The following is a 57,671-nucleotide window of genomic DNA, read 5'->3' as shown; positions in this document are numbered from 1 at the left end:
GTCGGTTTCAGTTTCTTCACGGAATGAAGTTTCGATAATACCTGTACGGCCGCCGCCTACGCCAGAAGCATAAGAAAGAGCAACGTTACGTGCATTACCAGAAGCATCTTGGTGGATTGCAATTAGATCAGGAACACCTGAACCACGTTGGAACTCTGAACGTACAGTGTGACCAGGTGCTTTTGGAGCAACCATGATTACATCTAAATCTTTACGTGGAACAACTTGGTTGTAAAGAACAGAGAAACCATGAGCAAATGCAAGAGTCGCGCCTTCTTTGATGTTTGGCTCAATCACATCACGGTAAAGTTGTGATTGGAATTCATCTGGAGTCAAAATCATTACGAGGTCAGCTTGCTTAACAGCAGCAGGAACTTCTGCAACTTTAAGACCTGCATTTTCAGCTTTCTTCCAAGAAGCTGAACCTGCACGTAAACCTACAGTTACGTCTACGCCTGAGTCTTTAAGGTTAAGTGCATGAGCATGACCTTGAGAACCGTAACCAATAATCGCTACTTTCTTGCCTTGGATGATTGATAAGTCACAGTCTTTATCGTAAAAAATTTGCATTTGTGTTCTCCGCTAAAATACTTTTTAAAAAATTAAATGGCTAATACTTTTTCGCCACGGGCGATACCAGATACACCTGAACGAACGACTTCTAGAATAGTGTTTTCTGCAAGCGCATCGATAAAACCATCTAATTTTTCAGTTGTCCCTGCTATTTGAATGGTATAGGTAGTTGGTGTCACGTCTACAATCTGCGCACGGAAAATATCCGCTGTTCGCTTAATTTCAGCACGTGAAGCACCTAACGCTTTTACTTTAATCAGCATCAGTTCACGCTCAATGTGTGAACCTTCTGATAAATCAACTACTTTTACAACTTCAACAAGTTTATTGAGCTGCTTTGTAATCTGTTCAATTTTATGGTCATCACCATAAGTTGTTAATGTTAAGCGTGACAAAGTTGGGTCTTCGGTTGGCGCAACATTCAATGTTTCAATGTTATATCCACGTTGGCTAAATAAACCAACAAGGCGAGAAAGCGCACCAGCTTCGTTTTCAACGAGTACAGAAATAATATGTCTCATTATGTACGCTCCCCTTTACCTAACCACATATCCTTCATAGACTGACCTGCGATCAGCATTGGATAAACATGTTCCGTGCGATCAACCATGACATTAATGAATACACATTTATCATTAATCGCCATTGCTTCAGCAAGCTTCGACTCTAGTTCATCAGCATGATCAATCTGAATACCAACGTGACCATAAGCTTCCATTAACTTGCCAAAATCAGGCAATGATTCAACGTATGAGCTTGAGTGACGACCTTCATAGTTCATATCTTGCCACTGCTTCACCATACCTAAAGCACGGTTATTCAAGCACAAGATCTTCACATTCATGCCGTATTGCTTACACGTCGAAAGCTCTTGAATACACATTTGAATTGAAGCTTCACCAGTAATACAAACAACTTGTTGATCTGGGAAAGCGAGCTTCGCAGCCATTGCATAAGGTAAACCTACGCCCATGGTGCCCAATCCGCCTGAGTTAATCCATTGACGTGGACGTTTGTATTTGTAATACAACGCACCAAACATTTGGTGTTGGCCCACATCTGAAGTGATGATGGCATCACCATTGGTCGCTTTATATAAAGCTTCAACAACTTGCTGTGGCTTCATTGTGCCATCAGTCGGGGTTTCAAACTTCAAGCCATGAACTTTACGCCATTCATTAATTTGATCCCACCACGCAGCAATTGCTTCAGGGTTTGGCTTAGACACATTCAATTGTTTCAACTGCGTCAACATTTCCTGAAGTACAGGCTCAACCGCCCCTACAATCGGAATGTGCGCCATAATTGTTTTTGAAATGCTCGCCGGATCAATATCAATATGAATAACTTTAGCATTCACACAGAATTTTGCTGGGTTATTGGTCACTCGGTCGTCAAAACGCGCACCAATTGCAAGAATGACGTCAGCATTATGCATCGCCATATTTGCTTCATAAGTACCGTGCATACCCAACATGCCCACAAACTGTGGATCATCGCCAGGGAAGCCACCAAGGCCCATAAGTGTGTTAGTTACTGGATAACCGAGTAAATGCGCGAGTTCAGTCAATAGTGCTGATGCATTACCTTGAACAACACCACCACCCGTATAAATTACAGGGCGTTTTGCACTTAAAAGTTCGTCAATTGCTTTACGAATTTGGCCAGAATGACCACGTGAAGGTGGCTGATAAGAACGCATCTTCACTTTTTCAGGATATTCGTACGCAAATTTTTCTGCAGGATTTGTTGCATCTTTAGGAATATCGACGACAACTGGACCAGGGCGACCACTTGCTGCGATATAAAATGCTTTTTTGATAATTGCAGGGATTTCGCTTGCATGACGAACTTGGAAGCTGTGTTTCACGATAGGACGTGAAATACCCACCATATCAGTTTCTTGGAAAGCGTCTTCACCAATAAGATGTGATGCAACCTGGCCAGACAAAATCACCATTGGGATTGAGTCCATATAAGCTGTTGCAATTGGAGTCACAGTATTAGTTGCGCCAGGTCCAGAAGTGACCAGTACTACGCCAGTCTTACCTGTAGCACGCGAGTAAGCATCAGCCATATGACCAGCAGCTTGTTCATGACGTACGAGGTAATGATTAATTTTGTCTTGTTGAAATAGCGCATCATAAATATGTAATACAGCGCCGCCTGGATAACCAAAAACATGTTCAACGCCTTCGTCCGCAAGAGCACGAACGAGCATTTCACCACCAGATAAAAGTTCCAACGTGATTCACCCTAAAATCTTTATCACTATTTATGGAAGGCACAAATAGTGTTTCATTCATTGAATTGTCTGCACTGTTATAGCACACATATTGTCTAGTTTTCGTTGCAATAGAAAAATTTCTGTTTTTCAGCCGTATAAGCTTTTTTAACATTAATAAAGCATGTCTGGATATACATACTTTAAGTAAAATCAATCTCTCGGCTAGAGAGAATGTCTATTACAAAACATGACGGTTATTCGAAGGGTGATCAAATAATCGCATATAAAACTAAAGGAAGCATTTTTGTTGTTTAATTCACTAAAGTCAAGATTAAAGAAACACTTTTCTATGATTATTTTTTAACTGACTATTTTTTCATCTTATTTGATTTTTCCACTTTTCTTTTTTTATGATTACCCCGCTTTTTTCAGGTTTATTCTTGTTTAATTTTTAACAGAAAATAAATCCATCCCAAAACTGCATTTTTGTCGATTTTGCGCTATGCTGTGCAACAATCTTTAATATCAATTTTTGTTGTATAGCTTACGTCTATGACTATTTCTCACATTGACCCCGAATATCAAGCAAACACGATTGAACCATCAGTTCAACAAGATTGGGAAAATCGTAAAGTCTTTAAAGTTGCCGACACTGTCGAAGGTAAACATCGTTACATCCTGTCAATGTTTCCTTACCCAAGCGGCAAGCTGCATATGGGGCATGTGCGTAACTATACAATTGGCGATGTGATTAGCCGTTTTTACCGTTTAAAAGGTGAAACTGTATTACAACCTATGGGTTGGGATGCATTCGGTTTACCTGCGGAAAACGCAGCAATTGCCCATAAAGTTGCTCCGGCAAAATGGACATTTGAAAACATTGCCTACATGCGTGACCAATTAAAAAAATTAGGTCTATCTGTAGATTGGGATCGTGAATTTGCAACTTGTACACCAGAGTATTATCACTGGGAACAATGGTTATTTGTTCAGCTTTATAAAAAAGGCCTGATCTACCGTAAACTTTCAACAGTAAACTGGGATCCAGTTGACCAAACTGTTTTAGCAAATGAACAAGTTGAAAATGGTCGCGGATGGCGTTCTGGTGCATTGGTTGAAAAACGCGATATTCCAATGTACTACTTCCGTATTACTGACTATGCACAAGAATTATTAGACGACCTAGACACTCTACAAGACGGCTGGCCTCAACAAGTGTTGACCATGCAACGTAACTGGATTGGTCGCTCTACAGGCATGGAAATTACTTTCCCATCTGCCAATACCGAAATTTATGCTGATGGCTTAACTGTTTATACAACACGTGCTGACACGCTTATGGGCGTGACATATGTTGCCGTTGCAGCAGAACACCCTCTTGCGCTTAAAGCGGCTGAAAAGAACCCTGAATTGGCTGCATTCATTGAAGAGTGCCGCATGGGTTCAGTTGCAGAAGCGGACTTGGCAACAGCCGAGAAAAAAGGCATGGCGACAGGTTTGTTTGTAAAGCATCCTGTAACTGGTGAAGAGCTTCCTGTCTGGATCGCAAACTACGTATTAATGTCTTACGGTTCTGGCGCAGTGATGGCTGTACCAGCGCATGACGAACGTGACTTCGAATTTGCCAACAAGTTCAACTTGCCTATTAAGCAAGTAATTGATGCCAAAGGCGGTGACGATGCAGACTACTCTGCAATTGAGTGGCAAGAATGGTACGGTTCTAAAGAAGGTAAACTTGTTAACTCTGGTGAGTTTGATGGTTTAGAATTCCAAGCTGCATTTGATGCATTCCTTGCAAAATTAGAACCACAAGGTTTAGCAAATTCTAAAGTTCAATTCCGTTTACGTGACTGGGGTGTTTCTCGTCAACGTTACTGGGGTTGTCCAATTCCAATGATTAACTGTGATACTTGTGGTCAAGTCACAGTTCCAGAAGACCAGCTTCCAGTTGTATTACCAACTGACGTTGTTCCAGATGGTTCAGGTAACCCGCTTAATAAAATGCCTGAATTCTATGAAACGAAATGTCCTTGTTGTGGTGGCGATGCACGCCGTGAAACAGATACATTGGATACATTTGTAGAGTCATCTTGGTACTACGCACGCTATGCGTCTCCAGACTTCACTGGCGGAATGGTGAAACCTGAAGCTGCTCAAAACTGGCTTCCTGTAAACCAATATATTGGTGGTGTTGAACACGCGATTCTTCACTTACTTTATGCACGTTTCTTCCACAAATTAATGCGTGATGAAGGTGTAGTACAAGGTAATGAACCATTTACCAACTTGTTAACTCAAGGCATGGTGCTTGCGGATACATTCTATCGTGAAGCAGAAAATGGTAAGAAAACTTGGTTTAACCCTGCTGATATCGAATTAGAACGCGATGAAAAAGGTCGTATTCTTTCTGCAAAATATTCAGGTGACGGTCAAGAAGTTGTGATCGGCGGACAAGAAAAAATGTCTAAGTCGAAAAACAACGGTATCGACCCACAAGCGATTATTGATCAATACGGCGCAGATACAGCACGTGTATTTATGATGTTCGCTGCTCCACCAGATCAATCTTTAGAATGGTCTGATGCAGGTGTTGAAGGTGCAAACCGTTTCTTAAAACGTGTGTGGCGCCTTGTGGCAAGCTTCCTTGAAAAAGGCAACCAAGCCTCTACGATTGATACTGCTAACTTGTCTAAAGATGCTCAAGATTTACGTCGCAAAACTCACGAAACTATTCAAAAAGTAAGTGATGATATCGAACGTCGTCATGCATTCAATACTGCGATTGCTGCTTTGATGGAATTGTTAAATGCGAGCAACAAGTTTGAAGCAAAAGATGACAACGACGTTGCTGTAGAACGTGAAGCGATCACTACACTGTTAACTTTACTTGCTCCATTTGCACCACATTTAAGTCAAACGTTATTGGCTCAGTTTGGTACAGATGTAACAGAAGCAAGATTCCCTGAAGTCGATGCTTCTGCATTAACTCGCAATACACAAACGATTGTTGTACAGGTTAACGGTAAACTTCGCGGTAAACTTGAAGTTTCGGTTGATATCTCTAAAGAAGATCTATTAGCTCAAGCTAAAGCCCTTCCAGAAGTTCAACAATTCTTAACAGGACCAACAAAGAAAGAAATTGTGGTTCCAAATAAATTAGTTAACCTCGTGGTTTAATTAAAGTTATTAATGAGAGGATCAAGCATGCACTTTGCCAAACGTTTAGCCGCTGTTGTTTTGACCTTAGGCCTTAGTGCAGGCTTAGTCGGGTGTGGATTTCATTTAAAAGGAACCAACCCGACTGCAACTCCGCTTGTTTATAAAAAATTAAGCCTTGAGTTACCAGCTAAAACTGATGATTTAGAAACCCAGTTAAAAGTTTATTTAGCTGCAAATGGTGTTCAATTCAGCAATGATAATGATGCCTACGTACTCCGTGTTTTAGAGTACACACCACGTCGTCAGCTTTTAAATGGAAAACTAACGGAAGTATTATTACGCTTAACCGTAACCTTCCAGATTGAAGACCGTCAGGGTAATAAAATTACTGAACCACGTTCATTAACTGCATCTCGTAGTTACCAATATGATCTTGCAACGGTTAACACCGAAAATCAGCAAGAATCTTATTTGCAACGTATTGTGATCGATGACATTGCACAGCAAATTACTCGTCAGATTTCAGCAAACCGTTTACCAAAAGCTCAGCCTTAATCTTTATTTTTACCAGCAATGAAAATTGACTATTTACAAGCCTTAAAACGCATTCCGGAAGCACGGGGTGCGTGGATTTTACATGGCCAAGAACCTTTGCTGGAACAAAATTTATTAGATGCTTTTCGTAAAAGTTGGCAACAACAAGAAGTTGAAAGACAGCGCTATGATATTAGTAGCGTGAGCGACTGGAAGAATGTTTTTAACGCTCTTAACAGCTTATCTTTATTTTCTCAGCAGCTTGCGATTGAAGTGCATGGCAACATTAAACCTGATGCAAATGGACTAAAACAGCTTAAAAGCTATATTCAGCATAATGAAACTAACCTGCTTTTAATTGTTTTACCTAAGCAAGATAGTAGTAGCTTAAAGTCTGCTTTTTTCCAAGTTGTGGAAGCAAATGGTGTTGTTGTTGCCCTTACGGCAAACTATCCGCAAGATCGCCAAAGAATTTTATCTGCCGAAGCAGAGAAACTTGAAATTCAACTCGATAATGATGCATGGCAGTGGCTCATGCAGCATCATGAGCATAATCTGCTCGCAGCTAAGAATAGCTTGATGCGTGTAAGAGATACTTTTCCAGACCAACAACTGATTCAAATTGAACAGTTGTATGCTTGTTTACAAGATCAATCTCGTTACACCACTTACGATTTAAGCGATGCTTTATTAGAAGGTAATCTCGCTCAGTCCATTAAGATTTTTCAATATTTAATTGCAGCTGGTGAACCAGAAAGTCTGATCTTATGGACACTAAGTAAAGAAATGCGTTTATTGATGCAATTATTTGAACAGCCTCATAATGCATTACAACTTGGTATCTGGAAAACTAAAGTCAGTTTATATCAACAAGCGTTAAGAAGATTAAATCCTCAACAGTTTTTAGGCTGGTCTACCCTTCTATTGCAAGTTGATGCAGCAATTAAAGGAATGTCGAATGAAAATGCCCAACATTTGATGCAGCAGGCCATTGCTGAATTATGTGGTAAAACGCTATTTATACAATAATTCGGCGGAATCATTTTTCTTCATTCTTGAAATATAATAAAAATTCACGTTTTATCCTCATTTCGCTTTTATACTAAATTAAATTTTAAACTTTTCGACCTCTCACCATGCCAAAAATAAAGCCAATCAAACTTGTTATTATTATCCTCTGTATAGCAGTTATTGCTGTATTAGCTTGGAAGTTTTTAAAGCCTAAAGAGCAGCAACCTCAATATATTACTGCTGAGGTAACACGTGGGGATATTGAAAATAATGTACTTGCGACAGGTACACTGGATGCAACCAAACTGATTAGTGTGGGTGCGCAGGTATCTGGTCAGGTTAAAAAGATGTATGTACAGTTGGGTGATCAGGTTAAACAAGGTCAACTCATTGCACAAATTGACTCAACCACCCAAGAAAATAGCTTAAAGACCTCTGATGCAAACATTAAAAATTTAGAAGCACAGCGTCTTCAACAAGTTGCTTCCTTAAATGAAAAGCAACTTGAATACCGTCGTCAGCAACAAATGTATGCGCAAGACGCAACGCCACGTGCAGATTTAGAATCGGCCGAGGCAAGCTATAAAACAGCTCAGGCACAAATTAAAGCATTAGATGCACAGATCGAATCTGCAAAAGTCACAAAATCTACGGCACAAACCAATATTGGTTACACACGTATTGTTGCTCCAACTGATGGTACGGTTGTCGCGATTGTGACTGAAGAAGGTCAAACCGTAAACGCGAACCAAAGCGCGCCAACAATTGTCAAAATTGCAAAATTACAAAACATGACGATTAAGGCACAAGTCAGTGAAGCTGACATTATGAAAGTTGAAAAAGGACAACAGGTTTACTTTACAACTTTAGGTGATGAAACTAAACGCTATGCGACATTACGTCAGATTGAACCAGCTCCAGACTCAATTTCTAGCGAATCAACAAGTACAACAAGCTCAACAACAAGCTCTGCTGTTTATTATAATGCCTTATTCGATGTGCCAAATACCGATGGTAAATTGCGTATTGATATGACCGCACAAGTTTATATTGTATTAAATTCAGCTAAAAATGCTCTACTCGTTCCTTCATCAGCTCTGAGTTCTAAACAATTTTCTGGTCAAAGAAAATCAGGTCAATCATCTGAGAAAGCAAGTTCTACCCCAAGTACAGAACGCAAACATGAAGGTAATGGTGCTCGTTTAGAACGCTTAAATTTAACTGCTGAACAAAAACAACTCGTTGAACAAGGTAAATTAACGTTAAGTGTTGTACGTGTATTACAAGCTGACGGCACAACTAAACCGACTCAAATTTTGGTGGGTATTAACAACCGTGTAAATGCGCAAGTTCTTGCTGGCTTAAAACAAGGTGATCAAGTTGTCATTGCTGATAGTGCAGATACTTCTGCTGCATCAGCAAATAGCAGTAATAACCGTCGCCGTAGTGGCCCAATGGGAATGTAAGCATGACAAAACAAGCTTTGCTTGAAGTCAGCAATCTAGTCCGGGAATTCCCTGCTGGCGAAAGCACGATACAAATTTTAAAAGGCATTGATCTGACCATTTATGAAGGTGAACTGGTTGCCATTGTCGGCCAGTCGGGTTCTGGTAAATCCACCCTCATGAATATTCTGGGTTGTTTGGACCGACCTACGAATGGTAGTTACAAAGTTAATGGACAAGAAACAGGTAAACTTGAGCCAGATCAGCTGGCTCGACTACGCCGTGAATATTTTGGTTTTATTTTCCAGCGCTATCACTTACTGGGCGACTTATCTGCCGAAGGTAACGTAGAAGTTCCAGCTGTTTATGCTGGTGTTACGCCTTCTGAGCGTAAACAACGTGCAACCGCTCTACTGACTGAATTAGGGTTGGGCACAAAAACACTCAATAGACCAAGCCAACTTTCTGGTGGTCAGCAGCAACGTGTTTCTATTGCCCGTGCGCTGATGAATGGCGGTGACGTTATTCTAGCAGATGAACCAACAGGGGCGCTTGACTCTCATAGTGGTGTTGAGGTGATGCGTATTTTGCGTGAACTCAATGCCGCAGGTCACACTATTATTTTAGTCACCCATGATATGCAAGTTGCAAAAAATGCGACTCGTATTATCGAGATTAGTGACGGAGAGATTATTAGTGACCGCCCTAATGTTCCTGATCAAGCAGCCGAACCAATCAAGACTGATCCTGATGCCGCTCCTGCTTTACAAGGTAAACAGAAGAAAGGCAAAAGTATTTCTGCATGGCGTTCTACTTTAGACCGTTTATCAGAAGCCTTCCAAATGGCTTTACTGTCTATGAATGCCCACCGCATGCGTACTTTTTTAACCATGCTTGGGATCATTATTGGTATTGCATCGGTTGTTACCGTTGTCGCGCTAGGTAAAGGCTCTCAACAGCAAATTTTAAGTAATATTAGCAGTCTGGGAACAAATACGATTACGGTATTTCAGGGCCGTGGTTTTGGTGACAACTCTAAAACTGCAAGTTTTAAAACCTTGGTGCCTGCCGATGCCGATGCGTTAATGACTCAACCGTATGTTAGTGCAGTCAGCCCAATCGTCAGTACATCCAAAACCATGCGTTATCAACAAAATGAAGCTAATGCGACCATTAATGGTGTGAGTAACGATTATTTCGATGTGAAAGGTTTGGTCTTTAAAGATGGACAAACTTTTGATCAACGTAGTGTCCGTGATCGCTCACAGGATGTGGTCATTGATACCAATACTCAAAAACAATTTTTTAGTAACGGTACCAACCCTATCGGTCAAGTCGTACTGCTCGGTAGTGTACCTGCTCGTATTATTGGCATTGTAGAACCGCAAACGAGTGGCATGGGCTCAGATGACACGCTAAATGTCTATATGCCTTATACAACCGTGATGAGCCGTATGTTGGGGCAAACCCATGTTCGCAATATCGTGGTTCGTATTAATGACAAATATTCAACTGCTGCCGCAGAAAATGCGATTGTAAATCTATTAACCCAGCGCCATGGTGCACAAGATATTTTCACTATGAACAGTGACAGTATCCGCCAAACCATCGAGAAAACAACCAGCACAATGACCCTTCTGGTTTCAGCAATTGCCGTAATTTCATTGGTCGTTGGTGGTATCGGGGTAATGAATATTATGTTGGTTTCGGTGACTGAACGTACTCAAGAAATTGGTGTACGTATGGCCGTAGGTGCGCGTCAAAGTGATATTTTGCAGCAATTCCTAATTGAAGCAATTTTGGTGTGTTTAATTGGTGGTGTGCTTGGCGTCTTACTATCGCTTGGCCTTGGACAACTTATTAATAAATTTGCTGGCGGTAACTTTAGCGTGGCTTATTCAAGCACTTCTATTATTGCAGCATTTGTCTGTTCAACACTGATTGGTGTCGTATTCGGTTTCTTGCCTGCTAAGAATGCCGCGAAACTTGACCCTGTTGCCGCACTATCTCGAGAATAAGGAAAATTGCATGTCTTTCTCTACGACTAAACTCAGCACAGCACTTCTTCTCACAGGTTCTCTTGTAGGATGTGCAGCTGTAGTAAAAACACCTTATGAAACGCCTGCGGTACAAGTTCCGGGTAGCTTTCAATATGACACAGCAAAAGCAAAAAACATGTCTGCCAATCAATATTCTGACCATTGGTGGACACTCTTTAACGATGCACAGCTCAATCAACTTGTAAGTAATGTATTAGAACGTAATAGTGATTTAGCAGTTGCAGGTATTGCTCTAAAGCAAGCCCGTCTACAAGCTGACTTAACCGCTAACAAACAAGGCTTACGTACCAGTTCTAGTGTTTCTACAGGACATTCTTTCGATTTAAATTCGGGAGATGACAGTGCTAAAGGTCTTTCCATGAGTGCTGGGGTAAGCTATGAGCTTGATTTGTTTGGCAAGCTTGCCCGCCAAACCGAAGCAAGTAAATGGGAAGCTTTAGCGACAGAACAAGACTTACAAGCTACGGGACAAAGTTTAATTGCAACTACTGCCAAACTTTATTGGCAACTGGGTTATTTAAATGAACGTTATACAACCGCACAGCAAAGTCTAGCAACCTCTCAAAAGCTTTATGACTTGGTACAGATTCAATATAAAGCTGGTGCCGTTTCAGGTGTAGATCTGACTCAAGCAGAACAATCAGTACAAAGCCAAAAAGCAAGCTTAAGCCAGATTGAACAACAACTGGTTGAAACACGAACAGCTATTGCAGTGTTATTGCATGAACCATTACAGCAATTAAATATTCAAGAGCCAAAGCGTTTACCACGCACTGCTCTTCCTGCCATTGGTGCTGGTTTACCTGCAGATATTTTATCGCGACGCCCTGATTTGCAAGCAAGTGAGCTACGCTTAAGAAAAGCATTAGCAACTAAAGATGCAACCAAAGCAAGCTACTACCCATCAATTAGCTTAACCAGTAGTTTAGGCTCAAGCAGCACATCGTTAACGGAGTTGTTACGCAACCCTGCCCTGACGCTTGGTGCAAGTTTAAGCTTACCGTTTTTGCAATATAACGATATGAAAAAAGATATCGCGATTAGCAATCTAGATTATGAAAAAGCGATTATTCAATATCGTCAAACGCTTTATCAGGCTTTTGCTGACGTAGAAAATGCTTTATCGAGTCGTACCGAAATCGACAAACAAGTAGCGTTACAAGAGCGTAATGTTGAACTTGCAGAAAAAACTGAACGTCTAACCGAAGTTCGTTACCGTTATGGTGCTGTTGCATTAAAAACACTTCTCGATGCTCAGCAAACCACACGTACTGCACGTCTAAGTCTCGTTGAAACCAAGCAAAGCCAATACAATGCTTATGTCACCCTCATGCAAGCTCTAGGTGGTTCCCCTGTAAAAGAACTACCGCAATAACTTGTACCAATTAAAAAAGCCGTAGTCCTTCAACTACGGCTTTTTTATGGCTAAATAAATTTTAAAACTTATTCATCATCCATCATAGATTGGCTCATACCTACAGTATTGAAACCAGCATCTACATATAGAATTTCACCAGTAATACCTGAAGCCCAAGGTGAGCATAGGAATAATGCTGCGTTACCTACTTCTTCAATGGTTACATTACGCTTTAACGGCGCAACTTTTTCATTGGCATCTAACATTTTACGGAAAGATTTAATACCAGAAGCAGCTAAAGTACGGATTGGACCCGCAGAAATCGCATTTACGCGAATACCGTCAACACCTAAGCTTGATGCTAAATAGCGAACACCAGCTTCTAAAGAAGCTTTTGCCATACCCATAACGTTATAGTTAGGCATAACGCGCTCAGAACCTTGGTAAGTCAAAGTCAATAAACAACCTTGGCGAGCTTGTAATAAAGGTTTTGCAGCACGAGCCATTGCAATAAAGCTGTATGCACTGATGTCATGAGCAACTTTAAAACCGTCACGGTCAGTCACGTCAGTAAAGTCACCATCAAGTGTGTGTGCAGGTGCAAAGCCAATTGAGTGTACAACACCGTCTACACCATCCCAATGTTTTGCAAGTTCTGCAAATGCATTATCAATTTCAGCATCAACAGCAACATCACATGGAAACACAAGCTTAGAACCGAATTGCTCAGCAAATTCATCCACACGTTTTTTTAATTTTTCGTTTGGATAAGTAAACGCAAGCTCTGCACCTTCACGGTGTAACGCTTGGGCAATACCAAAAGCAATTGATAATTTACTAGCAACGCCTGCAATCAAAAAGCGCTTACCTGCTAAAAGTCCTTGTGTCATGCCGATCTCACTCAAAACAATTTCAAGCATAATGCCAATATTCGGCGGTTTTCGAAATTGCATAATGCATCTTTTTTCAAAAATCGCACGAAAAAAAATCGCTCCTGATGAGGAGCGACTTCTAGATGAATTCAATCTTAGTCGTCAGACAATAAGCCCAGTAAGCGTAAGAAAGAAATATACATCCATACTAAAGTTGCAAGTAATGCGATACCACACAACCACTCCATGAATTTTGGTGCACGATATGCTGCATTAGTTTCAATTAAATCAAAATCTAAAATCAGGTTAAGCGAAGCAATGACAGCGACAAATGCAGCAAAACCAATACCTAACCAGTTACTTTCAAAAATATAAGGAACGCTTGAACCAAAAGCTAAACGCATGATCATCTGCACGATAAATACAATAAAGATCGCCAAAGATGCAGAGATTACAACTGACTTAAACTTTTCAGTTGCGCGGATAATTTGGAATTTATATAAACCAAACATCACCAAAGTGGTGACAAAGGTTGCTAATAAAGCCTGAAGTGGAACACCTGGGTATTTCAACTGGAAAGTAAACGAAATACCACCTAAAAAAGCCCCTTCAAATAAGGCATACGGAATTGCTAATGTTGGCGCGGTCGTTGGTTTAAAGGTTGTAATTAAAGCTAAAACCAAGCCACCAATTGCACCCACAATTGAGGCCGCGTAAGCAATACCAACATTTGCAGTAAAGGCTGCATAGAAAAATAAAGCGACACCCACCGCAGCTGCAATGACTGTCAACATAACAGATTTTTGAATCGCACCTTGCACAGTCATCGGTTGACTATAGTCACTGACCGTTTCAACACGCGTCAGTATCGGGTTATTACTTTGCATAAATGCTCTCTTTTTATAATAAAAATTTAAAACATCATTTTAAGCAAAATGAATATGAAAGCCAAATCAGGCGATCGGCATTATTGTAACAATGTCCTTTATGCAATAAAAAAGGAGGCATGAGCCTCCCTTTCATATCACGTCTACAACGTAATCAATCTTTACCATCAGTATTCATAATAAAGAAATATTCGCGGTAATATTTCAACTCTGAAATTGAGTCACGAATATCATCCATTGCCAAATGTGATGCATTTTTTTTCAGACCACTCATAATTTCAGGGCGCCAGCGTTTTGAAAGCTCTTTTACCGTAGATACATCAAGATTACGATAGTGGAAATACTGCTCAAGTTCAGGCATAAGACGGTGTAAGAAACGACGATCCTGACAGATTGAGTTACCGCACATTGGTGAAACTTTTGGATTTACCCATTTTTTTAGGAATTCTAAAGTTTGTAACTCAGCATCACGAGCTGTTAATTTACTGCGACGAACTCGTTCAATCAAACCAGACTGCCCATGTTGACGAGTGTTCCATTCATCCATTGCATTTAAAATACGATCAGGTTGATGAATAGCCAAAACTGGACCTTCGGCAAGTACATTTAAATGATCATCTGTAATAATTGTTGCGATTTCAATAATTTGATCATTATCGGTATCTAATCCGGTCATTTCCAGATCAATCCAAATTAATCGTGTATTTAAAGTACTGCTCATGAATGTACGTTCTAAAATGCCGTAAAAACATCAATAGTAGCAAATTTCTTGCTTCCGCGCTGTAATTCTATAGCTGCTTCATGCTATTTTTGCGGTCTTCAAACAATGGTTTTTTTGGGATATGAATGGCTTTAATTCGTAAGCGTCGTTTAACTGAACAACAGCAACGTCGTATTGAAAAACAGCATAAAACTCGCCAAGAAGAGATCGATACTTCACAGGATCTAGATGGACTCGTTGTACAACACTATGGCCGTCAACTTGAAGTACAGGCCCTCTCTGTACCTGAGCATCACCCAGAAAAACCACAAGTTGCCGAAGGAGAACCAGAACCATTCTGGAAGCCGATCGAGCTCAATAGTGTTTGGCGTTGCCATACTCGAACTAATCTTGAGTTACTTGTAACTGGTGATCGTGTTAAATGGCAGGCAGACCCAAATACAGGTTTAGGCATTATTACAGCCATTCACCCACGCACCTCTTTACTTACCCGCCCTGACCGCTATCACAAAGTTAAACCAGTGGCCGCGAATATCAGTTTGATTGTGATTGTATTTTCACCGCTTCCTGAACCAGCTCCAACGTTAATTGATCGATATTTAGTTGCTTGTGCAGACGCTAATATTCCTGCTCTTTTGGTCCTCAATAAGTCTGATTTACTCACTGAAAATGACCCAATTCTTACCCTATTAGAAGAATATAAAACCTTGGGTTATGAGGTGATGATTTGTCAGTCTAAGAAGGGAGATATCTCTGCTTTATCTGAGCGTTTAGATGGTGAAACCGTAGCATTTGTAGGGCAATCAGGCGTAGGAAAAAGCTCTTTAATTAATGTGCTCATTCCAGATGCAGAGCAAAAAACTAATGTTATTTCTGAAAACTCTGCACTTGGACAACACACGACAACCTCTACGCGCTTAATCAACTTCGGTAAAAATGGTGCCTTAATTGATTCTCCGGGAATTCGTGAGTTTGGGCTTTGGCATCTCGATTTAGAAAAAATTCGTATGGGCTTTCCTGACATTGCCGCACATCTAGGATCTTGCCAATTCCGTAATTGCACACATACTCATGAAAAGAATTGTGGGCTTAAACAGGCCGTTGAAGCGGGTGAAATTTTGCCACGACGTTTAGATAGCTTTTTGCGTTTAATCGACGAGATTCAAGAAGCACAGCAAAAAAACTGATTTTCTGCCCTATTTGCCCTTGAAGTGGTGATTTTGATCACCATCTATATACGCTATACTCTAGGTCAATTTTGTTTTTTAATTTTTTAGGTGACTTGTGGAACGCTGGTTAGAGTTTATGGGGAATCACCCCATTTTGTTTGGTACGCTCGGAGTCTTGATCGTGTTGTTCTTCATTTTTGAAGGTCAACGTAATGGTCGTAAAATTTCTCCACAGTCGCTTGGTATTTTAGTGAAAGCGAAAAATGCTCTTTTGATTGACTTACGCGATAGCAAAGATTTCCGCGAAGGTCACATTAGTGGCAGTCGCAATATTCCGTATAGCCAAATCGCAAGTCATGCTGACGAATTAAAAGCAAGTGACCGTCCACTGGTATTTATTTGCAACTTGGGGCAAGTTGCCGGAAGTGCTTTGCAAAAAGTTGCTCACCACGATAGCTATCGTCTTGATGGTGGTATTAGTAACTGGAAAGCACAAGGCTTACCTCTTGTTAAAAGCAAACCGAAAGCTTAAGGAGAATTATCATGGCTGCAAATGTCATTGTTTACTCAACTTCTGTATGCCCGTATTGTGTTCGTGCTAAACAGTTACTTGAGCGTAAAGGTGTTGCTTATAAAGAAGTAAATCTTTCTGTTGAAGCACCCGAAGTACGTGTTGAATTAATGCAACGCACAAATCATCGTACTGTCCCACAAATTTTCATTAACGATCAGTTTATTGGTGGTTTTGACCAACTTTATGCTTTAGAGCGTGAAGGTAAACTCGACGAATTATTGGCTTAACATCGCATCCATATTAAGGAAAAAACAATGAGCGAAGAACAACAAGTTCAACCACAATTAGCTTTAGAGCGTATTTATACAAAAGATATTTCTTTTGAGGTTCCTGGGGCGCAGGTTTTTACTAAACAATGGCAACCTGAACTTAATATCAATCTTTCTTCTGCTGCAGAAAAGATTGACCCAACTCACTTTGAAGTTTCTTTAAAAGTTGTGGTACAAGCCGATAACGACAACGAAACAGCGTTCATTGTAGATGTAACTCAATCAGGTATTTTCTTGATCGACAACATTGAAGAAGAGCGTTTACCTTATATTTTAGGCGCATACTGCCCAAATATTTTGTTCCCGTTCTTACGTGAAGCTGTAAATGATTTAGTAACTAAAGGTAGCTTCCCACAGTTACTTCTTACTCCAATCAACTTTGATGCAGAGTTTGAAGCGAATATGCAACGTGCTCAAGCTGCTGCTGTTGAAGGTCAAGCTTAATTTTTTAGCTTCTCCTTTTAATAAAAAACCGCGTATTACGCGGTTTTTTTATGTGTGTTATTTAGATTATTAAAGATCAAGTGAGTGAAGCTGAATAGATGGAAACTGAAAACCACGGCAAGATAACTCTGAACGCCATGCTACAGTTAATATCATATTGCCAACAATAAAATTCTGATAAGCAAATGTCCCATTAAGTGGGTGAGAACAGACTCCACCATGATCGGTAGGATGTGCCTGAGTATTTAACGTATTTAAATCTAAACGTATGCCTAATCCTGAAGCTTTTAAAACGGCTTCTTTAATGGTCCAGACTTTGAACCAATATTCTCTATCTTGTTCTAAGCTTAGCCACATTGCATATTCATCAGGATGAAATGCATGTTTTGCTAAAGCGTCTAAGCGTACATTTCGATCCAGTTCCTCAACATCTATGCCAATATCTTTAACATGTTCGCTCATGACTAAAGCGTAGTATTGTTGGCTATGTGAGTGATTAAAATGCAAAGTGTGATTCAATAAATAAGGTTTTCCATGTTCATGCTTGGCAAACTCCAATTCCATTGAATTGAGTTGTAGTTTCTCTGCAATCAGTCGATTTCTGACACTCTGTATTTGTTGTTTTTTATAATGATTAAATGAACGGAAGTCTGGAAAATCTTGTTTAGACTTTAAAAGAAGCTGAGATAATGCCTGTGTATAGACTTCAATTTTCCGCTTAGACATTATCTCAACCTTACTAGAAATTATTAAAATTTAACGACATCGCCTTTTAAAGCAACACCCGCCATCATGGTGCCTTTATAGCAATCGTAAGTTGTCGTACTCGTTGTTTCATTGGCTTTAAAATAGCTCACAATATTGGTAACGGCGTTTGCCCCTTGTGCTTTAGCATTGTTTTGCATTTGGATCAGTGCTGAACGCAAAACCCAGTCACAAGACGTTGCTGCCGACTTACCAAAACCATTGGTCTTTTTATTCGTCACCGCATCTTTTTGAATAATTTTACCGCCAGACTTTGTACCCTTTAAATAAAACTTTACTGAACCATCTAAAGTCCCATCTGCAACTGCACGGTCTACAGCTTCTTTAAAATTCAACTGATGTACTTCATCTCCAGCCTGAACAGTGGCAGTAAAACCCGCACTTAGCATTGCTACAAATAAAAGTTTTTTATTTAACATTGTTGTGTTCCTTATTGTTTAACACGTTTAAAAATAAGCGAAGTATTAATTCCGCCAAAAGCAAAGTTATTGCTCATAATAATGTCAGCATCCAAATTTCTCGGCTGCTGAACGATATAATCTAGTTCACCACATAGCGGGTCGATTTCATCTAGATTTAAAGTTGGAATAAAACGGCCACGATTCATCATTTCGATGCTTAACCAAGCTTCAATAGCCCCACACGCCCCCAGCGTATGTCCAAAATAACTCTTTAAAGAGCTGATTGGTTTATAGCCTAAAACTTTTGCAGTGGCTTGGCTCTCTGCCACATCGCCCTGATCAGTTGAAGTACCATGCGCGTTTACATAGGCAATGTCTTTAGCCTCTACAGATGCATCTTTAAGCGCTAACTCCATACAGCGTCCCATCATTTCTGACTCAGGACGAGTTACATGTTGACCATCGGTATTGCTACCATAACCCATCACTTCTGCATAAATATGAGCACCTCGTGCTTTGGCATGTTCATATTCTTCGAGAATTAAACACCCTGCCCCTTCACCAATCACCAATCCATCTCGTTTAGCATCAAAAGGACGTGGTGTTTTTTCAGGTTGATCATTCATTCCACTGGTCGCGAACAATACATCAAAAACTGCCGCACCTGCCGCACTGAGTTCCTCTGCACCACCCGCAATCATGACCTGTTGTTTGCCATATTTGATTGCTTCATACGCTTGCCCAATTGCCATGGAACCAGAGGTACATGCGCTTGAGGTAGGTAAAGTTAATCCTTTTAGACCAAAATATACAGTCATGTTCACCGCACTGGTGTGGGCCATCATACGAATATAAGTGGTGGCATTAATCTTACTCATGCTCTGGTGAAGCAACATGCTTGCAAACTCACCCACGGCATCTACGCTACCCGCAGAAGACCCAAAGGCAACACCCGCTTCGCCACTAGACAAAATTTCATGCCCGAGCAAACCAGCATTTTGTAAAGCAGTTTCGGCACAAACCACAGACATGAGCGCTACACGCCCCATCCCACGGGTAACCTTACGGTTAAAATGTTTTGGAACATGAAATGTTTCCACAGGCCCAGCAAGTTTGGTCCGAAGGTCAACATATTGCTCCCACTCCGGCATGTAGCGAATACCGCTTTTAGCAGCTTCAAATCGCGCAAAGATGTCATCGGCAGTTTCACCTAAAGAGGTAATGCCTGCCATTCCTGTCACAACTACACGTTTCATCAGATGAGTCCTCCATTTACAGAGATCACCTGTCGAGTTACATACGAGGCTTCATCTGAACACAAGAATTTCACTACGCTCGCCACTTCATCGACCTGTCCCATGCGCTGCAGCGGAATCATTTTAAGCGCATGCTCTTTGACTTCATCTGTCACCATTTCGGTTTCAATCAGTCCAGGAGCTACACAGTTCACAGTAATTTTTCGCTTCGCCAATTCGAGTGCTAAGGCTTTGGTCGCACCAATCAAACCTGCTTTTGCAGCACTATAGTTAACCTGACCACGGTTACCCATAATCCCAGAAACCGAAGATAACGTGACGATACGGCCACCTTTACGTAAATGAATCATTGGCATGATGAGTGGTTTTAAAACATTATAAAAACCATCTAAGGAAGTCGAAATAACTTCATCCCAATCTTGATCAGTTAATGCTGGAAAAGCACCATCATGAGTAAGACCTGCATTTAATACGACACCATAAAAAGCGCCATGCTGCTCTACGTCTTGTTCTAGAATTTGTTGAACTGTCTGGCGCTCATTTACATCAAACATTAGATAATGGCTATTTTGCCCTAAGGCTTGAATCTCTTGTACAACTTGCTCAGCCTCTGCCTGACGTGAACGCGCGTGTACAGTTACATCAAAACCAGCCTTTGCCAGCTGTAATGCAATCGCTTTCCCAATTCCTCGACTTGAACCCGTTACTAAAATTCGTCTTGTCACGATGTATTCCTAATTCTTTGTGGTTATTCAAATGGTGTTTCTGTAGGTTCAAATACACTTAACGTTGCCTGAATGCAGTGCTCAGCATATTGAATTTCACAGGAAAATTGCCCAAGGCCTTCATGAAAATATTGTTGCTCTATTTGAATGATCAATCGTGAACCTAAGGGGAAATAAGGGATGGGTAAATTTAATTTACGTGTTCCCAATAAAAAACCGACTTTTGGTGCTTGTTTTGACTGTTGGCCTTGCCAGCCTGAATAAGCACTAATTGTTTGTGCCATAATTTCAATGCTTGCCCATGTCGGCAATCCTTCCGCTTCACAAAACATGAGCTCTGGTGTAATCGTGAGTTCTGCTTGTGCCCGCCCTTCAGCAACATCCGTTAAATGGTCAATAAATACCATCGGTTGCTCATGAGGAATATATTGAATTGCCTCTAGTTTCATTAGGGTTTTACTCCAAAAACAAGACTAATATTACTTCCCCCAAAAGCGAAAGAATTACTCATGACATAGCGAATGGGTTGTTTTAGTTCAGCATCTTGCACATAGTTTTGGTCAGTCAAATCTGGATCAAACTCAACATTTTGATGTAAAGGCAACCAACTTTGATCTTTTAAAACTTGCTCACAAATAAAAGCTTCGATGGCACCCGCTGCACCGAGACAATGTCCAGTTTTGTGTTTTGTACTACTTAAAGCAACTTGGTAATTACCAAAAACTTGTCTTATAGCCTTAATTTCCATTGCGTCATTTTGTGGAGTTGCTGTTCCGTGCAAGTTGATATAGCTCACCTCCTGAGCGGAAATATGTGCCATATCTAATGCACGTTGCATAGCTAAAGCAGCACCTTTACCTTCAGGATGTGGAGCTGAAATATGCCATGCATCCATGGATTCACCCGCCCCCATTAACATGACAGGTGCTTGTTCTTTACTTAGTACAAAAAACGCAGCAGCTTCACCAATATTAATACCATCACGGCTTACACCGCAGGGTTGGCAAATATGTTCAGATAAACTTTCTAGACTATTAAACCCATTTAGGGTCAACTTGCACAAGGTATCAACGCCACCAACCAGCACAACATCTGCTAAGTCTGCGTGAAGTAATCTCTGCCCTGCCGCTAACGCTTTAGCGCTTGAAGAACAAGCTGTCGAAATCGTATATGCAGGCCCTTCCCATCCTAAGTACTGCTGTAATGCTTTCGCTAAACAGCTCATTTCTTGAGGATAATGTGATATCGATAGATCTATTTGCCCTTGAAAATATTGCTTAAGTAATAATTCATTATCTGCAATACCAGAAGTAGAGGTGCCTACCACAATGGCTAAACGTTTATTTTCAAAGGATGCTGTATAAGCTTTTAACTCTGTTTCGATTTTAGATAATGCGGTTAATGCAAAACGTAGATTACGTGAATCTACACACTGTAAAGCATCGGGTACATGCGAACATAATGGATGCGTATATTGCCCCACCCACACATTACGATTAGCGATTAAATCATCCCGCAAACTCAAGGTTTGCTGCGGCTGTTGTAATGCCTGTTTAATTTGATTAAGTTCGCAGCCTAATGCAGATAAACCAACACTAAATTGTATGCCTACTGCCATTGGAGCTGCATTTTCTGAAGGTAAATGTTTCATGGCGTAGGACTTTCTTCTGTCTGTAATGTGTTCTCAATCGAACTCAGCGTCATGGTATAAGGGACTTGCTCATTAATCAATTCAATGCTTCCTTGCCCCTGTTTAAGCTGCAACACAGGTTGTTTTTCAATATAAATAACTTGCTTATCTGCTTGTTGTTTCATCTCTACAGCTTGCTGCCCTAAATGTGAAAACTGAGGGTATGTCGCAAACAAAAGGTCACGCACCACAAACTCAAAAGGCAATAAACGCATTTGATCAACCCGCTGTTCAACATGAACCCGATGCCCATCAAACTGTAACTTAAATAATTGCTGGCCTGTCAAGCTCAAAGCGACCATATCCAGTACAGCACCCTTTTGCTGTTGATATAACAAGAAGCTAAAACTTTGCTGCTTCCACTGGACCTCAACCTGATCTTGTCTTTGATAAGTCTGAGCCTGCCATAGTGGACTTTGTAGCCCTTTGGCATGTGGCATGATTTGACAACCATTTAAAAATATCAAGCTACTGAGTAATATCGTTGCCCATTTGCGTTGCATGGTTATCCCTCAAGTACCTGTTCTTGCGCCAAGCCTTCACGACAATATTCTGCCAAGGTGGTAAGTCTACGCTTGGCATTTTTATGGATCGGGTTTTGTTCATCCCACGCATAACCTGCCAATAATGAAGAAATCATACGGCGAATGCCTTCATTCTGATTTTGCGAGAACACCACATCTTGGAACTCGCCTTCGTACCATGACTCAACATAGGCACGAAATACTTGAATGCCGCGGCGTAATGGCTTTTCATATTCTTCTAACCAGTCGACTTGTTCACCTTGTAAAATTCGTTCAACCAAAGGAACCGCCAAACTTGAAGATTTAAGAGCAATCGTCACACCTGATGAAAAGACAGGATCCAAAAACTCACCCGCATTACCTAATAGCGCATAGTTGCGGTCTGCCAAGTGTTTTACATTCGCTGAATAACCAACCAAGGTGCGCACTGGTGTATCAAAGTTTGCACGGCGCAAGACATGTGACAAGCTTGGCTCATCAGCCAAAATACGCTTAAACATTGCCTCAGGCTCATTATCTTCAGCATTTTCGACCGTGTATTTGTCAAAAAAGTCTTGTTCTGCCACCACACCGAAAGAAGCTCGTCCATCTGCAAATGGAATCAGCCAATACCATGCGCGATGATCTTTTTCATGGACAGTAATTAAAATTTTATTACGATCAAACTCTGGGTCATCTGTAATTCCATCTTCAATATGGGTAAACAGTGCACGTCGTACTGGAAAATTTGATGGGCTCTCTAAATCTAATAACTTTGGCAAAATTCGCCCAAAGCCACTCGCATCTAATAAGAATTTAGTTTGAATCTGATAACGCTGTTGCTCTTCATCAATTACTGTAAGTACAGGCTGTTCAGATGCAACATCAACATCTAAAACCTCATGCCCAAAGCGTATATCAGCACCATAAGCTTGAGCCTGTTTTGCTAGTAAGTTGTCAAAATCTGCACGGCGAACTTGCCAAGTTGTGCCCGGACCATCCGTAAATTTTTCTGTAAAGTCATAAAAACTACGCTGTTTGCCACGTAGAAAAGCCGCACCATTTTTAAATTGAAAAGCGTATTGTTCAACATGTTCACGGACTGTTTCTAATAAACCAGCTTCTTCTAAAAACGTCATAGACTGCGGTAACAATGACTCACCAATCGAAAAACGAGGGAAATACTGTTTTTCAATGACCGTAACGGTATAGCCCTTTTTTCGAAGAAGTGCAGCAGCAGAACTACCTGATGGCCCAGCCCCAATAATCACGACGTCAATTTTTTCTATAGTGCTCATAGCACAACTTCCTTTTTAATTTATTCAAATTATGAATGGTCTTGTAAATTCACGATATGTTTTTCATCTGCGGGCGTTAACAAAGTCGCATAGATAAACGAGAAAATAACCCCGAATAAAACCGTTAAACCAAAACAATGAATTGCATAAGTATGGCTAAATGAAAGTAATCCAAAGCCAAGTAAAGTCGACATCATACATAAAAATAATGCCATTCCAACGACTTGCGGGTGATCATGTCCATGTCGATAGAATATTGCATAGTCGACACCAATCCCAATAATCAGGAAAGTCGCCATAATACTAAATAGGTTAATCTCGACACCTAACCATGCCTGAACAGCAAAAGTGCTCAGCAAAGCCAAGCTGACTGGCAGGACCAAAGGCACAATCGAACTTAGTCCATAAATAAACGCCAAACCAACTGCCAGACCAATTAAGGCATAAATCAGAAGATGTTGAGCCTGCACTCGATGTTCAGCAAACATTTGTGACATTGCAGTAATCGGTTGCTGGAAATGTATATGCTCATTCTGAAGTTGCTTTAACGCGTCAGGTTGTTTCACCCCTGTCACCATCACTAATCGCTCATTGGCTTGAGGTTGTAAAAAAGCTAAAGGGTGATCTTTAAATACTGAAAAATCTAATAACGGTTGTGCCGCTAGTTGCTGTTGCCACTGTAAAACATCAGTGACATTTAGGCCCATACTTTGTGCATATTGCTGCAAAGTCGCTTTTGGAATATTTCTTAATAGTTGTAGATTATTTTGCTGCTCTGCCAATGGTGGAATCCATTGACCTAAAGCTTGAAATGCACTGATTTTTCCGTTTGTTTGCAACTGTTGTAATTGCCCAATCAGTTGCTGCTCTTGTTGCTGCATTTCATTTGCAGATGCTGCACGTACCACAAAATAATCACTACTTTGCTGCTGGCCAAATTGCTCGCGAACAGCTTGGTCCTGCTGTTTTAAGCTCGCATCCATACCTTGTAAGTTACGAATATCATCGTTACTTTTAAGATAGAAAAGACTTGCCGTACCTACTGCTAAAATGACCGCAATCAAGCCATAACGAATTTTGGCACGCTGTTGAAACCATAACCGTGCTTGTCCAATCCACGATAAAGCTTTTATTGCTGGCTGGGCATTGAGTGCAGGTAATCTTGGTAATAGTAGAACACTACTGATCCACGCCGCAGTTAATCCTACAATTGAAAAGACTGCAATCTGCTTGAACCCAGGAAACGGAGTAAAACTCAAAAAGATGTAAGCAACCAACGTGGTCATTAAGCCCATAAACAAACTTGGTAATAGCGGTTTTAAAATTTGAAAACCACCAAGCGTTCTATGCTGCGATTGCATCGCCATAAAATAAAATGAAAAATCGACACAGACACCAATCAGACTTGCGCCAAAGACCAATGTCATCAGGTGAATTTCACCAAACACCCAATGCGTGACCGCAAACGCCACAAAGCTTCCAGTCGAAACGGCAATAAACTCGGTCGCCAAAGGTCGCAATGATCGAAAGCCGAACCAAACCAGAAAAATTAAGCCTAGTGTCGAGCCAACACCAATAGTTGAGATTTCCTGTTTAGCCGATTGCGTACCAAAATTTGAAAATAAAATAGTTCCAGTCCAATGAGATTTTAATCCCATTGCCGCTAACTTTTGCTTAGTTTGTTCAATCCAAGTAGAGGTCTGTTCTTGATAATCAATATTGTATGGGCTTTGCGTCAACTGTAATACGAAAAGCCGAGAGATACCTTGCTCATGATGAATCGTGGCAAAACCCTGCTCCATTTCAATATCTTGCTGTGACGGGGTTGCCAGCTGCATGGCATAACGAGGGAACAACAGTAACGGGTCTTGCTTAAGTGACTCAGCAGTGACAGGCATGCCTGGACTCATCATCTGCATCAGACTTTGTTCAGTCAGCGCAGCATAATCCTTTTTTTGCAATAAGGCTTGATCTTGAGCACTCAACAAACCTGCTCGATGTTGATATAACTGTTTTGCAAAATGATCAAAATCAAGTTGTGGCTTTAACGGTTGCCACAACTGGCTTTGCTTAGCTTGAGCTTTTAAAAAACGCGTCGCTTGTTGTATCGCAGCTTCATCTTTGGCATCTACAACCACAAATACTTTATTGTTGAGTTGCTCATTCATGTACTGCTGAGTACGTGCAAGTTCTGGGTCTTGCTGAACTTTAGGCAATAACGCAAAAATATTAGTTTGAATATGAATATCTTTATTCAGCCACGTCACGCCAAGCCCCACCGCAATCAGTAGCAGAGCAATTAACCAAAGCGCGGTAAACTTATTTTGCCAGTTGGAAAATCGCATGCTCAGCAGCCGTTAGAGTCGTCGGTTGAGAAGTCTGGTGACTAAAGCGAATGGTCGTTAAATTATTCGCTTTCTCGGTAATCACAATTTGGTTGACGTACTGTTGTCCTTGAGCATCAACACGCACAAATAACTTTTTAAACAAGCTACTTTTCGGAGTTAAGCTCATGCTCCAACCCGCTGGACTATAGTTCGCACTCACTACATTAAAATTCTTTGCTAAGGCCTGTTCATTACCAGACATGAGCTGTAAGAATAAAGTCGCGACCGAACTATATGGCGATTGATCAACTTGTATTTGGCTAAATGTACGCTGAGTTTTCTGTACCAATTTGGTTGGGGTAACGATCAAATCTGCTTGCACAGGTCGTTTGATTTGCCACGCTACACCATAAGATTTTGAGAACAACAAAGATCCGTTCGATACAAAAGTTTTATTCAACGATGGCAATTTTTTTTGTTGTTCGAAATCAGCACGAACCGTAGGAGACTGTGACAATTGCTGAAAAATTTGAGTGATCTGTGTTGGCGCTGCATAGACCGCACTTAAACTGCTCATCCAAACAGCAGCACCTAAACCTAAAGTTTTGATGAATTGAGACATCACGCATTCCTCTTCGGTTGAAACTCAGACCATGCATTCAAGCGATCAAACAAAACCTGTGGCGATTGAAAACACATTTCACGAGCTTCAATATTCACCGCCACCTGTGTGGTATAACCCTTGGTTAAACGTTTCCCTGACTCAGCATCAAAAATCAAATAATCAATTTTCAAACGGTTTTCCCATTCTTTTAAAATGGCCCGAACCCGAATCTTTTGTTCAAACTCAATACCGTATGCATAGCGAACATGGCTTTCAATCACAGGCCATGCATAGCCAGATTCTTTCATCTGCATATAGTTGTAATGAAATTGATCGAGCAATTTGCAGCGCGCAATCTCAAAATATTTTAAATAGTGTCCATGCCAAACCACATTCATGGTATCGACATCATGAAATGGAATTTCAATGATTACATCTGCATGCATTGGCTCACCTTATCCCATAAATTCTGGTTGATTAAACAATTCAAGTTGGTCTAAACGATCAACAATCTGTTGTAATTCGGTTTGTAATGGTCGGTCTTCTTCGACAAATGCAAAGCTTTGTAAGGTCCATTGCATAAATGCCTGCAATGTTGGACTTAACTGCGTAGTTAAACCTTTCAGATGAATCGCCTGCACACTCGCACAGCAAAGAGCTGCAATGACTTGCTGTGTTAAGGTAATTACTCGGCTCGCATCACGCGCAGCAATGGTTCCCATACTGACTTTGTCTTGGTTATGACATTCGGTTGAACGTGAAAAAATTGAAGCTGCCAAAGTATTTTTCAAGGCTTCAGCCGTCCACGCCGACACCCCAATTTGTACCGCTTTAAAACCATGATTCAGTGGTAAACGTTCAGCTGTCGCACCTGTTAAATTACGTGGCAAACCATGATTCATTTTGTGGTCAACCAACTGTGCAATTTGTCTGTCCATCAAATCAGCAATATTGGCAATCATAATTTTTAAGCTATCCATTGCCTGTGCAATATGTCCACCGTAAAAATGACCGCCATGCAATACACGCATCCCTACAGGATCAATCAGTGGATTGTCATTACTTGAATTCAGCTCATTTTCAATGAACTGACGTAACCATACTTTTGAGTCTTCAAACACGCCAATAATATGCGGTGCGCAACGAAGCGAATAACGGTCTTGCAAACGTGGGCTTTGATGTGCTGTTTGTACTTCACTATTCAGCCAGTCACGTAATTGCTTGGCAATCTGTTGCTGTCCCGGATGAGGTTTCTGTGCAAACAGTACTTCATCAAAATGACTAGGATTACCTTCCAAGGCCAAAACATTTAGAGCAGTAATTAAAGTACTAGCAAGTGCTATCTGCTCTGCTTTTTTATAGTTTAGACAAGCAATTGCTGTCATCACCGCTGTGCCGTTCATGAGCGCCAAACCTTCTTTAGGTCTAAGCGTTAAAGGCAGCATATTTTTTTCAGCATACACCTGAGCAACTGGAACAATTTGTCTATCGATATAGACATCACGCTCACCAACTAAAGTTCCCGCAATATAGGACAACGGCGTTAAGTCCCCGCTTGCCCCGACTGAACCTTCAGAGGGAATGACTGGAATTACATTTTCGTTCAGCAACCAAACCAAGCGCTCAAGTAGTGCTATTGATACACCCGAATAACCGCGAGCTAACGAATATAAACGCGTCACCACCACTGCACGTGCAGTGATGACATCTAAATCTTCACCTAAACCACAACCATGAAAGCGTGAAAGATGTAGCGGTAGTTCATTAACCTGATGTAATGGCACTTCAACCAAACATGAGTCACCATAACCCGTGGTCACCCCGTAGATAACCCCTTCTTCTTCAAGGAGCTGATCGAGAAAATCAGCGCCTTTTTGAATCAGTTCACGCCACTCAGACGTTTCTGGTAAAGCAACCTGACATTCGCCCCTTGCTACAGAAACGACATCTTCAATACTCAGTGGTTGTTCACCTACGGTTAACACACGCATGTTATTTCGTCCAAAAATTATAAAAATTAAACCATTGATAAGGGGCACGCAGACAATGCTGTTCTAGTACGGCAACATACGTTTTAGTGATGGTTTGCATACTTTCAATACGGTTAGCACGCGGTAAATTAATTTGCTCGGCAATTGAATGAATATGCACTTGAAACTGCTGTTGTACTCGATAACAAAACACCGCAATAACAGGCACTTTGAGTAAATTTGCTAAAATCCATGCACCCTGCGGGAAAGCTGCTGACTCTCCTAAAAAATCAACATGCTGTACACGATCTGACTGCACAGGCACTCGATCTGCCGCCACAATAACCCATTCACCTTGCTGCATTTTGTCTTGCAATAGCATGGCAGTTTCAATACCCAGCTCATCAACTGATAAAAGACACACATCTGCCTTATCATTTATTTTTTTCAAAAACTCATTAAATTTTGTCGCGTGCTTTTGATAAACCAGCACATTAATTTTCTGTGGATGCTCTGACTTAATTGCCCGAAGCAATTCAATATTGCCAAAGTGAGAAACAACAATTAGAGCGCCTTTTTGATAATGCTCAGAGAAGTTTTCATGTCCAAAAACTTGCAGTTCCTGCTCAGGAATATTACCTAGCCAGCCCTCAATCTTATCTAAAATACATTCACCAAATTGCATGAAATGCGCGTAGCTATTTGTCCAATTTGGTTGGTGGTTAAACGGCGACTGTGATCCAGCAAAATGATGCAGTTTTTGTAAATAGAGTAAAGAAGCCTGTCTTGCTGTGGCTGCAAATAACCAATACCACATAATGACAAAATACATCACCAACTTGCATAACCAACGTCCACCAAAACGATAAAACCACAACATCAGCATAAGGGGCAACATGCCACCTCGCTCTTTAATGTCGTTCCATTTTGGTGAAGCTGAATCTGTCATAATTAACCTTGCAGCTTTTGTTTTAATAGCTTCGGTAAGCGAATCAGCATGCCCATAAACAAGGTTGCATGCGCTTTGCTTAGTCCTAAATTATCTCGCCAAGCATGAAAATGAGAAATACCCTGCTCTGGATAAACCACAGGCGTTGGTACATTAATAAAAGGGGTATTTTCCCATTTTAAACGTACTAAAATTTCACTATCAAAACCCATACGCGGCTGAAATCTAGCACTATTCAATACCTTGATTGTGCTCTCGAGCGGATATATGCGAAAACCACACATGCTATCTTTAATTTCAAAAGATAAGCTATTTAACCACACCCAAAAATGAGTAATGTAACGGCCATATAAGCGCTTTTTAGGAATAGAGGCATCAAAATATGGCTGACCAATTACCATTGCATCGGGATGCTGCCGAGACTGCTCAATAAATTTTGGAATGTCATCCCAGCAGTGTTGACCATCTGAATCGAGTTGTAATGCATGGCTTAAACCAAGCTCATAGGCCGCACGTAGTCCCGTCATAACTGCCTGACCTTTACCCTTATTCACGTCATGCTCAATTAAGTGAATTTGAGAATATTGCTCTGCCAATCCTTTTAAAATTTGGCTACATGCAGCATCACTGCCATCATTGACCAAAACAATCGGTAGATGAAAACTGTCCAGATAAGAAATTAAATCTGCTAAATAATGTGGATGGTTATAAACCGGAACAACAAAACCGTAATTGGTCTTCATTTTTAACCCTCTACTTCCGTTTGCAAAGCAAATAACAATCGCCCTGAAGCCAGAATTTGTTCTGAATCGCGTAGTTCAAAACTCACTTTGTGATCTTTTCGAGAAAACTTGAGTTGTACTACAGCATAAGGGCGAATCAGGTTTTGGAATTTTAACTGCTCATATCCCTGGCACCAGCTCAAATCAGACCAAATTGATTTAGCAAATTGTTGTAAAAAGCCTATTTGCCCAACCCCAGGATAAATGGGTTGTGTTGGGAAATGCCCTTTAAAACAAGCCAACTCAGGTGGAAATTCTAACTCCCAAATGTGATCATCTGAATTTTGAGACTGTGACAGCACCACGGGTTGCAACATAGGCTTAAATAGAGTTTTCAAATAGTTTTTATTGAGTTTGGACTGAGTATTTTGTGGTAATTGACTGAGGAAACGCCATTGACGTGGAATTGCGATCGTTTCCAAGCTGTCTTTCAATTGCTGTTTTAAATGGCTGACAAAAGCGGACTTACCTTGCTGTTGTAATTGCTCACGAGCTTGTTCTGTTAGAACAACAATACAACCCAACATTTGGCGTTGCTCATGTTCAAATACCAATACATGGCATTGCTTTACGACATCTAAAGCTTGAATGCTTTGCTCGATCGCATCTAGACTTAAACGCTTTTCTTCAAGTTTTACAATTCGATCTGTACGCCCCAGCAGCTTAAAGATCTGACATGTTGCATCTGTCCATGCCGCACCGTCACCTGTGGTAATCCAGCTATTCTCAAAGGCATGATTACTCTTGACCATAAGCTGTTGGTCTTCAATACGAATAGCCACATTACTAAATGCAGTCCAAGCATCTTCATCTTTAGCGCGATGGGCAATACCACCAGTTTCCGAACTTCCCAAAACTTCAATAATCGGACGATTTAGTGAAGGACGAACACCACTTTCTAGCTTGCCCCCGGAACTAAAGACCATCTGGCAGTGTTGTAAAATAACATCGGTTGTCCAGCGTTTTAATAAAGCAGGACTTGAGATCAAATAATTGCTTAACCCCATTGTTTCTAATTGTTTTTGGGCTTGTACCACATCTTCAGGGAATGCCATTTGAGGATTATAAAAACTTCGACCTGTAGCAAGTGGTAGTAATAATTTAAACAGTAATCCATAAATATGTTGATGACTAACTGTTGCAATCGCAGTTGCATGTTCATCAAAGCTAAAACTCTGACTCAACCCTTGGACTTCGTTAAGTAATTGTCTAAGTGTTCTTGGAATTTTTTTAGGTTCCCCAGTTGAACCCGAAGTATAAAAATAGAGTTGAGCCTGCTCTAAAAAAGTATCATCTAAGGTTAAAGATAAAGGTACAACTTCTCCAATTTCTTGACGCTTTAAAAAATAAATTTGCTTTGCTGCAAAATCCTGTTCTAATTCACGCACTCGATTGGGTGGCAAAAGTATTTGCTTTTTCGCTAACAAAGCAGCAAAGAATAAAACCAGAAATTCATAACTATCTGCTTCCCATAAAGCCCAAGTTAGATTTTCCATTTGAGCAATTGCAGCAGCTTGTAATGCCACATCTTGCCAAAATTGATTAAAACTGGTCGAGTTTAGAGTACCGTCTATACAAAGTGGCTGAGCTGAATCGATGAATTTCTGAAAGTGGCAATACATAATTTTTAATTAATGATTTGAAGAATGTAAACGCTGATGTCGCTTACGCAAAATAAATTCACCAAGGAAAAAAATGCCCATCAGCACATAAGAAATAAAGCCATTATAAATGACCCAAACCTGAGTTGAGGTAAAAAGCACAGTGCTTAAAGCAATTAGTGCATTACAAAAAAAGAAAACACACCAAACTTTAGTGACCTGTCTGGTCCACTGTACGCCGGAAGCAGGTAAATCAGGTTCAACAAGTCGGGCAAAGCGCTCAATCATAGACGGCGGCTTAATGAGCGTCAGCGCAAAAATAATTAATGCACCTAAACTCATACCCACTGGATATAGCTTTAGCCAAGCATGGTCATGTGACAATAAACTCAGGCTACCGCAAACGATGGCAAAACCCGTTAATGGCCATAATAACGAGTTGCCTTTGCTAAAAAGTCTGACGACACCCAACCCGATGAGTAAAGCACTCACCCAGACAAATTGGCCGTGAGTCAAACTCCAGCCCACAATAAAGGGATACAGCACAAAAAGTGCCGTTATTATCCCTTTAAGAATAAACTTCATTCAGCAGTCATATTCTGAATAACCGTCACCACATCAAGTACGGTTCTCACATTTTTAAAGTCTTCAGGCTTTACTTGCTTGCCTGTTAACTCTTTAATTTTTACAACTAAATCGACCGCATCAATACTGTCTACATCAAGATCAGAATAAAGGTTCGAATCGAGTTGAACAGTCTCCGGTTCAATTTCAAACAAATCTTCCATCCATTCGCGGAGTTTAGTTAGTACTTGCTCTTGAGATAACATCATCATGCTCCTTATGACTTCTGTTGTGCTTCAACTAAAGCAACCAAGCTCTGGATTGACTTAAAATGCTGTTTGGTTTCATCTGATTCTGCATTTAAATGAATGTTGTAACGCTTTTTCAAAGCCAGTCCCAACTCAAGTGCATCAATCGAGTCTAATCCTAAACCTTCTCCAAATAATGGAGCTTCTGTATCAATATCGGCAATAGTAATATCTTCTAGTGCTAGAACATCAATAATCATTTGCTTTAGTTCATCAGCAAGATTGCTCATTTCAAGATAACTCTTCATCAAAAATTTTATAAAAACTACGACTTAACTGACGAACTTGTTTAGGTCCTACTGTTAAATCATCTAACAGATCTGATACTTGCACAGCATCTAATACCTTGACCTCGATATGAAATGGTTGAGATGGTACGTGGTACCATTTTTCATTCTTGGTTAAAGTTGATGGTGTACAAGTAATAATTACTGGGCGAATTGGTACATTTGCACGAATGGCAATATTGGCTGCGCCTCGCTGAAACTCGTTTAGGGTCATCCCTTTTTCAGTGCGCGTTCCTTCCGGAAAAATTAAAAGAGAAGCCGCATTATTTTCTTTTAGACGCTTTACACAGTCTTCAACAAACTGCTGAGAACCTGCATTTAAAATATAACCTGCGCTTTGTACGGGTCCTTTGGTAAATGGGTTCGACCAAAGAGACTGCTTCACGACACAATTAGCCTGCTGCATCATACCAATTAGTACTACAACATCAATCAAAGTCGGATGATTGGCAATCACCAGCTCTTGGCGACTATTTTGTAGTTTTTCCAGCCCCTCTACCGAATAAGTCATGATGCCGAGTTTGACCATCATGTCGGTAAAGCCTTTGAAACTATGTTTAATCACATTTTGCGCACGTTGCTGTCGCTTTTGCGGATCAGAAGTAGTTGCATTGAGTACGGGTGCAATCACTGAGGCAATTGCCATACCACCCAGCCCAAAACTGGCAAAGCTAAAGCCAGTAGCAGCCACACGCCAGCAATAATTACTTTTTTGCTTGAGATTTTTAAGATTTAGCATTTGTTCCACCCAAATGCAGATGTTAACTGGTCAGCATCCTGCCAAAAATGAGCAAAAGCAGGAGCATCTGCTTCATCTATATGCGTCCACGCAGTAATTTGTAAATTAGGTTGCTCTAAAGTAACAACAGTAGCCATCGCATAGGCAGGAAAATTGATTGCCTCAGCATAAATATTAGGTAATGGCTCATCATAAGCGACGACTAAGACCCGCTTAATCTCAGGCATTGACTTTAAAAGTGCATAAGCCTCAATCAAACCTTCAGTCCATGAACAGCTTAAGCTGGTAGAGGGAGTATCATCCTGACATAAAATCGAGTAGAGACCAGAAATTGCATTATGAACAGATGTTGAAAATTGTGTTGGCGATGGAGTTTGATCATTTAAAACGTCTTGCAAGATATTTAACGTTTTTGCCTCATCACCATATTTTGATACCCAAACAATATAATCAGCCTTATTACTTTCTAATGCACCGATCGCACTATTTAAAGCAAGTTTAGCCAATGGTGATAAACGTCTACGCTGCATAGCTGGGATGCAGTCGAGAGCCGCATAGGAAGGCTGAGCATGTGTAAATATAAGCTGAGCAAGATGTAATGTTACCATGCTAAAAAATGAACCCTAAGCCGCGTTATTCTGTCGAAATATAAATTATTTTATAAAGATGCTGATTATAGCATTCGTTATAAAATTTACAAAAAATTACGTTTATCACTCACACTTTTTCATAACTCTTCGGAGTAGCTCATTTATTTGCAAAAAAAACCCAAAGAAAACTTTGGGTTTTTGAACAGTAAAAAACTTAACGGTTAAATTTTTTCTCTGCTTTCTTAAATTTCTGAATATAACGACGGCGACGTGCAGCAGTACGTTCATCAACCTGACTTTTACGACCTTCAAACGGGTTTTCAGAAGTTTTAAAGTCAATACGAACTGGCGTACCTTCAAGTTTATATACTTTACGGAATACGTTTTCCAAGTAACGACGATAATCAGCAGGTGTCTTATCAACCTTATTACCGTGGATCACAATAGTTGGTGGGTTCTGTCCACCCATATGCGCATAACGCATTTTAATACGACGACCGCTAATCATTGGCGGTTGATGAGCTTCTGTCGCATCACTCAAAATTTGAGTCAATTTAGCTGGTGATACTTTTAAGTTCGCAGACTCATAAGCACGGTGGATAGAAGGATATAAATCACCTACCCCAGTTCCATGTAAAGCAGAAATTAAATGGATTTTTGCCCATGGAATAAAGTCAAAACGACGCTCAACATCAAGCTTACATTGCTTGCGGTCATATTCAGACATGTTATCCCATTTGTTGATGGCAATAACCATGGCACGACCAGCTTCAAGCGCATAGCCAATTAAATGCAAGTCTTGCTCAACAATACCTTCACGCGCATCGACTACAACTACGACAACATGTGCATCTTTCATTGCTTGCAAAGTTTTAACAATTGAGAACTTCTCAATCATTTCATCAACCTTACCTTTACGACGCACACCTGCTGTATCAATTAAAGTGTATTTACGGCCTTCACGCTCAAAAGGAATGTAAATCGAGTCACGAGTTGTACCTGGTTGGTCAAATGCCACTACACGGTCTTCACCAAGCAAACGGTTGACCAGTGTTGACTTACCAACGTTAGGACGACCAATAATTGCTAAACGTAAGCCAGTATCTTTGTCATGTTCTTCAGGATTTTCATCTTCTGGAACTTCCGCAAGTACATCTTCCAGCATTTGCTGTACACCACGACCATGGCTAGCGGCAACTTGTAATGGTTCACCCATACCAAGTTTGTAGAATTCAACCAAAGCTGCTTCGGCATGAACACCATCTACCTTGTTCGCAACAAGATAAATTTTCTTACCTAAAGTACGTAGTTCACGAGCAATTTGCTCATCAGAAGCTAACAACCCAGCACGAGCATCAACCACAAAAATAATAATATCTGCTTCGTTGATCGCTGTTTTTGACTGCTCGGCCATGTAGTTATCAATACCGCCTTCGCTCTCACCGATACCACCAGTATCAACAACAATGAAAGACTTATTTTGATAAGTCGCATCACCATATTTACGGTCACGAGTCAGACCCGCGAAGTCGGCTACAAGTGCATCACGACTCTTGGTAATCTGGTTAAATAACGTTGATTTTCCGACATTCGGACGACCAATGAGCGCAATAACGGGTTTCATACAATAACCTTAATTCAAGACCAGCCATATCTCATGGCATGAGCATTAGAAACAATACAGGAGATATATTTTAAGGTCAGATATGACCATAATAAAAGACGGGGCTTTGAACTGATTTAATTCAAACACCCCGATATTTTTTAACAGCGTAATTTGTTAAGCGGCTATTTTAGCACAAGCAAACGAAATTAACGATTCTGCCAAATACTTAAATCGCCTTTTCTGGTCGAAACGTAAAGTTGGTTCTCAAGAACACGTAATGTATTGACCTCACCACTTGTTTTTGAACGACCAATCAACTTACCTGTTGCAGGATCAACAAGATGTAATACGCCATCTAAATCACCAACAATAAGATCCGATCCCAACACAACAGGGTTACTTAAATGACGGTTTAATAAACTATCATTTTGCCAAACTTGTTCGCCTGTCGTTAAATCATAAGCAGTTAACTTACCATCAGTTGATGAAACAAATACTTTATTGTCATAAACTTCTGGACGCTTCGTGCTGCTTGAGTCTTCACTCCAAACTACACGTTGCGAAGCTAGATCAGTTACAGTCACTTGCCCTTGGAAACTAGTCGTTACCATAAACTGTCCAGCAACAGTAGGATCACCATCGATATCAATCAAACGTTGAATATCAGAACGGCCTTCACTTACTGCAACACGGCGTTGGAACCGTGGAATACCACTAATCGTATCAATTGCATAAACATACGCATTCGCAGATGCGATTAATACAGTACGCGGGTCAAGACTCACCGGTGAGGCCTGACCACGTAAACTAAATTGGACATTTGGTAATTTATAAGCCCAAACTTGTTGGCCTGAACCAGCATCATGCGCAAATACAGTACCGTCGTTTGCAATGGTAATAACGCGTCCAGACTGAACTAAAGAAGGACTTAATAGTGCACCAGATAACTGCGCAGTCCACTTTTGTTCACCTGTTGCCTGATCTAAAGCAAAAAGTTGACCTTTACTATTACCAACAACAACAATTCCTTCAGCAGCTTCAACACCAGAGCTCAAGCCTAATTTGCTGACTTTTTTCTCCCAAAGACGTTGCTTACCACGATATGCAGCGACTTCACCTTTTGGGTCAAGCGTAAAGACCACGCCCTCACTTGCATCAAGCTGCAAACGTAACGGATCTGCCTTATCAGTAGAAGAAACACTGCGCGAAAACACGGGTACTAGAGTCTTTTTCGACTCAGTCAATTTCGGTAGTGGATTTGGTTTTGCTTCTTTTACTTTGTTGCTAGAACATCCCACCAGTACAGCTGATGCGATTGCAATTGCCAAAGGCAGTTTGAATTTCTGATTCATTAAGACTCTTCCACCTGTGTTTCCAAAATTGGGCGCTCAATCTGTGGATCTTCAACTAAAACGCCAACACTTTCGAGTTTAATTTGTAAAATTTGTCGTTCTTGTTTACGTTCCAGTAACGAATCCCATGCTGCCTGATACGCTTTTTTAGCAGAATCAATATCTTTCTTGGCAACAAAGATATCACCACGTAACTCTTCTACTGTTGCTTTAAATGCAGGATCGACGTTACCAGACAAGGTTTTTAGTGCTTCATCATATTTGTTTTGCGCCAATTGTGCATCTGCTAAACGCAATTTTACAACCTGAATCAAACCTTCATCTTTTACTTTTGAATTTTCGACTTTCTTCAATGCTTTTTCAGCAGCAGCATAGTCTTGTTTTTCATAGGCTAATTTTGCTAATACAAACTGAGTCTGTATCGCCTGAACAGAATCGATATCATCTTTTACGATTTTATCTGCCGATGCAGTGACCGAAGTTAAAGCATTAGGATTATCAGCACTTGCATTTGCCTCATCCATTAACTGCTGTACTTTTGCAGTTTCTGTCTGGCTGCTCGCAAGATTTCTTTTTTGCCAATATTCCCACCCAAAAAAGGCAATCAATGCAATGAGAATCCCGCTAATCATGGCAGAACCATATTTTTTGGCGAACGACTTTAAGCTGTCGAATTGTTCTTCATCACTTACACTCATGTGATTGTCCTTTTCCAGATGTTTCAGTTTATTTTGTAAATTTTTCGATTAAGAATGGTACAAGCTCAGCCAGCGCAACTTGTGACTGCTCAGCTGTTGCTAACTCTTTGATAGCAAGCTGCTGTGCTTCCCATTCACGCTCACCTAAAATCATGGCGTAAACAGCCCCAGCCTGATCAGCTTTTTTCATCTGACTCTTCATACTGCCTTGTGAACCTGTTTTGATTCGAATACTGCTATTTGCAGCTTCTAACTGGTCACGCAATTGCTCCGCTAAAATCAAAGCTTTAGTTTGATAAGCAGGTTCTGCAACCAAGAAGACTTCACAATCACGTATAACTTGAGCCTGTTCAACCTGCTCAAGTAGAAGCAATAAACGCTCCATACCCATCGCAAAACCAACAGCAGGTACAGATTGATCGGCCTTACCTTTTAGCTGACCAACTAAACCGTCGTAGCGACCGCCAGCACATACAGTACCTTGCGAACCAAGTGCAGTTGTTGTCCATTCAAAAACGGTTTTGTTGTAATAGTCTAGACCACGCACCAATTTTTGATTAATGACAAATTGGATGCCAGCAGCAGTCAAATAATCTTGTAACTGCTTAAAATGATCCAAGCTTTCTTCTTTCAAGAAGTCATGTAATTTCGGTGCATTTTCTAAAATTTTCTGAGTAGATTCAATTTTAGAATCCAAAATACGTAATGGATTCGTTGTTAAACGACGCTGTGAGTCTTCATCCAACGCATCTTTATGCTCGTTTAAAAACGCAACTAAAGCATTACGATACTCTGTACGCTCATCAGTTTCGCCCAAAGTATTTAACTCAAGCTGAACCTTATCAGCAACGCCCATACGTTTCCATAAACGAGCGGTCAACATAATCAATTCAGCATCAATATCAGGAGTCGCAACACCGAAAGTTTCCACGCCAAACTGGTGGAACTGGCGGTAACGTCCTTTTTGTGGCTTCTCATAACGGAACATAGGTCCCATATACCACACACGTGGCGTAGCACCGCGCAACAAATTATGTTCAACCAATGCACGAACACAACCTGCTGTACCTTCCGGGCGTAAAGTTAATGACTCTGGTGGATTGCCTTTGTCAAAAAAGGTATACATTTCTTTTTCAACAATATCGGTAGCATCACCAATAGCACGTTTAAACAAACCCGTTTGTTCAACGATCGGCAAACGAATTTGTTGATATCCATAAGCATCCATTAAAGATGCTAAATGTTGCTCGAGACGTCTCCACGCTACTGTTTGCGTTGGCAAGATGTCATTAAAACCTTTGATTGCGACGATTGAACTCATGATGAACTACGAATAATTTCTTTAGATTTAGCTTCTTCAAGCTCTTGGACACGTTGACGAACCATAGTTTCGATTTCATCAACCAATTGATCGGTATCGATTAAATGGCTTTTTTCACCATTACGATAAACCAATGAGCGAGGCGCAGCCCCAACAACCCCGATGTCAGCTTCTTTTGCTTCACCTGGGCCGTTTACTTTACAACCAATTACCGACACATCCATTGGAGTACGAATATCTTCTAAACGCTCTTCCAATGCTTGCATTACCTGAATAACATTAAATTCTTGGCGAGAGCAACTTGGGCAAGCAATAAAGTTAATCCCGTTAGAGCGAAGCCCAAGTGATTTTAAGATATCAAAACCAATCTTGATTTCATCTTCCGGTTCGGCGGCAAGCGAAATACGCATCGTATCGCCAATACCTTCCATCAACAATCCACCAAGAGCAATCGCTGACTTCACAGTACCTGTACGGTAAATACCAGCTTCAGTCACACCAAGATGTAATGGGTTATCAATTTGCTTTGAAAGTAAACGATAAGCATCCATGGTTAAAAACACATTTGAGGCTTTTACGCTGACTTTAAATTCATGGAAGTTGAGACGATCTAAAATATCAATATGACGTAGTGCTGATTCAAGCAGCGCCTCACCTGTAGGCTCGCCATATTTCTTTTGTAAATCTTTTTCTAAAGAACCCGCATTGACCCCAATACGCATAGAAATGCCATGATGACGCGCCGCAGCAACGACTTCACGCACTTTCTGGTCTGAGCCAATATTACCTGGGTTAATACGTAAACAGTCTGCACCATAGTCTGCAACTGCCAGAGCAATTCTATGGTCAAAGTGAATATCAGCCACCAATGGAACTGAAACACGTTTACGGATCGCACCAAATGCCTCAGCAGCCTCCATAGATGGGACCGAAACACGCATAATATCAGCACCTGCATCAACGCAACGCTCAATTTGAGCAACAGTTGCATCGACATCGCAAGTTTCGGTATTTGTCATACTTTGCACACTAATAGGTGCATCGCCACCGACATAAACCGAACCAACACGGATTTTACGTGTTGGTCGACGTTTAATTGGGTTCTCTATCATTGTATCGCTCAACTCATGGTATTAGCGGGATAAACGGAATTCTGCTTTACCGTTTACCGTATATGGAGACAATGAAATCTGTTCTTGGTTTAGACTTAATGACACAGCCGTTGCATCATCAAGACGAATCTGGAATGGAGACTCACCAGTTAAGTTTAAAGTTGATGACTGGCGACCTGTCGCCAAAACTTTACCTGTTGCATCAACAATATGAACAGAAGTTGGTCGGTTAAAGTTTAACACCAATTGGTCACCCACGGTTGAGGTTGTAGCCCCTTGCATAGGTAAAACTTCAACATTCGATTGATTTACTTTAGGTAAATCAGCATCTTCTTTCTTTGAAGTCCATTTTTGGACACCCATAACAAGCAATGACACAACAGCAAGAATTACAACAGCAAGAAGTGCGCGCTTTAACCATTTCTTATTACGATCACTATTAGAACCCGGGAGTTTACCCATGATTTTAATTGGCGAATTATTTAAGGCATGATTTGGTAACAGCCCAGTATCATTTGCATAAATCTCATCGAAACGCTGAATAATTGCCGTCGCGTCCGTATTCAAATATTTTGCATATGAACGGTAATAACCCTTAATGAAAGTCGCTTCCGGCAATGATTTATAGTCATCTTGCTCTAAAGCGGTCAAGGTCTTAACCGGCATATTTAAATCTGAAGAAACTTGCCCTAACTCTTTATTCTGAGCAACTCGAATTTGACGTAAATACTCACCAGGACGTTGAATATTTCCTAAAGCAGAAGTCGGTAAGCTTGAGCCAGTTGGCTGCTGTGAATTAGGATTTATTTCCATACGGCCTCAGTACTATACTGTAATTGCAAATAACGTTGATATTCTGGACTTTCCGGGAACAAAGCACGTAACTGGTTTACTAACACTTGCATTCCCATTTTATCCGCATTGGCTCGAGCCACTCTTACACCAATCCAAAGTGCTCTTGCACCCTGATTTTTCTGCCCCACTGTACGAACATATTGCTCATACATTTGTGTAGCAGCCGGAATCTGCTGCTGCAAATAAAAAATTTCCGCTAACTCTAACATTGAAATATAAGAGTCGCGGTTAGCAAGGAGTGCTTGTTTGAATGTTTTTTCAGCATTCGCAACATCACCCAATTTTAAATAAATACGCCCCAGATTTTCTAATGCCTGATAGCGTTGGTCATAACCTAATGTTGCGCCAGCAATACGAAATTGCTCAACCGCATCATTATAACGCTCCATTTGATATAAATAAGTACCATAATTATTATGTGCTTGAGCATTATCTGGTTCAGATGAAATTGCTCGTTTAAAATAATGTTCTGCTTTTTCTAAATTGGGTTTGCTACCTTCTTGCTGTAGCAAAATACCCATCATCATATTTGCAGTAGCATCGCGGCTATCTACACTTAAAGCTTGATCAAGAGCTCGTTTTGCTGAGTCCAAGTCACCCGAACGGATATGTTCAGCAGCAAGTTGTGTACGCACCTTTACCGCTTTCTCTGGGTCTTTTTTTTGCGTATGCGTTGTCTGGCAACCACCTGCCAGAAATGCAACTGCAATCCCCATACATAAGACCGTTTTTAACTTTGGAATACTCAAAGCCTGCCCTCAATTTATCCTTGTGTACGCAAAATCTCTTGTCGCTGTGTGACTTTTTTCTGCCACTGCTCAGCACGACGGGTTCTGTCAGCCACTTGACCCACTAACTGCCCACATGCAGCGTCAATATCATCACCACGCGTTTGACGAATCGTACACACAAATCCCGCATCAGACAAAGTTTTTTGGAACGAGATAATACGATTTCGGCTTGAGCGACCATATGGCGCATGCGGGAACGGGTTAAACGGAATCAAGTTAATTTTACTTGGTAAATTTTTTAATAATTTAATCATTTGCTGTGCATGTTCAGGCTGATCATTCACGCCTTCTAACATCACATATTCAATCGTCACATGTTTACGCGTACTTTCATTACCATCTTTGGCAATATAACGCTGACATGCTGCAATTAATTGAGCCAATGGATATTTTTTATTAATAGGTACTAATTCGTTACGTAATTCATCATTTGGCGCATGTAAAGAAATGGCTAAAGCCACATCAATATCTTTTGCAAGTTGATCAATTTTTGGTACAACACCTGATGTCGATAAAGTCACACGACGTTTTGACATACCATAAGCAAAGTCATCAAGCATAATCTGCATTGAGCTTAATACAGCATCATAGTTGAGCAATGGCTCACCCATGCCCATCATAACCACATTGGTCACTGAACGTTCGCGCTCGGCAACAGGCACTTCTTCCATATAAGAATAGTTTGCCATCCAGAGTTGCCCAATAATTTCATCTGGCGTTAAATCACGTTGGAAACCTTGTTTACCTGTTGAACAAAATGAGCAGTCTAATGCGCAGCCCACTTGAGAGGAAATACAAAGCGTTTTACGTAACCCAGTTTTATCTTCGGCAGGAATTAATACAGTTTCAACTAAAGAACCTGCACCCTCACCTACGCGAAACACCCACTTACGTGTACCATCTTTTGAATAATGACGGTGAACCACTTCAGGTGCTTTAATTTCACAAATCTGTTCAAGCTTCGCACGTAGTTTGCCTGAAATATTGGTCATTTCAGCAAAGTCAGTAACAAAGTATTGATGTATCCATTTCATGACCTGTCCGGCACGAAACTTCTTCTCACCAATATCTTCAAAGAATTTTTCTAACTCAGGACGAGACATGCCGAGTAAATTCACTTTATTTTCGGCAGCAGGGATTACCGGCGTGGACGAAGATTGCTGCTGTCCATCAAGATTTTCAGATGAAACGACCACTGCAGAACTCATGTGTATTTACCTAAACCATGTCAAAAAACTGAAGATATTGTTCAAGAATCAAACAATATTCTCTTAAGAGAATAAAAAAACCAGATAAGTAGTATACCACTTATCTGGTTTGAATGCTTTCGATTAACGAGTGCGTGGGCAGATCTCGTTGTCAGCAAAGAAGTAAGCAATTTCACGCTCTGCAGAAGCAACTGAGTCAGAACCGTGAGCAGCGTTTTCGTCGATGCTTACAGCAAAGTCAGCACGGATCGTACCAGGAGCAGCTTCTTTAGGGTTTGTAGCGCCTAAGATTTCACGGTGTGCAAGAACTGCATTTTCGCCTTCAAGAACAGATACTACAACTGGACCAGAAGTCATGAATGCAACTAAGTCACCAAAGAAACCACGTTCTTTATGCTCAGCATAGAAACCTTCAGCATCAGCTTGAGAAAGGTGTTTCATTTTAGTCGCAACAATTTTTAAACCCGCTTTTTCAAAACGAGCAAAAATTTCACCGATGTGGTTTTTAGACACTGCATCAGGTTTTACGATAGACAAAGTACGTTCAATAGCCATGAGTGGCTCCTTTATTTTAAGATTTAAACTTTAAAAAATTTGCCGCATTATACCGATGTCATAGGCAATAATCAGCTTTGAATGTGTAAAAGTTGCGATTTTTTCTACTGTTTTTAGCGAACTTCGTCTATCCAGGCCATCTGAATACCTTCTAGCAATCCTTCTGTCGATTTATTTGGGTCATCACTGAAGTCTGGCAATGCGCACACCCATGCATGTAAATCGGTAAAACGGATCCATTGCGGATCAACTTCTGGATGTGCTTCTGACAATTCAATGGCAATATCAATCGTATCTGTCCAACGTAAGCCCATAGCGGCTCCTATCTGTTTAATCTGCTAAATCACGAACTGTGTACTTTAGCAAATCCACAAACTTAATCGATAGCTTAAGCTGATAAAAATTACCGATACTTATAAAGCGATGTTCAATAATGGCGCCACAAAAATAATCGTAGCCGCGACCGCTGCACCAATTAGCGCACCAACAATCACATCACTTGGATAATGAAGGCCCAGTACCATCCGAGACAAAGCGACAAGCACCATAAATGGGAACATGGCAGCAAGCAAAACTGGCTGGATGTAACCCAATACAATTGTCACCATGACCGCATGAAGCGTGTGACCTGATGGAAAACTAAAGTGATCAAGCGGTCTTTCACCAAGTACAATTACCTGATGCACCTGATAAGGACGTGGTCGCGTTGTTTTGTGTTTTAAAAATTTATAGATTGCTGTGCCAACAGAACCACCTAATAACAAGTAGATGATTTGCAAGCTATAGTTAATGCCTTGCATACCCCACACGATTGCCAACATTAGATACCAAAATGGACCATCTCCAACACGACTGATAATTTTGAAAAAAAGGGCAACACGCTGTGAGTGAGAGAAATTATTCAGATATAAACAGCCTCTCAAATCTAAATCGAGTATTTTTATTTTTGCATTCTTAAATTTCATGGTCATTCTCCTATCTTAGGATACTTAGGTGAAGTCCAACGAGGGCTCCTTCACTACCTGATAAAATGCCTGCTCCAATTGCTGAACCGGAAGTTGCCAACCGCTTTGCTGTACTTTATGACAGGCTTGTACGCCCATTTCTCTAAGTTGTTGTACTGAAGGAAGCTGATAAATTTGTTGTATAAAGTGGTTTTTTTGTCCAAGTGGGCTTAACCAGCCATTCACACCATGTGTTAAGTATTGATGTGCACATGCATAATCATACGCTATAACTGGTAAACCGCTTGCCATTGCCTCTAAAACTACGTTACCAAACGTTTCAACTTGACTCGCAAATACGAATACATCTGCACTCGCATAGGCAGCCGCCAAATCTTGACCTCTCAGACTTCCGGTAAAGATAACACCCTTCGCTTCAGGTAGTGACTTTAAACGAGCAAAATCTGGGCCATCTCCTACAATAACCAATTTAGTTTTATTTGGCTGAATGGTTTGTAGGTTCGCATAACTTTCAATAATTACTTGCACTTCTTTTTCGGGAGACAAACGCCCCACATAAAGCATAACGCGAGTATTCTCATCAGCATCCCATTGTTTTCGCAAATTTTCAGAGCGATGCTTCGGTGAAAATCTGGTCGTATCTACGCCACGCCCAACGACAACCAGTGGACAAGTAATACCAAAACCGCGTAATGCTTCTTGAGTATCTTTACTCGGCACACAGGTCACTTGAGTGTTATTGTGAAACCAGCACAGGTATTTTTGAATCGGTTTGACTAAAAAAGCCAAATCGAAGAAACGACTAAAGTCTTGAAATGGCGAATGAAAGCCGCTCGAAACAGGAATAGCTTTTGCCTTAGCAGCCTGCATGGCGGTTAAACCTAACGGCCCTTCAGTCACGATGTGCACAACATCTGGCACAAACTTTTCAAAAGCTTTCGATACTTTTAAATATTGTGGCCAACCAAATTGTAAAGTTGGATATTTTGGAATCGCCTGCGACATCACCAGACATTCTTGCTCTGGCATAAAGTCATGACATTTCGCTTTTTGCTCGGGGCGAATCAGTAAAATCTTATGCCCCTGTTTTTGTAAACCTTGACATAACTGTAATAATGATAGTGCCACACCATTGATTTCGGGTGGCCAAGTTTCCGTTACAATCGCAATTTTTAAACGTGGACGCACCAAATCATGCAATGAATGTGCATTAGATAGCTGCTGCTTTTGTTTAAAAAAGAATTGGAAGCTTTCAGGAAGTTGCTGTTGTTTTAATAGTGCTGTCGCATATGAACTTTGCATAGCGCCATCCATCAATGTATTTATTTTCATGCTTAAAGATTAAGCAGTTTTTTTGACATTTTGATGATAAATGCATGACAGTTTACTGACATGAAAAATAAAAAAAGCACACTGATGACAGCATGCTTTTTCTTAAATTCTAGTAACTCTTAGCGATTTTGCAATTTTGCATAATCCATGAGTACATTAGCAGCTTCAGTCACAAAAGTTTCTTCTTCTGGTAACGCTGGACGTTGCGATGCTTTCATTTTAGCGCGAGATTCAGCTAGAGCATCTAATGAAGCTTGATAGCTTTCCCAGTTTGCAAAAGGCTTTTGACCCGTTGCAGCACGGCGTTCATTTTCTGCATCTAAAGTTTGTTTCTCTAAGCCAAGTAATTCAGCACGGCGCTTATCAATATCAAGTACTACTTGTTTTTGATCACTCGTCACCTTAGCAATCGCAGTACGTTTATTTAGATATTTAAACTGAGCGTCATTGCCAACACGTTGTTCAGAGAATTGGGACAACTTTGTCACATAAGGCTGAACAGAACCTTCACGTTTAAATGGTGCAGTAGGAATTGTGTCCCACTTCAACGCATTCTTCGATTTACGCTCACCAAACTCTTCGTTATAGATATCGACGAGTTTAATGTCTGGCACTACACCTTTATTTTGTGTGCTACCACCAGTAATACGATAGAACTTACGCTGAGTTAAAGTCGCTTGACCATATGCAAGAGTATCAAGTTGTACCTGAGCTGTACCCTTACCAGTGGTTGTACTACCAATAATAATACCGCGCTCATAATCTTGAATTGCAGCAGAGTAAATCTCACTTGCCGATGCAGATGCCAAGTTCACCAATACCGCGAGTGGGCCTGTATAGATTTGCTGGCCGCCATCGTTATCTTCAAACACGCTTACGTTGCCATTGCCATCACGAATTTGTACTACCGGGCCAGACTTAATCACCTGCCCCAACATACGTGCAACTTCTTCTAATGAGCCACCTGGGTCATTACGTAAGTCAATAATAATACCTTCTACTTTCTTCGCTTTTAGTGCTTCGAAAGCATTTGCAGTATCTTCAGAAACTGAACGGTATTGTTGACCCGCACGACGTGAACGATAGTCAAAATAGAATGATGGAATTTCAATTACGCCCAACACATGCTTTTTGCCATCACGTGTCACTTCAACTGTGCGCGAACGAACACCAGCATCTTCTTCTTGAATAACATCACGTACTAAAGTCACATTACGTGCCTGACTCATTGATGCACCAGCACCAAGAAGTTTTAATGTGACTTTTGTTCCGCGTTTACCACGAATAAGCCCAACAATTTCAGAACTTGTCCAACCGATTACATCAACCATTTTCTCGCCTTCTTGGGCGACACCAATGATTCGATCTCCTGATTTCACTTGGCCAGACTTACTTGCAGGACCACCCTCTACAATGGTTTCAATCTTGGTGTAATCTTCGTTGCCACGTTCTGGACGAATCGACACACCAATACCTTCAAGTTGCAAGGTAGTTTGGCGATTCAGTTCGATCGCATCAATTGGCGGGTAATAGTTACTATGTGGATCATAGGTCGCCAACATTGCATTTAATGTTTTGTCCAAGACGTCATCGCTTTTCACACGACTAATTCTTTCAAGCTGACGCGTATAACGTTTAGTTAACGTTTGAGCTGGCGTTAAATCTTCTGGGCCAGTTAAGTCCTGACCATCAGCAAGTGAAGGATTTTCTTTAAGCGCTTTTTGTTTCGCCTGCTCTTCTTCACGGCTAATCGTTAAATTAATTAACTGAGAAACCAGCATTTTACGCCAGTGATTTTGTTGCTCAGCAGTCGTTTTAAAATACGGCGCTTTTTCACGATCAACTTCAATATAACTATTAGGCTGCTTTAAATTTTGCTGTTGTTTTAACTCAGCTAACATGAACTCATAAAATTGTTTTAAGCGTTCACGATATTGCTGATGAATTGCAAACGGTCCAGTTAAATTCCCCGCTTTTAATGAAGCACCAAAATTTGAACCATATAGTTTTTTATAATTTTGAACTTCAGAATCTAGAAATAATGAGTGATCTGGATCAAGGCTATCTAAATACATATCCAGAATACGATTTGATGTGGTCGCATCCAGACGCATATTTAAATAATGTTGACGATCAACTAAAGTTGCCAGTTGGCGAGCCACCAAAGCCTGTTCTTGCGTTGGCTGGATTGATTGAGAAACCGCAGCAGTATTGGTTGCCGCTCTCGCTTCATTCATCGTATGAGAGAAGAATAAACCGCCAGTCGCGATCGCTACTGCACAAGCTATAGTTTGAAGTTTCATAAATTTTTAATACTTCCTTGGGTGTTCCTATCTTACACGCTCTGTTTTCGATATGAACTAAGCAGATTCAAAATCTTAACCAACTAAATTGTTTATACCGTGTAGTTTTATCATATTCTGTACTGACAAAATGTAGCAAAACATTGCAAAATTCGCTTATTGTTTTTCAATCAAAATTCAAATGGAACCAATATGATTGGCGCATTGATGCTGGACATCGCCGGCACAGAACTTACTCAAGAAGATATTGAACTATTACGCGCTCCGCAAGTCGGTGGCATGATTTTATTTGCACGAAATATTGAATCTCCACAACAAGTACGTGCTTTAACCGACCATATGCGTCAAATTCGCCCAGATATTTTGATTGCTGTTGACCAAGAAGGTGGCCGAGTTCAACGCCTAAGATCAGGTTTTACCTTATTACCAGCCATGGGCCGTTTTGGGGATTTATATTTAACTCAACCTCAAAAAGCACTTGAGCTGGCTGAACAGTGCGGTTGGTTAATGGCAACAGAAGTTCTTGCAGTCGGCATCGATTTTAGCTTTGCACCAGTTTTAGATCTTAATGCAATTAGTGACGTGATTGGCGACCGTGGCTTCTCTAAAAATATTGAAGATATTGCCCCACTTGCAGGCGCATTTATGCAAGGTATGAAAAAAGCCGGCATGGCAAATACAGGCAAGCACTTCCCGGGTCACGGTTCAGTAAAAGCTGACTCTCATGTTGCTGCTGCAATCGACAGTCGTAGCTATGACGAAATTTACAACCATGATATGCAAAGCTTCATTAAGCTTATGCCTCAGCTAGATGCACTCATGCCTGCACATGTGATTTATGATCAAGTTGATCCAAATCCAGCAGGTTTTTCACCTTTCTGGATTCAAGAAGTTCTACGCAAGCGTTTGAAGTTTGATGGTGTACTTTTCTCTGATGACTTAAGCATGCAGGCTGCATGTGTAGCAGGTGGCGCAGATGCTCGTATTCAGGCTGCTCTAGCGGCTGGGTGTGACATGGGGCTGGTATGTAATGACCGTAGTGCAGCCTGTACAGCGCTCGAAGGTATTACAAACTTAGCACTGCCAAATCAACAGCGTTTAGAACGCATGCGTGGCCAAATTCCACAAACTCAGATCGGTGAAACTTTATCGCTTGGAAATGAGTGGCAAGCTGTCAAAACAGCCATTGAAGAGTTTAAAAATTCGTTTTAAGTTAGTAAAAATTTTAATTGGCTACAAAAACCTATTCACTATCTGATACGCGGTTAAGTCATACGCAACCTGAGCAATGCAAAAGCGTTAGCGCTTTCGCATTGCGCAAGACAAACGAAGTGCGTAGCATTTACTCAAGCATAGCTTTCGTTTTACGGTACGGCAAAGATAATTAATCTTTGCTATTCGGACCTCAGTTGGAGTTACTTTTCCCGAAAGAAAAGTAACTCCAACTGAAAGTTCATCCCAAAATGCTAACCTAATTGACAGGACTCCGTCATGCAGGTTCATTCAACATCAATGCAGTAAAAATTCTTCATTTTTATAAATAATGAAGATCACACAAAAACAATAAACCGAGTTCAGGACGAATGACACAACAACTTTCAAAACACCGCCACATCTCTTTTACAGCCCACTATACAGGCTACATCTGGTATCAAATGGGGATCTCACACGAAGTATTTGCCACAACCAAAGGCAAATCACTGGCATATTTGGTTCATCCGATAGAATCATGGGCAGAGAAATATGTCGGCGGTAGCATGCGTACGACGCTCAAACAACGCCACACCATGCTTGATCATCATTTAGAACAACTCATTCAAGAAAACCCTGATTTACAAGTTTTAGAAATAGCATGTGGCTTGTCGCCACGTGGCTGGTGGTTTAGACAACATTACCCTTCTATTACCTATCGGGAGCTTGATTTGCCCGATATGGCACAAACCAAACAAAATGCGTTACAGCAAATTGAAAACAATGCACCTGAAGTTTTATCAGTTGATTTATTTACCGAAGCTTTTGCACAAGCATTTGAAGTATTTGACCCGAACCGCCCACTGGTTGTGATTAGTGAAGGTTTAATTAATTATTTTGATAAAGATTTATTAAAACAGCTGATTCAATCGATTGCTCACTATGGCGCTTCTTTTAAAAATTTTCATTATTTAACTGATCTCTACCCTGAACCAGTTAAAAACAAACTTGCCAGCATCATCTGGAATAGTAGTAAATTATTGAAATTAATGTCTCGAAGCTCGTTTAGTTTTCACTTCAAAAGTCCCAAAGAAGTTGAAGACTTTTTTAAAGATACAGAGTTCGATCAAGTTAGCGTGGAACAACCACAAATTTTCTTTGGACAAGCTTCTCAAGATAGTCATGAGCAACATTTAGGTGACTTGGTCTGGACTATTCACGCGCAAATAAAATAACCAATATAAAAAATGGAAGCTCGACATCAACGAGCTTCCATCTATAACTATATTATTAAGCTGCTTGTTTTTGACGAGCAATAAAACGGCTTAAACGATCAGCAAGTTCGAAACTACCATGTTTAAATAAAGCTCGAATACCTTGCTCTGTACTTTCAAAAATTAAGCACTCAATTGCAAAGCTACCCTCTTCATCTTCTAAATGTAGTGCCAAATCACGTGGATGGTCATTCACAAAATCAAGCTGCGAAACATCATCCATTTTTAAATACATACCGAAGAATGTGACATCAACAATCGTTATAGAAACCTGCACATCAAACTCTCGGTGAGTAAGTTGCGTATTTGGCTGCAAAACTCGAACTCGCTCTTCTCCACGGCGCTCCATGTTTTTCATTTGTTCACGTGTCATAGGAATAATGCCATCCAAATTTTGGATAGATTCACCTTTTAAAAATGAAGTGAACAAACTCATGGTTTCTTTACGGCGCTGGAGCTGTGGCACATGGTCAGCGTTTGCAATAAGTGCAAATTCCATGTCTGGGCATTGCAAAGCAAAGTTCGCATTTTCATGAGGCAGAGTAAAACTATCGTACTGCCCTGCTGCAACTAGGGTTTTACACTCTGGAATGGGTACATCAGTTAACCGCAAAAGACGATTACAGTTAATTTCATAACGTTCTCGCTCAGTACCCGTAAACTCAGCCATTTGCCTAAAAAATAATTTTTTAGCTGTTGGTGACATGCGGGTTTTATCTAATTTTGCATGATTAACTAAATATAAAATTACAGCTTGCCCAAACTCTTCCATGCGGTTTTCTTGCATGAGCTTGAGCGACTCTTCCAAAATCATTCGCCAACTTTTTCGGGTCTTTTGCATAACCCCCATTAAAATCATGCGATCCATTAATTCTGGACGGTGATAAGCAAAGCAAGAAGCAATCACTGACCCCAAAGACATTCCCATCACAGAAACTTTTTGTAGTCCCACAATATCTAACCAGCGTCCCAACATTTTAGACAAATCAGGTAGCTCTAAAGTACCTGCTGATACTCCTGTGTCCCGATTGGTAATTTGCTGATTTGCGCCCATAGAAGGTAAATCAATTAAAATAACCGGACCACTTTCAAACAATTGTTCAACACAATATTTATAAGAATTAAAATTCTGGAAAGCACCACCAACAATCACAATCGGTGTTTTGTGAATCGTTTTAGGATCGGCAATTGCCATATATTCAATTTTCCAACCGTCAATCCATGTTGTACGAGCAGGTTGTTTAAAACTATCTCTATGGTAGATATCGAAAAAGCCAAAACCGGCATAAGCTTGGTTGATCTCCGAATCCATTTGAATAATGGAATTCATATCCTTGCTTCCTCCTTGCTGTAATTTTTTTATGCTGCAAGAGTTCCTTCTTGAACACGTAATCTTTTATGCACAAAACTTTAAAATTTGTATTAGTTTGTATTGCACAATAACATTCTAAACAATTGTCTGAAATATACGCAATCGCTGAAATGACCGCTCATCTTGTTTAAGTCGCTAATAGTTTGCAAAATATTTAAATGTTTTTTTATGGCGGTCACATTTTTCAAAAAAAGCCATTCATTGTTCCGCATTTGACTGCTACTATCTTACTCATTGGTAAATGATTAAAAAATGCTATGCAAGATTCAATTGAACAATATATGCAAAAAGTTGGGCAACAAGCACGTGAGGCCTCACGCGTCTTAACAAGTGCTTCTACCTCACTAAAAAATCATGCACTCTCTGCTATTTATACTGCTTTAGAAAATAATCAAGCAGCAATCTTGGCGGCGAATCAAATCGACATGGATAAAGGTCGTAGCAACCAGCTCGACAGTGCCTTACTTGATCGTCTTGAGCTTACGCCCGCACGCTTTAAAGGGATGTTGCAAGGTTTAAAAGATGTGATCGCGCTTGTCGATCCAATTGGGGAAATTACGGATCTTGCATATCGCCCCACAGGTATTCAAATTGGAAAAATGCGTGTGCCTCTAGGCGTAGTGGGTATGATTTACGAATCACGTCCGAACGTTACCCTTGAAGCTGCATCTTTAGCGATTAAATCAGGCAATGCCATTATTTTACGCGGTGGTTCAGAAGCACTCGAGTCAAATAAAGCAATCGCAGAAGCAATTAAGCATGGTTTAAAAGTTGCCGGTTTACCTGAGCATTCAGTACAAGTCATTGAAACTTCTGACCGTGCAGCTGTTGGTCATCTCATCACGATGGCTGAATATGTAGATGTAATCGTTCCACGTGGCGGTAAAAGCTTAATTGAGCGCGTAACCAACGAAGCGCGTATTCCTGTCATTAAACATCTTGATGGTAACTGTCATGTGTTTGTAGAAGCTCAAGCAGACTTGCAAAAAGCATTGCCAATTACATTGAATGCCAAAACACATCGTTACGGTGTTTGTAATGCGATGGAAACACTGCTTGTTGATGAAAAAATTGCAGACGTTTTCTTACCACGGATTGCAGAACTCTATGCTGAAAAACAAGTTGAGTTGCGCGGTTGCCCAGAAACACGCCGTATTTTGGGTGCCTCTGTAAAACCTGCAACAGAAGACGATTGGTATACCGAATATTTAGGGCCAATTCTTGCTGTTAAAGTGGTTAGCGGTATTGATGAAGCAATTGACCATATTAACAAATATGGTTCACATCACACCGATGCAATTGTGACTGAAAACTATACTTTGGCTCGTCAGTTCTTGGCTCGTGTAGATTCAAGTTCAGTCGTGATTAATGCATCAACTCGTTTTGCTGATGGTTTTGAATATGGCTTAGGGGCAGAAATTGGTATCTCTACAGATAAAATCCATGCCCGCGGTCCTGTTGGCTTAGAAGGCTTAACTTCTCAAAAATGGATTGTGTTAGGTGATGGTCAAATTCGCCAATAATTAATCTATGAGTTCAAACAAAAACGCCTGATCAATATCAGGCGTTTTTTATTATTCAAGTTATTAACTAGAAAATAAAGTCGGTATTCACGAATTTAGAATAGTGCTCAGACACCATAGAGGCCAACATGCCTTTGCTATCATCTGTTTGTTTAGCAGCAATCATAGAACGGATAGAGAACGCTCGTAGAGCATCATGCACAGACAGTGTACCTTCCGCGGAATCTTTACGACCACCGAACGGGAATACATCAGGGCCACGCTGACATTGACAATTGATGTTTACACGACAGACTTGATGAACCAGCGGATCAACTAAATGGCCAATTTGCTCATGGTCACTACCAAAAATACTCACCTGCTGACCATGATCAGAAGTAGTAACATAATCCAAGACAGTTTCAATATCATCATAAACAGTAACTGGCACAACTGGACCGAACTGTTCTTCACGATACAGCCTCATCCCTTCAGTCACTGGATAAACTACGGCTGGATAGAACATGGTTTTGCAGAACTCACCACCTTCCGGATTAACCACTTTTGCACCTTTAGCCACGGCATCTTCAATGACATCAGTCATGTAGGCTGTACGATGCATACCTGGTAGCGGCGTAATAAATACACCTTTTTCCCACGGCATACCCACTTTAAGTTTGGCCAGTTCAGCCGTTAGGCGGTTAACAAATTCATCGGCTATCGAGCGATGTACCATCAGCATTTTGAGCGCGGTACAACGCTGACCATTAAACGACAGTGCACCCAGCAGACACTCTTTCACTGTTAAATCCAAATCGGCATCTGGCAGAATAATGGCTGCATTCTTCGCATCCAGCCCCAAAATCGCACGCAGACGGTGAGATTTAGGATGTTGCTTCTTCAAGTGATCAGCCACTTTACTAGAGCCAATCAGTGCCAGCACATTAATTTGCCCAGATGCCAGTAGATGGGGGACCACTAGAGAGCCTGGTGCATAAATCGTATTGATCACACCTTTTGGAAATGAATCACGGAACGCTTCTAGTAACGGTTCAAACAACAAAGTCCCAAATTGAGGTGGTTTAAAAATAATGGTATTACCCATCAGCATGGCTGGGATCAGAGTCGCAAAGGTTTCGTTCAGTGGGTAATTGTATGGTCCCATACACAACACTACGCCTAATGGAGTACGACGGATTTGACCAATCGTACCTTCAGCCATGACAAAGCGGGAGTTGGCATTATCCAAATCTTTCAGGGCATCAATCGTTTGACGCATGTAGGTAATCGTACGGTCAAATTCTTTCTCTGAATCCGCCAAGCTTTTACCAATTTCCCACATGATCAGCTTAATAATTAGATCTCGCTGTTCCACCATGCGCTGAATAAAATTTTGCATACAGGCAATGCGCTCACCAACCTTCATCATGGGCCATTCGCCACGACCATTATTGTAAGCCCTTACCGCTGCTTCTAGTGCTTCATCGCTTTCTTTTTCACCCATGACTGGATAACTACCAAGTTCAACTTGCTGTAGGCTACCGTCAGGCTGCTGAATCCAGATTGGAGATAATGTTTTCTTGGTTGCACCAGCCCATAGCTTCAACTCACCATCCACGAGTGAGACACGCTGATGAATTTGGGAGGGCAGACGCACACTTTCGGGAATACTGTCCACTACTGGGAATTTAAGCTGTAGATTATTTAACTGATTCATTCTTCTTAATACCTTATTATTCGTATGTCTTTTATATGTTCCCGAACTCGCCACTGTAATCAGGTTTTATTCGGGTCAATATCACTATTATTATCCGTACTCACCTTGCTTGAACCGTAAACCACAAGGTGAATATCTTAAAGCGTTGATAACCTTTCTAGATGAATTTACCCCCGACACACACTATCAGTCACCCCTAGCTTCTGGATGACTTGTTCAATGATTTGTTCTGGTGTGAGAGCAATATCAATAGCAATTGCTTCATTCACATCAGGTTCCTCTAATGTGTCTAGCTGAGTTTGTAGCAACGCTGGGTCAAAAAAGTGACCTGATCTTGCTGCAAGTCGTTGCTGTAATAACTCATAAGAACCTTTTAAGTAGACAAACTTAACATTCTGGTCCTGCCCTCTTAAAATATCGCGATACATGCGTTTTAAAGATGAGCATGTAAATACAGCCGTTTCACCGTCTCTTTGTTTGGTTTCAATGACCTGACGAATTGCCTGTAACCATGGCAAGCGGTCTTCATCAGTTAAAGGGATACCTTGACTCATCTTACTTTTATTTGCAGCTGAATGAAGCGTATCGCCATCAAGGAACTCACAAGCCAAACGCTCTGACAACAACTCACCAATCAGCGTTTTACCTGTTCCACAGACACCCATTGCAATCACAATCATGGATTACTCACCTTTAATTATAAAATAGTGCTAAGCAGTAGCGTGAAAGATAAACCCAACACTGAAATGATCGTTTCTAATACTGACCAAGTCTTGAGTGTCTGTCCTACTGTCATACCGAAATATTCTTTGATTAACCAGAATCCTGCGTCATTTACATGTGAGAAAACTAATGAACCTGAACCTGTGGCAAGTACTAAAAGTTCTGGTCTAACAGCAACACCCGCCGTAGCTGCAATTGGAGCGACAATACTACACGCTGTAGCCATAGCCACCGTTGCTGATCCTGTTGCCAAACGAATTAATGCTGCAACAAACCAGCCCAACAATAACGGCGACAGGTTTGCCTTCAACGCTGTAGAAACAATCTCATTAGAAATACCAGTGTCACGCAAAATACCGCCAAAACCACCACCAGCACCTACAATCAACATAATCCCAGCAATAGAAGCTAAACACCCACCGCAGAATTTTTCAATTTGTTCACGGTTAAAGCCCTGCATCGTACCAAAGGTAATAAAGCTGACTAGCACGGCAATGAGTAATGCGATATCAGAAGTACCAATAAAACGTAGCAAATCATTTGCGAAAGTCTGTGGTGCAAAGAATAAATCAGCCCAGCTTCCAACCAACATTAATACTACAGGCAGCATAATTGTGAATAAGGTAATCCCAAAGCTTGGTAGCTCACGAGTTCTATTCGTATCTGCTTCAATAAACTGCTTCGCTAACGGGTTATTTTCAGGCAATTTGACATATTTATTAATCCAAAGTGCATACAGTGGTCCAGCAACAATAGCCGTTGGCACACCAACGATCAGACTATAAGCAATTGTTTTACCAATATCAGCATGATAAGCCTGTACTGCCAACAATGCCGCTGGATGTGGTGGAATTAAGCCATGCACAACCGATAAACCGGCAACCATTGGCAAGCCCACAACCAATAAAGATTTACCTGTTCTTTTTGCGATATTGAATGCAATTGGAATGAGTAGAACGAAACCTACTTCGAAAAATACGGGAAGGCCAACAATAAGGGCAATAAACATCATGGCCCAGTGAATATTTTTCTCACCAAACCACTTAATTAAAGTAATTGCTATTCGCTCTGCGCCACCAGACTCGGCCATCATTTTACCGAGCATTGTTCCTAGTGCGATTACAATCGCGAGG

56 protein-coding genes (2 of these 56 running past the window's edge) are annotated in these 57,671 nt (G+C 40.8%); 13 read left to right on the top strand and 43 right to left on the bottom strand.

Going from position 1 to position 57,671, the window contains the following annotated elements:
* The 3 genes in view from ilvC to AW165_RS06570 are tightly spaced (at most 32 nt apart) and all read right to left on the bottom strand, a layout consistent with a single transcriptional unit that may run on beyond the window.
* On the bottom strand, nucleotides 1–570 hold the 5' portion of the coding sequence (gene ilvC, locus AW165_RS06580) for a ketol-acid reductoisomerase (protein ID WP_004698717.1). It extends 447 nt beyond the left edge of the window; 570 of the gene's 1,017 nt are visible here — the first part of the coding sequence; its start codon is at nucleotides 568–570; its stop codon lies off the left edge, out of view.
* A gap of 32 nt (nucleotides 571–602) precedes the next feature.
* The gene (ilvN, locus tag AW165_RS06575) at nucleotides 603–1,094 is read right to left on the bottom strand and encodes an acetolactate synthase small subunit (protein WP_002114824.1); all 492 of its coding nucleotides are present in this window, start codon (nucleotides 1,092–1,094) and stop codon (nucleotides 603–605) included.
* Entirely contained in the window at nucleotides 1,094–2,818 is a 1,725-nt protein-coding gene (locus AW165_RS06570) for an acetolactate synthase 3 large subunit (RefSeq protein WP_002115026.1), read from the bottom strand. The genes ilvN and AW165_RS06570 overlap by 1 nt, the downstream gene beginning before the upstream one ends.
* A gap of 534 nt (nucleotides 2,819–3,352) precedes the next feature.
* Between AW165_RS06570 and leuS the strand changes: the two genes are divergently transcribed.
* The 6 genes from leuS to AW165_RS06540 all read left to right on the top strand — a co-directional run bounded on the left by leuS (nucleotide 3,353) and on the right by AW165_RS06540 (nucleotide 12,384).
* Complete coding sequence (gene leuS / locus AW165_RS06565; protein ID WP_060465284.1) at nucleotides 3,353–5,977, top strand: leucine--tRNA ligase; 2,625 nt, start codon at nucleotides 3,353–3,355, stop codon at nucleotides 5,975–5,977.
* Between the two features lie 27 nt (nucleotides 5,978–6,004).
* Complete coding sequence (gene lptE / locus AW165_RS06560; protein ID WP_002115142.1) at nucleotides 6,005–6,514, top strand: LPS assembly lipoprotein LptE; 510 nt, start codon at nucleotides 6,005–6,007, stop codon at nucleotides 6,512–6,514.
* Between the two features lie 18 nt (nucleotides 6,515–6,532).
* Nucleotides 6,533–7,522: a DNA polymerase III subunit delta gene (gene holA, locus AW165_RS06555; protein ID WP_002114918.1), complete on the top strand. Its 990-nt coding sequence runs from the start codon at nucleotides 6,533–6,535 to the stop codon at nucleotides 7,520–7,522.
* Nucleotides 7,523–7,629: 107 nt separating this feature from the next.
* Nucleotides 7,630–8,970, top strand: coding sequence for a MacA family efflux pump subunit (locus AW165_RS06550; RefSeq protein WP_060465283.1), 1,341 nt, complete (start codon nucleotides 7,630–7,632; stop codon nucleotides 8,968–8,970).
* A gap of 2 nt (nucleotides 8,971–8,972) precedes the next feature.
* Complete coding sequence (locus AW165_RS06545; RefSeq protein WP_060465282.1) at nucleotides 8,973–10,967, top strand: MacB family efflux pump subunit; 1,995 nt, start codon at nucleotides 8,973–8,975, stop codon at nucleotides 10,965–10,967.
* Between the two features lie 10 nt (nucleotides 10,968–10,977).
* Nucleotides 10,978–12,384, top strand: coding sequence for an efflux transporter outer membrane subunit (locus AW165_RS06540; RefSeq protein ID WP_060465281.1), 1,407 nt, complete (start codon nucleotides 10,978–10,980; stop codon nucleotides 12,382–12,384).
* 68 nt (nucleotides 12,385–12,452) lie between these two features.
* On the opposite strand, the gene AW165_RS06535 is transcribed toward AW165_RS06540, so the two are convergent.
* The 3 genes from AW165_RS06535 to orn form a co-directional block, all read right to left on the bottom strand.
* Nucleotides 12,453–13,256, bottom strand: coding sequence for an enoyl-ACP reductase FabI (locus AW165_RS06535; protein ID WP_023274323.1), 804 nt, complete (start codon nucleotides 13,254–13,256; stop codon nucleotides 12,453–12,455).
* A 137-nt stretch (nucleotides 13,257–13,393) separates the two neighbouring features.
* Entirely contained in the window at nucleotides 13,394–14,125 is a 732-nt protein-coding gene (locus AW165_RS06530) for a Bax inhibitor-1/YccA family membrane protein (protein WP_039764308.1), read from the bottom strand.
* Between the two features lie 154 nt (nucleotides 14,126–14,279).
* The gene (orn, locus tag AW165_RS06525) at nucleotides 14,280–14,846 is read right to left on the bottom strand and encodes an oligoribonuclease (protein ID WP_000099436.1); all 567 of its coding nucleotides are present in this window, start codon (nucleotides 14,844–14,846) and stop codon (nucleotides 14,280–14,282) included.
* A gap of 125 nt (nucleotides 14,847–14,971) precedes the next feature.
* Between orn and rsgA the strand changes: the two genes are divergently transcribed.
* The 4 genes from rsgA to secB all read left to right on the top strand — a co-directional run bounded on the left by rsgA (nucleotide 14,972) and on the right by secB (nucleotide 17,302).
* Nucleotides 14,972–16,033 carry a ribosome small subunit-dependent GTPase A gene (gene rsgA, locus AW165_RS06520; protein ID WP_005066188.1) on the top strand — a complete coding sequence of 354 codons (1,062 nt, stop codon included), beginning with the start codon at nucleotides 14,972–14,974 and terminating at the stop codon, nucleotides 16,031–16,033.
* Between the two features lie 97 nt (nucleotides 16,034–16,130).
* Nucleotides 16,131–16,547 carry a rhodanese-like domain-containing protein gene (locus AW165_RS06515; protein ID WP_000443006.1) on the top strand — a complete coding sequence of 139 codons (417 nt, stop codon included), beginning with the start codon at nucleotides 16,131–16,133 and terminating at the stop codon, nucleotides 16,545–16,547.
* An 11-nt stretch (nucleotides 16,548–16,558) separates the two neighbouring features.
* A complete protein-coding gene (gene grxC, locus AW165_RS06510) occupies nucleotides 16,559–16,816 on the top strand; it encodes a glutaredoxin 3 (RefSeq protein WP_002114715.1) in 258 nt (85 codons plus the stop codon).
* Between the two features lie 27 nt (nucleotides 16,817–16,843).
* On the top strand, nucleotides 16,844–17,302 hold the full coding sequence (gene secB / locus AW165_RS06505) for a protein-export chaperone SecB (RefSeq protein ID WP_002115005.1): 459 nt from the start codon (nucleotides 16,844–16,846) through the stop codon (nucleotides 17,300–17,302).
* 69 nt (nucleotides 17,303–17,371) lie between these two features.
* Here secB and AW165_RS06500 read toward each other — a convergent pair whose 3' ends face one another.
* The 33 genes from AW165_RS06500 to AW165_RS06340 all read right to left on the bottom strand — a co-directional run bounded on the left by AW165_RS06500 (nucleotide 17,372) and on the right by AW165_RS06340 (nucleotide 48,759).
* Nucleotides 17,372–18,028 carry a 4'-phosphopantetheinyl transferase family protein gene (locus AW165_RS06500; RefSeq protein WP_060465280.1) on the bottom strand — a complete coding sequence of 219 codons (657 nt, stop codon included), beginning with the start codon at nucleotides 18,026–18,028 and terminating at the stop codon, nucleotides 17,372–17,374.
* A gap of 23 nt (nucleotides 18,029–18,051) precedes the next feature.
* Nucleotides 18,052–18,486, bottom strand: a complete 435-nt coding sequence (locus AW165_RS06495) for a hypothetical protein (protein ID WP_060465279.1) — start codon at nucleotides 18,484–18,486, stop codon at nucleotides 18,052–18,054.
* Nucleotides 18,487–18,497: 11 nt separating this feature from the next.
* Complete coding sequence (locus AW165_RS06490; protein WP_060465278.1) at nucleotides 18,498–19,724, bottom strand: beta-ketoacyl-ACP synthase; 1,227 nt, start codon at nucleotides 19,722–19,724, stop codon at nucleotides 18,498–18,500.
* The gene (locus tag AW165_RS06485) at nucleotides 19,724–20,449 is read right to left on the bottom strand and encodes a 3-ketoacyl-ACP reductase FabG2 (protein WP_014208360.1); all 726 of its coding nucleotides are present in this window, start codon (nucleotides 20,447–20,449) and stop codon (nucleotides 19,724–19,726) included. Before AW165_RS06485 ends, AW165_RS06490 begins: the two co-directional genes overlap by 1 nt.
* A 23-nt stretch (nucleotides 20,450–20,472) precedes the next feature.
* The gene (locus AW165_RS06480) at nucleotides 20,473–20,898 is read right to left on the bottom strand and encodes a 3-hydroxylacyl-ACP dehydratase (protein ID WP_060465277.1); all 426 of its coding nucleotides are present in this window, start codon (nucleotides 20,896–20,898) and stop codon (nucleotides 20,473–20,475) included.
* On the bottom strand, nucleotides 20,898–22,100 hold the full coding sequence (locus AW165_RS06475) for a beta-ketoacyl-[acyl-carrier-protein] synthase family protein (protein ID WP_060465276.1): 1,203 nt from the start codon (nucleotides 22,098–22,100) through the stop codon (nucleotides 20,898–20,900). Before AW165_RS06475 ends, AW165_RS06480 begins: the two co-directional genes overlap by 1 nt.
* Nucleotides 22,097–22,642: a DUF3261 domain-containing protein gene (locus AW165_RS06470; protein WP_060465275.1), complete on the bottom strand. Its 546-nt coding sequence runs from the start codon at nucleotides 22,640–22,642 to the stop codon at nucleotides 22,097–22,099. Before AW165_RS06470 ends, AW165_RS06475 begins: the two co-directional genes overlap by 4 nt.
* A gap of 2 nt (nucleotides 22,643–22,644) precedes the next feature.
* Complete coding sequence (locus AW165_RS06465; protein WP_060465274.1) at nucleotides 22,645–23,940, bottom strand: NAD(P)/FAD-dependent oxidoreductase; 1,296 nt, start codon at nucleotides 23,938–23,940, stop codon at nucleotides 22,645–22,647.
* Between the two features lie 29 nt (nucleotides 23,941–23,969).
* Nucleotides 23,970–26,285 carry an MMPL family transporter gene (locus AW165_RS06460; RefSeq protein ID WP_060465273.1) on the bottom strand — a complete coding sequence of 772 codons (2,316 nt, stop codon included), beginning with the start codon at nucleotides 26,283–26,285 and terminating at the stop codon, nucleotides 23,970–23,972.
* Nucleotides 26,260–26,889 (bottom strand): LolA family protein, encoded by a 630-nt coding sequence (locus AW165_RS06455; protein ID WP_004794688.1) that lies wholly within the window; start codon nucleotides 26,887–26,889, stop codon nucleotides 26,260–26,262. Before AW165_RS06455 ends, AW165_RS06460 begins: the two co-directional genes overlap by 26 nt.
* Nucleotides 26,889–27,317, bottom strand: coding sequence for an acyl-CoA thioesterase (locus tag AW165_RS06450; RefSeq protein ID WP_000542808.1), 429 nt, complete (start codon nucleotides 27,315–27,317; stop codon nucleotides 26,889–26,891). Before AW165_RS06450 ends, AW165_RS06455 begins: the two co-directional genes overlap by 1 nt.
* A gap of 9 nt (nucleotides 27,318–27,326) precedes the next feature.
* A complete protein-coding gene (locus tag AW165_RS06445) occupies nucleotides 27,327–28,862 on the bottom strand; it encodes an HAL/PAL/TAL family ammonia-lyase (protein WP_060465272.1) in 1,536 nt (511 codons plus the stop codon).
* Between the two features lies 1 nt (nucleotide 28,863).
* On the bottom strand, nucleotides 28,864–29,790 hold the full coding sequence (locus tag AW165_RS06440) for an acyltransferase (RefSeq protein WP_060465271.1): 927 nt from the start codon (nucleotides 29,788–29,790) through the stop codon (nucleotides 28,864–28,866).
* A 2-nt stretch (nucleotides 29,791–29,792) separates the two neighbouring features.
* Nucleotides 29,793–30,533, bottom strand: coding sequence for a glycosyltransferase family 2 protein (locus AW165_RS06435; RefSeq protein WP_060465270.1), 741 nt, complete (start codon nucleotides 30,531–30,533; stop codon nucleotides 29,793–29,795).
* A 2-nt stretch (nucleotides 30,534–30,535) separates the two neighbouring features.
* Nucleotides 30,536–32,194: an AMP-binding protein gene (locus AW165_RS06430; protein ID WP_060465269.1), complete on the bottom strand. Its 1,659-nt coding sequence runs from the start codon at nucleotides 32,192–32,194 to the stop codon at nucleotides 30,536–30,538.
* 9 nt (nucleotides 32,195–32,203) lie between these two features.
* Complete coding sequence (locus tag AW165_RS06425; protein ID WP_060465268.1) at nucleotides 32,204–32,758, bottom strand: septation protein IspZ; 555 nt, start codon at nucleotides 32,756–32,758, stop codon at nucleotides 32,204–32,206.
* Entirely contained in the window at nucleotides 32,755–33,009 is a 255-nt protein-coding gene (locus AW165_RS06420) for an acyl carrier protein (protein WP_001987856.1), read from the bottom strand. Before AW165_RS06420 ends, AW165_RS06425 begins: the two co-directional genes overlap by 4 nt.
* A gap of 5 nt (nucleotides 33,010–33,014) precedes the next feature.
* A complete protein-coding gene (locus AW165_RS06415) occupies nucleotides 33,015–33,275 on the bottom strand; it encodes a phosphopantetheine-binding protein (RefSeq protein WP_000067033.1) in 261 nt (86 codons plus the stop codon).
* Between the two features lies 1 nt (nucleotide 33,276).
* The gene (locus AW165_RS06410) at nucleotides 33,277–34,080 is read right to left on the bottom strand and encodes a lysophospholipid acyltransferase family protein (protein WP_014208347.1); all 804 of its coding nucleotides are present in this window, start codon (nucleotides 34,078–34,080) and stop codon (nucleotides 33,277–33,279) included.
* Nucleotides 34,065–34,679: a beta-ketoacyl synthase chain length factor gene (locus tag AW165_RS06405; protein ID WP_060465267.1), complete on the bottom strand. Its 615-nt coding sequence runs from the start codon at nucleotides 34,677–34,679 to the stop codon at nucleotides 34,065–34,067. Before AW165_RS06405 ends, AW165_RS06410 begins: the two co-directional genes overlap by 16 nt.
* 196 nt (nucleotides 34,680–34,875) lie before the next feature.
* Nucleotides 34,876–36,285, bottom strand: a complete 1,410-nt coding sequence (der, locus tag AW165_RS06400; RefSeq protein WP_005066184.1) for a ribosome biogenesis GTPase Der — start codon at nucleotides 36,283–36,285, stop codon at nucleotides 34,876–34,878.
* Between the two features lie 188 nt (nucleotides 36,286–36,473).
* Nucleotides 36,474–37,619 carry an outer membrane protein assembly factor BamB gene (bamB, locus tag AW165_RS06395; RefSeq protein WP_060465266.1) on the bottom strand — a complete coding sequence of 382 codons (1,146 nt, stop codon included), beginning with the start codon at nucleotides 37,617–37,619 and terminating at the stop codon, nucleotides 36,474–36,476.
* Nucleotides 37,619–38,317 carry a YfgM family protein gene (locus AW165_RS06390; RefSeq protein WP_017398816.1) on the bottom strand — a complete coding sequence of 233 codons (699 nt, stop codon included), beginning with the start codon at nucleotides 38,315–38,317 and terminating at the stop codon, nucleotides 37,619–37,621. The genes bamB and AW165_RS06390 overlap by 1 nt, the downstream gene beginning before the upstream one ends.
* A 28-nt stretch (nucleotides 38,318–38,345) precedes the next feature.
* A complete protein-coding gene (hisS, locus tag AW165_RS06385) occupies nucleotides 38,346–39,638 on the bottom strand; it encodes a histidine--tRNA ligase (protein ID WP_017385736.1) in 1,293 nt (430 codons plus the stop codon).
* Nucleotides 39,635–40,750, bottom strand: a complete 1,116-nt coding sequence (gene ispG, locus AW165_RS06380) for a flavodoxin-dependent (E)-4-hydroxy-3-methylbut-2-enyl-diphosphate synthase (RefSeq protein WP_002115078.1) — start codon at nucleotides 40,748–40,750, stop codon at nucleotides 39,635–39,637. The genes hisS and ispG overlap by 4 nt, the downstream gene beginning before the upstream one ends.
* Before the next feature lie 21 nt (nucleotides 40,751–40,771).
* A complete protein-coding gene (locus AW165_RS06375) occupies nucleotides 40,772–41,563 on the bottom strand; it encodes a helix-turn-helix domain-containing protein (RefSeq protein WP_002114935.1) in 792 nt (263 codons plus the stop codon).
* On the bottom strand, nucleotides 41,554–42,354 hold the full coding sequence (pilW, locus tag AW165_RS06370; protein ID WP_212823832.1) for a type IV pilus biogenesis/stability protein PilW: 801 nt from the start codon (nucleotides 42,352–42,354) through the stop codon (nucleotides 41,554–41,556). The genes AW165_RS06375 and pilW overlap by 10 nt, the downstream gene beginning before the upstream one ends.
* Nucleotides 42,355–42,368: 14 nt before the next feature.
* Nucleotides 42,369–43,604, bottom strand: a complete 1,236-nt coding sequence (rlmN, locus tag AW165_RS06365; protein WP_002115097.1) for a 23S rRNA (adenine(2503)-C(2))-methyltransferase RlmN — start codon at nucleotides 43,602–43,604, stop codon at nucleotides 42,369–42,371.
* A 123-nt stretch (nucleotides 43,605–43,727) separates the two neighbouring features.
* Nucleotides 43,728–44,159 (bottom strand): nucleoside-diphosphate kinase, encoded by a 432-nt coding sequence (ndk, locus tag AW165_RS06360; RefSeq protein WP_000963851.1) that lies wholly within the window; start codon nucleotides 44,157–44,159, stop codon nucleotides 43,728–43,730.
* A 113-nt stretch (nucleotides 44,160–44,272) separates the two neighbouring features.
* Nucleotides 44,273–44,473: a Fe-S cluster assembly protein IscX gene (gene iscX / locus AW165_RS06355; RefSeq protein ID WP_004698764.1), complete on the bottom strand. Its 201-nt coding sequence runs from the start codon at nucleotides 44,471–44,473 to the stop codon at nucleotides 44,273–44,275.
* A gap of 99 nt (nucleotides 44,474–44,572) precedes the next feature.
* Nucleotides 44,573–45,124 (bottom strand): phosphatase PAP2 family protein, encoded by a 552-nt coding sequence (locus tag AW165_RS06350; RefSeq protein ID WP_005066176.1) that lies wholly within the window; start codon nucleotides 45,122–45,124, stop codon nucleotides 44,573–44,575.
* A gap of 24 nt (nucleotides 45,125–45,148) precedes the next feature.
* The gene (locus AW165_RS06345) at nucleotides 45,149–46,438 is read right to left on the bottom strand and encodes a glycosyltransferase family 4 protein (protein ID WP_081410560.1); all 1,290 of its coding nucleotides are present in this window, start codon (nucleotides 46,436–46,438) and stop codon (nucleotides 45,149–45,151) included.
* 137 nt (nucleotides 46,439–46,575) lie between these two features.
* Nucleotides 46,576–48,759: a carboxy terminal-processing peptidase gene (locus AW165_RS06340; RefSeq protein ID WP_017385731.1), complete on the bottom strand. Its 2,184-nt coding sequence runs from the start codon at nucleotides 48,757–48,759 to the stop codon at nucleotides 46,576–46,578.
* Between the two features lie 192 nt (nucleotides 48,760–48,951).
* Here AW165_RS06340 and nagZ point away from each other — a divergent pair, with 192 nt between their 5' ends.
* Nucleotides 48,952–49,971, top strand: coding sequence for a beta-N-acetylhexosaminidase (nagZ, locus tag AW165_RS06335; protein WP_060465265.1), 1,020 nt, complete (start codon nucleotides 48,952–48,954; stop codon nucleotides 49,969–49,971).
* 371 nt (nucleotides 49,972–50,342) lie between these two features.
* Complete coding sequence (locus AW165_RS06330) at nucleotides 50,343–51,185, top strand: class I SAM-dependent methyltransferase (protein WP_060465264.1); 843 nt, start codon at nucleotides 50,343–50,345, stop codon at nucleotides 51,183–51,185.
* A gap of 55 nt (nucleotides 51,186–51,240) precedes the next feature.
* Here the strand turns inward: AW165_RS06330 and AW165_RS06325 are convergent, their stop codons facing one another.
* On the bottom strand, nucleotides 51,241–52,554 hold the full coding sequence (locus tag AW165_RS06325) for an alpha/beta fold hydrolase (RefSeq protein WP_060465263.1): 1,314 nt from the start codon (nucleotides 52,552–52,554) through the stop codon (nucleotides 51,241–51,243).
* 299 nt (nucleotides 52,555–52,853) lie between these two features.
* Here AW165_RS06325 and AW165_RS06320 point away from each other — a divergent pair, with 299 nt between their 5' ends.
* Entirely contained in the window at nucleotides 52,854–54,119 is a 1,266-nt protein-coding gene (locus AW165_RS06320; protein ID WP_060465262.1) for a glutamate-5-semialdehyde dehydrogenase, read from the top strand.
* A gap of 67 nt (nucleotides 54,120–54,186) precedes the next feature.
* On the opposite strand, the gene AW165_RS06315 is transcribed toward AW165_RS06320, so the two are convergent.
* The 3 genes from AW165_RS06315 to AW165_RS06305 all read right to left on the bottom strand — a co-directional run.
* A complete protein-coding gene (locus AW165_RS06315; protein WP_060465261.1) occupies nucleotides 54,187–55,815 on the bottom strand; it encodes an NADP-dependent glyceraldehyde-3-phosphate dehydrogenase in 1,629 nt (542 codons plus the stop codon).
* Between the two features lie 167 nt (nucleotides 55,816–55,982).
* Complete coding sequence (locus AW165_RS06310) at nucleotides 55,983–56,495, bottom strand: gluconokinase (RefSeq protein WP_017398806.1); 513 nt, start codon at nucleotides 56,493–56,495, stop codon at nucleotides 55,983–55,985.
* Nucleotides 56,496–56,512: 17 nt separating this feature from the next.
* Nucleotides 56,513–57,671: the 3' portion of a gluconate:H+ symporter gene (locus tag AW165_RS06305; RefSeq protein ID WP_002115035.1), read on the bottom strand. 200 nt of this gene lie beyond the right edge of the window; the window shows 1,159 of its 1,359 coding nt (coding positions 201–1,359); its start codon lies off the right edge, out of view; it ends in the stop codon at nucleotides 56,513–56,515.

This window comes from Acinetobacter sp. LMB-5 (genome assembly GCF_001541635.1).
Taxonomy (GTDB): Bacteria; Pseudomonadota; Gammaproteobacteria; order Pseudomonadales; family Moraxellaceae; genus Acinetobacter; species Acinetobacter pittii.
The sequence above is the reverse complement of the archived record's forward strand: the minus strand, read 5'-3'. Positions and strand labels throughout refer to the sequence as shown.

Bases quoted from the DNA above. Each gene is read 5' to 3' on its own strand.
- AW165_RS06345 (WP_081410560.1), bottom strand. From the start codon at position 46,438: ATGGATGGCGCTATGCAAAGTTCATATGCGACAGCACTATTAAAACAA.
- AW165_RS06420 (WP_001987856.1), bottom strand. From the start codon at position 33,009: ATGATGATGTTATCTCAAGAGCAAGTACTAACTAAACTCCGCGAATGG.
- AW165_RS06315 (WP_060465261.1), bottom strand. From the start codon at position 55,815: ATGAATCAGTTAAATAATCTACAGCTTAAATTCCCAGTAGTGGACAGT.
- AW165_RS06440 (WP_060465271.1), bottom strand. From the start codon at position 29,790: ATGACAGATTCAGCTTCACCAAAATGGAACGACATTAAAGAGCGAGGT.
- AW165_RS06480 (WP_060465277.1), bottom strand. From the start codon at position 20,898: ATGAAACTAGAGGCAATTCAATATATTCCTCATGAGCAACCGATGGTA.
- AW165_RS06405 (WP_060465267.1), bottom strand. From the start codon at position 34,679: ATGGTAACATTACATCTTGCTCAGCTTATATTTACACATGCTCAGCCT.
- AW165_RS06470 (WP_060465275.1), bottom strand. From the start codon at position 22,642: ATGCAACGCAAATGGGCAACGATATTACTCAGTAGCTTGATATTTTTA.
- AW165_RS06475 (WP_060465276.1), bottom strand. From the start codon at position 22,100: ATGAAACATTTACCTTCAGAAAATGCAGCTCCAATGGCAGTAGGCATA.
- AW165_RS06340 (WP_017385731.1), bottom strand. From the start codon at position 48,759: ATGAAACTTCAAACTATAGCTTGTGCAGTAGCGATCGCGACTGGCGGT.
- orn (WP_000099436.1), bottom strand. From the start codon at position 14,846: ATGAGCAGTACTTTAAATACACGATTAATTTGGATTGATCTGGAAATG.
- AW165_RS06390 (WP_017398816.1), bottom strand. From the start codon at position 38,317: ATGAGTGTAAGTGATGAAGAACAATTCGACAGCTTAAAGTCGTTCGCC.
- AW165_RS06495 (WP_060465279.1), bottom strand. From the start codon at position 18,486: ATGTTAAATAAAAAACTTTTATTTGTAGCAATGCTAAGTGCGGGTTTT.
- AW165_RS06530 (WP_039764308.1), bottom strand. From the start codon at position 14,125: ATGCAAAGTAATAACCCGATACTGACGCGTGTTGAAACGGTCAGTGAC.
- AW165_RS06435 (WP_060465270.1), bottom strand. From the start codon at position 30,533: ATGAAGACCAATTACGGTTTTGTTGTTCCGGTTTATAACCATCCACAT.
- holA (WP_002114918.1), top strand. From the start codon at position 6,533: ATGAAAATTGACTATTTACAAGCCTTAAAACGCATTCCGGAAGCACGG.
- AW165_RS06535 (WP_023274323.1), bottom strand. From the start codon at position 13,256: ATGACACAAGGACTTTTAGCAGGTAAGCGCTTTTTGATTGCAGGCGTT.
- AW165_RS06460 (WP_060465273.1), bottom strand. From the start codon at position 26,285: ATGCGATTTTCCAACTGGCAAAATAAGTTTACCGCGCTTTGGTTAATT.
- nagZ (WP_060465265.1), top strand. From the start codon at position 48,952: ATGATTGGCGCATTGATGCTGGACATCGCCGGCACAGAACTTACTCAA.
- ispG (WP_002115078.1), bottom strand. From the start codon at position 40,750: ATGATAGAGAACCCAATTAAACGTCGACCAACACGTAAAATCCGTGTT.
- secB (WP_002115005.1), top strand. From the start codon at position 16,844: ATGAGCGAAGAACAACAAGTTCAACCACAATTAGCTTTAGAGCGTATT.
- ndk (WP_000963851.1), bottom strand. From the start codon at position 44,159: ATGGCTATTGAACGTACTTTGTCTATCGTAAAACCTGATGCAGTGTCT.
- der (WP_005066184.1), bottom strand. From the start codon at position 36,285: ATGAAACCCGTTATTGCGCTCATTGGTCGTCCGAATGTCGGAAAATCA.
- AW165_RS06320 (WP_060465262.1), top strand. From the start codon at position 52,854: ATGCAAGATTCAATTGAACAATATATGCAAAAAGTTGGGCAACAAGCA.
- grxC (WP_002114715.1), top strand. From the start codon at position 16,559: ATGGCTGCAAATGTCATTGTTTACTCAACTTCTGTATGCCCGTATTGT.
- AW165_RS06350 (WP_005066176.1), bottom strand. From the start codon at position 45,124: ATGAAATTTAAGAATGCAAAAATAAAAATACTCGATTTAGATTTGAGA.
- AW165_RS06540 (WP_060465281.1), top strand. From the start codon at position 10,978: ATGTCTTTCTCTACGACTAAACTCAGCACAGCACTTCTTCTCACAGGT.
- iscX (WP_004698764.1), bottom strand. From the start codon at position 44,473: ATGGGCTTACGTTGGACAGATACGATTGATATTGCCATTGAATTGTCA.
- AW165_RS06550 (WP_060465283.1), top strand. From the start codon at position 7,630: ATGCCAAAAATAAAGCCAATCAAACTTGTTATTATTATCCTCTGTATA.
- AW165_RS06375 (WP_002114935.1), bottom strand. From the start codon at position 41,563: ATGGAAATAAATCCTAATTCACAGCAGCCAACTGGCTCAAGCTTACCG.
- hisS (WP_017385736.1), bottom strand. From the start codon at position 39,638: ATGAGTTCAATCGTCGCAATCAAAGGTTTTAATGACATCTTGCCAACG.
- AW165_RS06500 (WP_060465280.1), bottom strand. From the start codon at position 18,028: ATGTCTAAGCGGAAAATTGAAGTCTATACACAGGCATTATCTCAGCTT.
- AW165_RS06430 (WP_060465269.1), bottom strand. From the start codon at position 32,194: ATGTATTGCCACTTTCAGAAATTCATCGATTCAGCTCAGCCACTTTGT.
- rsgA (WP_005066188.1), top strand. From the start codon at position 14,972: ATGGCTTTAATTCGTAAGCGTCGTTTAACTGAACAACAGCAACGTCGT.
- lptE (WP_002115142.1), top strand. From the start codon at position 6,005: ATGCACTTTGCCAAACGTTTAGCCGCTGTTGTTTTGACCTTAGGCCTT.
- bamB (WP_060465266.1), bottom strand. From the start codon at position 37,619: ATGAATCAGAAATTCAAACTGCCTTTGGCAATTGCAATCGCATCAGCT.
- leuS (WP_060465284.1), top strand. From the start codon at position 3,353: ATGACTATTTCTCACATTGACCCCGAATATCAAGCAAACACGATTGAA.
- AW165_RS06330 (WP_060465264.1), top strand. From the start codon at position 50,343: ATGACACAACAACTTTCAAAACACCGCCACATCTCTTTTACAGCCCAC.
- AW165_RS06545 (WP_060465282.1), top strand. From the start codon at position 8,973: ATGACAAAACAAGCTTTGCTTGAAGTCAGCAATCTAGTCCGGGAATTC.
- AW165_RS06465 (WP_060465274.1), bottom strand. From the start codon at position 23,940: ATGAGCACTATAGAAAAAATTGACGTCGTGATTATTGGGGCTGGGCCA.
- ilvN (WP_002114824.1), bottom strand. From the start codon at position 1,094: ATGAGACATATTATTTCTGTACTCGTTGAAAACGAAGCTGGTGCGCTT.
- AW165_RS06415 (WP_000067033.1), bottom strand. From the start codon at position 33,275: ATGAGCAATCTTGCTGATGAACTAAAGCAAATGATTATTGATGTTCTA.
- AW165_RS06450 (WP_000542808.1), bottom strand. From the start codon at position 27,317: ATGCATGCAGATGTAATCATTGAAATTCCATTTCATGATGTCGATACC.
- AW165_RS06445 (WP_060465272.1), bottom strand. From the start codon at position 28,862: ATGCGTGTGTTAACCGTAGGTGAACAACCACTGAGTATTGAAGATGTC.
- AW165_RS06310 (WP_017398806.1), bottom strand. From the start codon at position 56,495: ATGATTGTGATTGCAATGGGTGTCTGTGGAACAGGTAAAACGCTGATT.
- AW165_RS06425 (WP_060465268.1), bottom strand. From the start codon at position 32,758: ATGAAGTTTATTCTTAAAGGGATAATAACGGCACTTTTTGTGCTGTAT.
- AW165_RS06325 (WP_060465263.1), bottom strand. From the start codon at position 52,554: ATGAATTCCATTATTCAAATGGATTCGGAGATCAACCAAGCTTATGCC.
- AW165_RS06455 (WP_004794688.1), bottom strand. From the start codon at position 26,889: ATGTCTCAATTCATCAAAACTTTAGGTTTAGGTGCTGCTGTTTGGATG.
- AW165_RS06490 (WP_060465278.1), bottom strand. From the start codon at position 19,724: ATGAAACGTGTAGTTGTGACAGGAATGGCAGGCATTACCTCTTTAGGT.
- rlmN (WP_002115097.1), bottom strand. From the start codon at position 43,604: ATGAGTTCTGCAGTGGTCGTTTCATCTGAAAATCTTGATGGACAGCAG.